This window comes from Chitinimonas naiadis (assembly GCF_054780835.1).
In genome coordinates this window covers 55,936-113,071 of record NZ_BAAGVO010000005.1, presented here as the reverse complement: position 1 = coordinate 113,071, position 57,136 = coordinate 55,936, and the positions used below count along the sequence as shown (strand labels likewise).

General features: G+C 64.2%; 48 protein-coding genes and 1 tRNA gene (2 of these 49 running past the window's edge). 28 read left to right on the top strand and 21 right to left on the bottom strand.

Annotated elements, in window-relative coordinates; translation table 11 throughout:
* Positions 1-507, top strand: the 3' portion of a protein-coding gene (locus ACYVHK_RS16410; RefSeq protein ID WP_460534282.1) for a TetR/AcrR family transcriptional regulator. 126 nt of this gene lie to the left of the window's left edge; 507 of the gene's 633 nt are visible here — the last part of the coding sequence; its start codon lies off the left edge, out of view; its stop codon occupies positions 505-507.
* A 79-nt stretch (positions 508-586) separates the two neighbouring features.
* Here ACYVHK_RS16410 and ACYVHK_RS16405 read toward each other — a convergent pair whose 3' ends face one another.
* The 7 genes from ACYVHK_RS16405 to ACYVHK_RS16375 form a co-directional block, all read right to left on the bottom strand.
* Positions 587-1,177 carry a Maf family protein gene (locus ACYVHK_RS16405; protein ID WP_460534280.1) on the bottom strand — a complete coding sequence of 197 codons (591 nt, stop codon included), beginning with the start codon at positions 1,175-1,177 and terminating at the stop codon, positions 587-589.
* Positions 1,178-1,243: 66 nt separating this feature from the next.
* Positions 1,244-1,711 carry a 23S rRNA (pseudouridine(1915)-N(3))-methyltransferase RlmH gene (gene rlmH / locus ACYVHK_RS16400; RefSeq protein ID WP_460534278.1) on the bottom strand — a complete coding sequence of 156 codons (468 nt, stop codon included), beginning with the start codon at positions 1,709-1,711 and terminating at the stop codon, positions 1,244-1,246.
* An 11-nt stretch (positions 1,712-1,722) separates the two neighbouring features.
* Positions 1,723-2,124: an RsfS/YbeB/iojap family protein gene (gene rsfS / locus ACYVHK_RS16395; RefSeq protein ID WP_460534276.1), complete on the bottom strand. Its 402-nt coding sequence runs from the start codon at positions 2,122-2,124 to the stop codon at positions 1,723-1,725.
* 37 nt (positions 2,125-2,161) lie between these two features.
* Positions 2,162-2,818, bottom strand: a complete 657-nt coding sequence (nadD, locus tag ACYVHK_RS16390) for a nicotinate-nicotinamide nucleotide adenylyltransferase (RefSeq protein ID WP_460534274.1) — start codon at positions 2,816-2,818, stop codon at positions 2,162-2,164.
* 114 nt (positions 2,819-2,932) lie between these two features.
* Positions 2,933-4,537 carry a methyl-accepting chemotaxis protein gene (locus ACYVHK_RS16385; protein ID WP_460534271.1) on the bottom strand — a complete coding sequence of 535 codons (1,605 nt, stop codon included), beginning with the start codon at positions 4,535-4,537 and terminating at the stop codon, positions 2,933-2,935.
* 110 nt (positions 4,538-4,647) lie between these two features.
* Positions 4,648-5,667 carry a DUF2804 domain-containing protein gene (locus ACYVHK_RS16380; protein ID WP_460534269.1) on the bottom strand — a complete coding sequence of 340 codons (1,020 nt, stop codon included), beginning with the start codon at positions 5,665-5,667 and terminating at the stop codon, positions 4,648-4,650.
* Positions 5,645-6,916, bottom strand: a complete 1,272-nt coding sequence (locus ACYVHK_RS16375; protein ID WP_460534267.1) for a glutamate-5-semialdehyde dehydrogenase — start codon at positions 6,914-6,916, stop codon at positions 5,645-5,647. The genes ACYVHK_RS16380 and ACYVHK_RS16375 overlap by 23 nt, the downstream gene beginning before the upstream one ends.
* 111 nt (positions 6,917-7,027) lie before the next feature.
* Here ACYVHK_RS16375 and ACYVHK_RS16370 point away from each other — a divergent pair.
* Positions 7,028-7,103, top strand: a tRNA-Ala gene (locus ACYVHK_RS16370).
* Between the two features lie 558 nt (positions 7,104-7,661).
* Here the strand turns inward: ACYVHK_RS16370 and ACYVHK_RS16365 are convergent.
* The gene (locus ACYVHK_RS16365) at positions 7,662-8,699 is read right to left on the bottom strand and encodes a zinc-dependent alcohol dehydrogenase family protein (RefSeq protein WP_460534265.1); all 1,038 of its coding nucleotides are present in this window, start codon (positions 8,697-8,699) and stop codon (positions 7,662-7,664) included.
* Between the two features lie 66 nt (positions 8,700-8,765).
* On the opposite strand from ACYVHK_RS16365, the gene ACYVHK_RS16360 reads away from it, so the two are divergent.
* A complete protein-coding gene (locus tag ACYVHK_RS16360) occupies positions 8,766-9,653 on the top strand; it encodes a LysR family transcriptional regulator (RefSeq protein WP_460534263.1) in 888 nt (295 codons plus the stop codon).
* A 52-nt stretch (positions 9,654-9,705) separates the two neighbouring features.
* Here the strand turns inward: ACYVHK_RS16360 and kdsA are convergent, their stop codons facing one another.
* Positions 9,706-10,551 (bottom strand): DAHP synthetase I family protein, encoded by an 846-nt coding sequence (kdsA, locus tag ACYVHK_RS16355; RefSeq protein WP_460534261.1) that lies wholly within the window; start codon positions 10,549-10,551, stop codon positions 9,706-9,708.
* 169 nt (positions 10,552-10,720) lie between these two features.
* On the opposite strand from kdsA, the gene ACYVHK_RS16350 reads away from it, so the two are divergent.
* The 9 genes from ACYVHK_RS16350 (at position 10,721) to ACYVHK_RS16310 (ending at position 20,987) form a co-directional block, all read left to right on the top strand.
* Entirely contained in the window at positions 10,721-12,481 is a 1,761-nt protein-coding gene (locus ACYVHK_RS16350) for a M14 family metallopeptidase (protein WP_460534259.1), read from the top strand.
* Between the two features lie 333 nt (positions 12,482-12,814).
* A complete protein-coding gene (locus tag ACYVHK_RS16345) occupies positions 12,815-14,716 on the top strand; it encodes a DUF4178 domain-containing protein (RefSeq protein ID WP_460534257.1) in 1,902 nt (633 codons plus the stop codon).
* Positions 14,716-14,859 carry a hypothetical protein gene (locus ACYVHK_RS16340; protein WP_460534255.1) on the top strand — a complete coding sequence of 48 codons (144 nt, stop codon included), beginning with the start codon at positions 14,716-14,718 and terminating at the stop codon, positions 14,857-14,859. The genes ACYVHK_RS16345 and ACYVHK_RS16340 overlap by 1 nt, the downstream gene beginning before the upstream one ends.
* Before the next feature lie 15 nt (positions 14,860-14,874).
* Positions 14,875-15,087: a DUF350 domain-containing protein gene (locus ACYVHK_RS16335; RefSeq protein ID WP_460534253.1), complete on the top strand. Its 213-nt coding sequence runs from the start codon at positions 14,875-14,877 to the stop codon at positions 15,085-15,087.
* Positions 15,088-15,177: 90 nt separating this feature from the next.
* Positions 15,178-15,537: a hypothetical protein gene (locus tag ACYVHK_RS16330; RefSeq protein WP_460534251.1), complete on the top strand. Its 360-nt coding sequence runs from the start codon at positions 15,178-15,180 to the stop codon at positions 15,535-15,537.
* A gap of 39 nt (positions 15,538-15,576) precedes the next feature.
* On the top strand, positions 15,577-17,076 hold the full coding sequence (locus ACYVHK_RS16325) for a spermidine synthase (protein WP_460534249.1): 1,500 nt from the start codon (positions 15,577-15,579) through the stop codon (positions 17,074-17,076).
* The gene (locus ACYVHK_RS16320; RefSeq protein WP_460534247.1) at positions 17,073-18,683 is read left to right on the top strand and encodes a flavin monoamine oxidase family protein; all 1,611 of its coding nucleotides are present in this window, start codon (positions 17,073-17,075) and stop codon (positions 18,681-18,683) included. The genes ACYVHK_RS16325 and ACYVHK_RS16320 overlap by 4 nt, the downstream gene beginning before the upstream one ends.
* Positions 18,680-19,051: an S-adenosylmethionine decarboxylase family protein gene (speD, locus tag ACYVHK_RS16315; RefSeq protein WP_460534245.1), complete on the top strand. Its 372-nt coding sequence runs from the start codon at positions 18,680-18,682 to the stop codon at positions 19,049-19,051. The genes ACYVHK_RS16320 and speD overlap by 4 nt, the downstream gene beginning before the upstream one ends.
* 64 nt (positions 19,052-19,115) lie before the next feature.
* Complete coding sequence (locus tag ACYVHK_RS16310; protein ID WP_460534243.1) at positions 19,116-20,987, top strand: methyl-accepting chemotaxis protein; 1,872 nt, start codon at positions 19,116-19,118, stop codon at positions 20,985-20,987.
* Between the two features lie 250 nt (positions 20,988-21,237).
* Here ACYVHK_RS16310 and ACYVHK_RS16305 read toward each other — a convergent pair whose 3' ends face one another.
* The 6 genes from ACYVHK_RS16305 to def form a co-directional block, all read right to left on the bottom strand.
* A complete protein-coding gene (locus ACYVHK_RS16305; RefSeq protein WP_460534241.1) occupies positions 21,238-22,515 on the bottom strand; it encodes a sigma-54-dependent transcriptional regulator in 1,278 nt (425 codons plus the stop codon).
* Positions 22,508-24,700, bottom strand: a complete 2,193-nt coding sequence (locus ACYVHK_RS16300) for a sensor histidine kinase (RefSeq protein ID WP_460534239.1) — start codon at positions 24,698-24,700, stop codon at positions 22,508-22,510. Before ACYVHK_RS16300 ends, ACYVHK_RS16305 begins: the two co-directional genes overlap by 8 nt.
* A gap of 2 nt (positions 24,701-24,702) precedes the next feature.
* Positions 24,703-25,236, bottom strand: coding sequence for a DUF4390 domain-containing protein (locus ACYVHK_RS16295; RefSeq protein WP_460534236.1), 534 nt, complete (start codon positions 25,234-25,236; stop codon positions 24,703-24,705).
* A gap of 31 nt (positions 25,237-25,267) precedes the next feature.
* Positions 25,268-26,542: a 16S rRNA (cytosine(967)-C(5))-methyltransferase gene (gene rsmB, locus ACYVHK_RS16290; RefSeq protein WP_460534234.1), complete on the bottom strand. Its 1,275-nt coding sequence runs from the start codon at positions 26,540-26,542 to the stop codon at positions 25,268-25,270.
* Positions 26,543-26,638: 96 nt separating this feature from the next.
* On the bottom strand, positions 26,639-27,562 hold the full coding sequence (fmt, locus tag ACYVHK_RS16285) for a methionyl-tRNA formyltransferase (RefSeq protein ID WP_460534232.1): 924 nt from the start codon (positions 27,560-27,562) through the stop codon (positions 26,639-26,641).
* A gap of 93 nt (positions 27,563-27,655) precedes the next feature.
* Positions 27,656-28,159, bottom strand: a complete 504-nt coding sequence (gene def, locus ACYVHK_RS16280; protein WP_460534230.1) for a peptide deformylase — start codon at positions 28,157-28,159, stop codon at positions 27,656-27,658.
* A 110-nt stretch (positions 28,160-28,269) separates the two neighbouring features.
* On the opposite strand from def, the gene ACYVHK_RS16275 reads away from it, so the two are divergent.
* From ACYVHK_RS16275 to ACYVHK_RS16245, 7 genes are all read left to right on the top strand, one after another.
* Positions 28,270-29,349 (top strand): LysM peptidoglycan-binding domain-containing protein, encoded by a 1,080-nt coding sequence (locus ACYVHK_RS16275; RefSeq protein WP_460534228.1) that lies wholly within the window; start codon positions 28,270-28,272, stop codon positions 29,347-29,349.
* Positions 29,350-29,414: 65 nt separating this feature from the next.
* Positions 29,415-30,500, top strand: a complete 1,086-nt coding sequence (gene dprA / locus ACYVHK_RS16270) for a DNA-processing protein DprA (protein WP_460534226.1) — start codon at positions 29,415-29,417, stop codon at positions 30,498-30,500.
* A 39-nt stretch (positions 30,501-30,539) separates the two neighbouring features.
* The gene (locus ACYVHK_RS16265) at positions 30,540-31,001 is read left to right on the top strand and encodes a Smg family protein (protein ID WP_460534224.1); all 462 of its coding nucleotides are present in this window, start codon (positions 30,540-30,542) and stop codon (positions 30,999-31,001) included.
* 258 nt (positions 31,002-31,259) lie between these two features.
* Positions 31,260-33,572 carry a type I DNA topoisomerase gene (topA, locus tag ACYVHK_RS16260; protein ID WP_460534222.1) on the top strand — a complete coding sequence of 771 codons (2,313 nt, stop codon included), beginning with the start codon at positions 31,260-31,262 and terminating at the stop codon, positions 33,570-33,572.
* A gap of 114 nt (positions 33,573-33,686) precedes the next feature.
* Positions 33,687-36,290, top strand: coding sequence for a bifunctional diguanylate cyclase/phosphodiesterase (locus ACYVHK_RS16255; RefSeq protein WP_460534219.1), 2,604 nt, complete (start codon positions 33,687-33,689; stop codon positions 36,288-36,290).
* Between the two features lie 56 nt (positions 36,291-36,346).
* Positions 36,347-37,084, top strand: a complete 738-nt coding sequence (locus tag ACYVHK_RS16250; RefSeq protein WP_460534217.1) for a lysophospholipid acyltransferase family protein — start codon at positions 36,347-36,349, stop codon at positions 37,082-37,084.
* 161 nt (positions 37,085-37,245) lie between these two features.
* Positions 37,246-38,730, top strand: a complete 1,485-nt coding sequence (locus tag ACYVHK_RS16245; RefSeq protein WP_460534215.1) for a serine hydrolase domain-containing protein — start codon at positions 37,246-37,248, stop codon at positions 38,728-38,730.
* A 97-nt stretch (positions 38,731-38,827) separates the two neighbouring features.
* Here the strand turns inward: ACYVHK_RS16245 and ACYVHK_RS16240 are convergent, their stop codons facing one another.
* From ACYVHK_RS16240 to ACYVHK_RS16230, 3 genes are all read right to left on the bottom strand, one after another.
* Positions 38,828-39,196 carry a PDZ domain-containing protein gene (locus ACYVHK_RS16240; RefSeq protein ID WP_460534213.1) on the bottom strand — a complete coding sequence of 123 codons (369 nt, stop codon included), beginning with the start codon at positions 39,194-39,196 and terminating at the stop codon, positions 38,828-38,830.
* A gap of 249 nt (positions 39,197-39,445) precedes the next feature.
* Positions 39,446-41,479, bottom strand: a complete 2,034-nt coding sequence (locus tag ACYVHK_RS16235; RefSeq protein WP_460534211.1) for a site-specific recombinase — start codon at positions 41,477-41,479, stop codon at positions 39,446-39,448.
* Between the two features lie 113 nt (positions 41,480-41,592).
* Positions 41,593-42,987 carry a DUF2252 domain-containing protein gene (locus ACYVHK_RS16230; protein WP_460534209.1) on the bottom strand — a complete coding sequence of 465 codons (1,395 nt, stop codon included), beginning with the start codon at positions 42,985-42,987 and terminating at the stop codon, positions 41,593-41,595.
* Positions 42,988-43,091: 104 nt separating this feature from the next.
* Between ACYVHK_RS16230 and ACYVHK_RS16225 the strand changes: the two genes are divergently transcribed.
* Positions 43,092-43,376 (top strand): Rdx family protein, encoded by a 285-nt coding sequence (locus tag ACYVHK_RS16225; protein WP_460534207.1) that lies wholly within the window; start codon positions 43,092-43,094, stop codon positions 43,374-43,376.
* A gap of 50 nt (positions 43,377-43,426) precedes the next feature.
* Here ACYVHK_RS16225 and ACYVHK_RS16220 read toward each other — a convergent pair whose 3' ends face one another.
* On the bottom strand, positions 43,427-45,028 hold the full coding sequence (locus ACYVHK_RS16220) for an ATP-binding protein (protein ID WP_460534205.1): 1,602 nt from the start codon (positions 45,026-45,028) through the stop codon (positions 43,427-43,429).
* Positions 45,029-45,198: 170 nt separating this feature from the next.
* Here ACYVHK_RS16220 and ACYVHK_RS16215 point away from each other — a divergent pair, with 170 nt between their 5' ends.
* Positions 45,199-45,510: a YMGG-like glycine zipper-containing protein gene (locus ACYVHK_RS16215; RefSeq protein ID WP_460534203.1), complete on the top strand. Its 312-nt coding sequence runs from the start codon at positions 45,199-45,201 to the stop codon at positions 45,508-45,510.
* Between the two features lie 37 nt (positions 45,511-45,547).
* Here ACYVHK_RS16215 and ACYVHK_RS16210 read toward each other — a convergent pair whose 3' ends face one another.
* Positions 45,548-46,318 (bottom strand): TlyA family RNA methyltransferase, encoded by a 771-nt coding sequence (locus ACYVHK_RS16210; protein WP_460534201.1) that lies wholly within the window; start codon positions 46,316-46,318, stop codon positions 45,548-45,550.
* A gap of 305 nt (positions 46,319-46,623) precedes the next feature.
* Here ACYVHK_RS16210 and ACYVHK_RS16205 point away from each other — a divergent pair, with 305 nt between their 5' ends.
* The 7 genes from ACYVHK_RS16205 (at position 46,624) to ACYVHK_RS16175 (ending at position 54,523) form a co-directional block, all read left to right on the top strand.
* Positions 46,624-48,405, top strand: a complete 1,782-nt coding sequence (locus tag ACYVHK_RS16205) for a GspE/PulE family protein (RefSeq protein WP_460534199.1) — start codon at positions 46,624-46,626, stop codon at positions 48,403-48,405.
* A gap of 39 nt (positions 48,406-48,444) precedes the next feature.
* The gene (locus tag ACYVHK_RS16200; protein ID WP_460534197.1) at positions 48,445-49,347 is read left to right on the top strand and encodes a patatin-like phospholipase family protein; all 903 of its coding nucleotides are present in this window, start codon (positions 48,445-48,447) and stop codon (positions 49,345-49,347) included.
* 15 nt (positions 49,348-49,362) lie between these two features.
* Positions 49,363-49,887, top strand: a complete 525-nt coding sequence (locus tag ACYVHK_RS16195) for a YqhA family protein (protein WP_460534195.1) — start codon at positions 49,363-49,365, stop codon at positions 49,885-49,887.
* Position 49,888: 1 nt separating this feature from the next.
* A complete protein-coding gene (locus tag ACYVHK_RS16190; protein ID WP_460534193.1) occupies positions 49,889-50,113 on the top strand; it encodes an RNA-binding S4 domain-containing protein in 225 nt (74 codons plus the stop codon).
* 332 nt (positions 50,114-50,445) lie between these two features.
* On the top strand, positions 50,446-50,862 hold the full coding sequence (locus ACYVHK_RS16185) for an acyl-CoA thioesterase (protein ID WP_460534191.1): 417 nt from the start codon (positions 50,446-50,448) through the stop codon (positions 50,860-50,862).
* Entirely contained in the window at positions 50,859-51,365 is a 507-nt protein-coding gene (locus ACYVHK_RS16180; RefSeq protein WP_460534189.1) for a GNAT family N-acetyltransferase, read from the top strand. The genes ACYVHK_RS16185 and ACYVHK_RS16180 overlap by 4 nt, the downstream gene beginning before the upstream one ends.
* A gap of 377 nt (positions 51,366-51,742) precedes the next feature.
* Complete coding sequence (locus tag ACYVHK_RS16175; protein ID WP_460534187.1) at positions 51,743-54,523, top strand: M16 family metallopeptidase; 2,781 nt, start codon at positions 51,743-51,745, stop codon at positions 54,521-54,523.
* A 79-nt stretch (positions 54,524-54,602) separates the two neighbouring features.
* On the opposite strand, the gene polA is transcribed toward ACYVHK_RS16175, so the two are convergent.
* On the bottom strand, positions 54,603-57,136 hold the 3' portion of the coding sequence (gene polA, locus ACYVHK_RS16170) for a DNA polymerase I (RefSeq protein WP_460534185.1). The gene runs 226 nt beyond the window's last position; 2,534 of the gene's 2,760 nt are visible here — the last part of the coding sequence; its start codon lies beyond the right edge, outside the window; it ends in the stop codon at positions 54,603-54,605.

The window sequence follows — 57,136 nt, the reverse complement described above, 5'->3', positions numbered from 1 at the left end:
AGCCGGGGTGCCTTGCGTTATCACTTTCCGGCGGGGCGGTATGACCTGCTGCCGGCTTTTGCGGCCGATGTGGTGGCGCAGCAGGCGGCGCGATTGGGGCCGCTAGGCTCGTTGCCGGCACGCGAACGGGTCTATCTGGTGCTGATGAGCATGCAGCACCGGCCGCCATCGGCGGCGACCGTTGCCCTGCTGGAGTTGTGGATGGCGGCGCGGGGCGACCAGAAACTGGCAGCTTTGCTGGCGCCGGTCATGGATCAGGCCATGGCGCAGATGATGGGGGGCGAGGTAGAGAGCGACCCGGAGCTACTGGCCCTGCGCTTTATCATCCATGGCGCAAGCCTGCATGCCTTTAGTGCGGACTTTTCTCCGGCCGGCATGCAGCAGGCCATTACCTGGTTGTTGCAGCGCCTGCCGCCACCGCCTGACCTAGCCGAGCGCCTGGCTGCGCTCAATGCCAAGCGCCAGGCTTTTGCGGAATCCCTAGCGAAGCCGGATGCATCGGGTTAGGGAGGGTTTGAACCACAAGTAATGGAAAAGGCCACCGATGGGTGGCCTTTTCGTTTGTGTGGCTGCTGCGTCGGGCGGGTTACCAGAGCGGGTAGCCGAATTGCCGTAGCAGGTCGCCGGTTTCGGTCAGCGGCAGGCCGACCACGCCGCTGAAACTGCCGGCAAGGGAATCGACCAGCAGGGCGCCGCGACCCTGGGCGCCGTAGCTGCCGGCCTTGTCCATGGGCTCGCCAGTGGCGACGTAGGCGAGGATGTCGGCTTCGTCGAGCTGGCGGAAGCGGACTTCGGTGGTGGAGACGATGGTCTCGGTCCGCTCGCCGTCGGTGATGGCGACGCCGGTGTAGACCTCATGAATGGTGCCGGACAGGGTGCGCAGCATGGCGCAGGCGTCGGCGGCGTCGACCGGTTTGCCGAGGATGCGGGTGCCGAGTGCGACGGTGGTATCAGCCGAGAGCAGCAGACGCTGTGGCAGACCCTGGGCGCGGTAGGTGGCGACGCCGGCGGCGGCCTTGGCGGCGGCGAGGCGGGCGACGTAGGCCTTGGGGTGCTCGCCGGGCAGCGGGGTCTCGTCGATCTCGCAGCGCACCAGCTCAAAGGGAACGCCGATCTGGGTCAGCAGTTCACGGCGGCGGGGGCTGGCGGAGGCGAGGTAGATGGCGGGTTTGGTCATGGGCGCGTGCAAGGTTCAGAGCCGGTCCTGTCCGCTACCCGGTCGGGCGACGGAGCCTGTGGCGTGTTATTCGCGGTGGTAGGGGTGGCCTTGGTTGATGGCGACGGCGCGGTAGAGCTGTTCGGCCAACAGTACCCGCACCATGCCGTGCGGCATGGTCAGCGCAGAGAGCTGGATCAGGTCGTCGGCCTGCTTCTTTACGTCGGCGTGCAGTCCGTCGGCACCGCCGATGACGAAGGCGACGTCACCGCCATCGCGGTGCCAGCCCTTGAGCTTATCGGCCAACCGCATGGTGGTCCAGGCGGCGCCGCGCTCGTCGAGGATGATCTTGCGGCAGCCCTGCGGGAGGGCAGCCAGGATGCGGTCACGCTCGGTTTCCATGGCTTTTTCGACGCTGGAACCCGAGCGCTGGCCTGGCTTGAGTTCGATCAGCTCGATACTCGCCTCGCGCGGCATGCGCTTGATGTACTCCTTGAAGCCCGCTTCCACCCAGTCCGGCATCTTGTGGCCGACCGCGATGATGTACAGCTTCATGGCCGTGTCACTCAGACCTTGGGGTCGTCATGCGCCTGGATGGCGGCTTCCCATGGGCGGGTGGGGTTGAAGGTCGGCTTCTGGCCGCCCCACAGTTGCTCGATGTTGTAGTAGTCGCGCACGGCCGGCAGCATGACGTGGACGATGAGCGGGCCGCAGTCGAGCAGTACCCATTCGCCGCTGACGTCGCCTTCCATGCCGAGGATCTCGACACCGGCTTCCTTGAGCTTTTCGCGGGCGTTGTTGGCCAGGGCCTTGGCCTGACGGTTGGAGCTGCCGGAGACGACGATCATGCATTCGAACATGGCGGTCAGCTTGGTGGTGTCGAGCACCAGGATGTCTTCACCCTTGATGTCTTCGAGGGCGGCGACGGCGATGTCGCGCATCTGTTCGATGGTCAGTTGCTGGGTCATGGTATTGGGGTGTCCGTTCTTATGGGGCCAAGCGATATCAGCGGTCCGGCCCATAAAGCAAATGCCGCCCTGCATAGTCCAGTACGGCATCGGGTGCGAGGTAGCGGGCTGTGTGCCCGGCGGCCAATTGCGCACGGATGGCGGTACTCGAAATAGCGAGCGGCGTTGTTGGCAAAAGAATTATTGTACCTGCTTCGCAGGCGCTGGTCACGCTAAGTGTTTGAATTCTTGGCAGGACTTCGGCCAGCAGCTCGGCCGAGGCGTGTTCTTTCCAATGGTCGAGGTCAAAACCGGGGCGGCAGGCGACGGCCAGGCAGGCCAGGTCGAACAGTTCGTGCCAGCGGTGCCAGCGATCCAGCGCGAGGAAACTGTCGGCGCCGATCAGCCAGGCGAGTGGGGCTGTGGGGCCGAGTTCCTGCCGTAGTTCGGTCAGGGTATCGATGGTGTAGCAGACGCCGTCGCGGCGTAGTTCGCGGTCGTCGACTGTCAGGCGGGGATTGGGGCTGGCGGCTAGTTGCGCCATGGCGAGCCGGTGCAGCCCGTTTGCCTGCGGGCCGGGTCGGTGCGGCGGGTTGGCGGTGGGAAGGAGTCGTACTTCGGTCAGCGACAGGGCCTCGGCGAATTCTTCGGCGATGCGCAGATGGCCGTGGTGGATGGGGTCGAAGGTGCCGCCCAAGATGCCGATGCCTGCCACGGTTGCTCCTGTGAACGATGCTGCCGGTGTGATGGATCGCCGCGGGCGATGCCGAATGGAAAAATGGCCATGCCGGATAGGGGCATGACCATTGTGCGCCAGGCCCGGGTGGGCTTAAAGCGACTTTTCGTACTGGGCTATCAGGGCCTTGAGGGCCTTGGCGGTGCCGGCCAGGCGCTCGGCCGAGGCGGCGACGTCCTGGGCTTCGCGGTTGTTGGCGTCGATGGTGCTGGCCATGCGCTCGATGGTGGTGGCAACTTCCTCGGCCGCCGAGGACTGCTGGCGCAGGGTGTCGGCGATATGGCCGGTCATCGTCACCGTGTCTTCGGAGGCTTGGGCGACTTCGACCAGGTTCTGGCTGCTGGCCTTGATGGAGGCGGTGCCGTTGGCGACTTCGGCGACGGCGTCGTCCATGGTCATCAGCGTGGCCTGGGTGACCATCTGGATGTTGGTGACGTTGTTGCTGATGTCCATCGTGGACTGCGAGGTGCGCTCTGCCAGCTTGCGGACTTCATCGGCCACCACGGCGAAGCCACGGCCGGTCTCGCCGGCGCGGGCGGCCTCGATGGCGGCATTGAGGGCCAGCAGGTTGGTCTGGTCGGCGATCTCCTTGATGGTGCCGGTCATGCTGCCGATACGGGTGACAGCCTGGCTAAGGTCGTCCAGCGTGGCGCGGGCTTCGCCGACGACCTCGACGATGCGGCCGGTAGAGGCGAGGCTGGCCTGCATATTGGCTTCGCCTTCGCGCACGACGGCCTTGGCGTGCATGGCGCTTTGGGCGGTCTCCTGCGTGGCGCGGCTGATCTCGGTGACGGAGACGCTCATTTCTTCGGTGGCGGCGCTGACCTGCATGGCCTGTTCGCTCTGCTGGCCGGTCTGCTTGGCCAGGGCGTCGGCGGAGTCGTCCAGTTGCTGCGATTGGTCGGCGATCTTGTGCGAGGAGGACAGTACGTCGGCGATCAGCGCGCGCAGGTGCACGGACAGCGATTGGGCCGAGACGATCATGTTGGGGAATTCGTCAGTGGAATCGGCCTTGATGCCGTGGCGGAAGTTGCCTTCCTCGATATGCTCGAGTGCTTCCCGCACCTTGCCGAGGGAGCGGTCTGCCTGGCTGAGCCACCAGCCGCCGCCAGCCAGTGCGGCCAGCGCACCGATGATGGCGAAGGCCCAGCTCCAGCCGCCCGCACCGGCGCTGGCGGCACCGGCGGTGGCGAGGTTGAGGATGGCCAGGACGATGAAGGCTAACCAGCCGCGCTGAACGAAGGACAGCTTCTGCATGACGGTGCCGGCGTGGCCAGGCATGCTGGCGCGCTTGTCGCGGATGGCACGATAGAGCTGGTCTGCCGTGGCGACTTCCTGGCGGTTGGGGGCGTTGCGGACCGACATGTAGCCGACGACTCGGCCGCGATCACGGACAGGGGTGACGTAGGCTTCGACCCAGTAGAAATCGCCGTTCTTGCAGCGGTTCTTGACCAGGCCGCGCCAGGGCTGGCCGGTCTGGACGGTTTGCCAGAGATCGGCAAAGGCTTCGACCGGCATGTCCGGGTGGCGGACGACGTTGTGGGACTTGCCGATCAGTTCATCTGCCGCAAAGCCGCTGATCTCGATAAAGGCAGGGTTGGCGTAAGTGATGACGCCCTTGAGGTCGGTCCGGGTGACGATGGGCTCGTTGGCTTTGACAAAGCGCTCGACGGTGGTGATAGGCAGATTGGTCTTCATCTCTATGCACTATGAAAGAGTTGCGTTGAAAGTCGCATAACGACCCTGTATGAGCCCGATATTACTGTCTGGTACAGCCGGCGGACCTGAGCCAGCGCAATATATCCGTGCTACCAGCGCGAATAGTGCTGCTCGGCCACGCCCAGCAGGCCTTCGACCTCGCGCGGGCGCGCGTCGGCATGGGGCCTGACCGTGCCGCTGTAGAGGCCGACCGGTTGGACGTAGCGGCTGGCGGCCACCAGCAGGTTGCGGTCTTCGCGTCGCTCCCCCAGCGGGGTGAAGGTCAGGTCCAGCAAGCCGTCGTCGGTTTTGACCTGCCACGGCGCGAGGGTCTGGTCTGGGTTATAGCTGAACTGGGCGGCACCGAGCGGAATAAGGCATCCATCGAGCCAGAGGGCGTTCTCATGATTGCCGAAATAGCCGGCCTGCAGATTGAAGCCCAGGCCCTGCGAATGGGCCGAGGCCCAGAGCCAGCGGGTCTCCCGCGGGAGCAGGCCGTTGGAGTGATCAAGCGCGGCACTGCCGCCATCGAGCCGGAAGCGGTGGCCGCCGGCATGGGCGATGCCGCTAACCCGCAGGGCAGGGGATTTGTGGGTGCTGTGCCAGATGCCGCCGTCGACCGGGCCGGCGGCGAACAGCCAGGGGGCGGCGTCGGTGCCGTCCAGGACGGCATCGACCCGGAAATCTCCCGGTCCCTGGATATGCAGCGAGAACAGGTTGGGTTCGCGTTCGACGAACTCGATGCGCGCGCCGAGCCAGGAAAAATGGCTGGGGCGACCTTCGGCCGGGATGTTGGCGACCTGGGCGGTGAGGCCGGGCAGGCCGTCACGCGAGAAGCTACCCACGACGCTGTTGCTGTGCCGATCGAACAGGTAGGCGAAGGCGGCGTTGGTCCAGCCGACATCGACGATGGCGCAGGCGATGAAGCAGTCTTCGCAGGCGATGCCGACATATTGCCAGCGCTTGTGGTGCAGTTTCTTCCACCAGCCTGGCCGCTGCAGCGCGGCGGGCAGGACGGCCCAGTCTATCTCCGGGCAACGGCCGATGAAGCGGCCAGCGCGGGGCTGGCCGGTTGAGTCGAGCAGGCTGGCCGGGGCGGCCGGCAGCTCAGGCGCGAATCTGGCCGTCACCGAGCACCACCCATTTCTGACTGGTCAGGCCGTTGAGTCCGACCGGACCGCGGGCGTGGATCTTGTCGGTGGAGATGCCGATCTCGGCACCCAGACCGTATTCGAAGCCATCGGCAAAGCGGGTCGAGGCGTTGACCATGACGCTGGCGGAATCGACTTCACGCAGGAAGCGACGGGCCTTGGTGTAGTTCTCGGTCACGACGGCGTCGGTATGGTGCGAACCGAATTCGTTGATGTGGGCGATGGCTTCGTCGAGGCCGGGCACGGTGCTGATGGCGAGGATGGGGGCGAGGTATTCGGTGGCCCAGTCCTCTGCCGTGGCGTCCTTGATGCCGCTGAGGCCTGCTTGCTCGAGGATGGCTTTCGATTCCGGGCAGGCGCGCAGTTCGACCTGTTTCTCGGCATAGATGCGGCCGAGGCGGGGCAGGACGGCGGCGGCGACCGACTGGGCGACCAGCAGCGTCTCCATGGTGTTGCAAGTGCCGTAGCGATGGGTCTTGGCGTTGTCGGCGATGCGGACGGCCTTGTCGAGATCGGCTTCGTCGTCGATGTAGACGTGGCAGATGCCGTCGAGATGCTTGATGACCGGGACTCGCGCTTCCTTGCTGATGCGTTCGATCAGGCCCTTGCCCCCGCGCGGGACGATGACATCGACGTAGTCGCTCATGGTGATGAGGGCGCCGACGGCGGCCCGATCGGTGGTCTCGACGACCTGGACGGCGGTCTCCGGCAGGCCGGCGCTGCGCAGGCCCTCACGGACCAGCTCGGCGATGGCCTGGTTGCAGCGGGCGGCTTCCGAGCCGCCGCGCAGGATGGCGGCGTTGCCGGACTTGAGGCAGAGGCCGGCGGCATCGGCCGTCACATTGGGGCGAGCTTCGTAGATGATGCCGATGACGCCCAGCGGCACGCGCATCTTGCCGACCTGGATGCCGGAGGGGCGGTAGGCGAATTCGCCCATCTCGCCGACCGGATCGGGCAGAGTGGCGATCTGGCGCAGGCCCTCGGCCATGGCTTGCACGCCCTTGGCGCTAAGGGTGAGGCGATCGAGCAGGGCGGGCTCCAGCCCGGCAGCCTGGGCGGCGGTGACATCGGCCGCGTTGGCGGCCAGCAGCTTGGCAGCGTCGCGCTCGATGCCATCGGCGATGGCGTGCAGTGCGGCATTCTTGGCGTTGGTATCGGCCCGTGCGATCAGGCGCGAAGCGGCTCGGGCGGCTTTGCCGAGCCCGGTCATATAGCTTTGTACATCCATGGCGGAGACCCTCCGTTGCATCTTTGGTTACAGAGGATAATGCCAGATTCGCAGGGTGCTTGTCGGTGCAGGTTTCAGGGCGCTATATTTGCCGCGCACTGTTGTTGCACAGGGCCGATAGCTCAGCTGGGAGAGCGCTGCGTTCGCAATGCAGAGGTCGGGAGTTCGATCCTCCTTCGGTCCACCATCTATCTCGACGGTTGCGTCACCTTGGCAACGATTGCATCGCCGCTTTCGTCTGATTGAGGGGCTAGCTGTCATCACCAAAGCCCCTATTTGATGGACGCGAGTATTTTCCCTGCGTTGTTTCTTGGTAGTTGGTTGTTGCCCATTGCGGCGGGTTTGCTGATCTCGTTCTGGTTGGTTGGCAAGGGCAATCGTTTGTTCTGGGTCGTACCCTTTATCGTTATCTGGTTGCTTAGCCAGACTGTGATCGGAGGATTGGCGGGACCCAAGCTATCGATGTTGTCCCTGCTTTCCGAATGGTTCGTTGCGGCTGTTGTGATTGCTTCTGCCTACGTTGTCAGGCGCTTGCGCGGAAGTCGCAGATCCTCTGGGCCGCATGGTGTTGGATAGACCCGGCATGCTACGATTTTCTTGGTTTTAGCCCGATGGGAGGCGCTGTGTCGGGCAAGGCGATCAGCCAGTGTTTGGCGCTTCTTCCGGCGAACTGGCACCACTTACGATTAAGACCCAAGCCTGGCTTGGGTCTTTTGCTTTTGGGAGCGCTCCTGCTAGTTGTGGTTCAGTGTGTGATGGCGATCTTGCCGACGTGTCGGCCACTAGTGCTGAGTTCGGTATAGGCAGCTGCGGTGGCGGTAATGTCGAATACGCGGTCGATGACCGGGATGATGCGGTGGGCGGTGATGGCGCGCGTGGCCTCGGCGAGGTCGGCGACGGAGCCGGTGTTGTTGCCGACGATGCGCAGGGCCTTGACGATAATGGGGAACAGATCGAGCGAGCCGGTGGTGCCAGTGACGAAGCCGACGGTGAAGACGGTGCCACCGATGGCGGCGGCGTTGAGGGAGCGGGCGATGGTAGCGGCGCCGACAGTTTCGACCACCAGATCGGCACCGTGTCCGCCGGTGAGTTTCTGTACTTCTTCATCCCAGGCGGGGGTGGCGCGGTAGTTGATCAGGTGATCGGCGCCGAGCTGGCGGGCGCGTTCGAGCTTTTCCTCGGACGAGGAGGCGAGGATCACGGTCGCGCCGGATGCCTTGGCGAACTGCAGCGCGAAGAGGCTGACGCCGCCGGTGCCCAGCAAGACGACTACCGAACCGGGGCGCAACTGGGCCGAACGGATGGCATTCCAGGCGGTGGTGGCGGCGATGGGGAGGGCGGCGCCGTGGACAAAATCCAGATGGGCCGGCAGGGCGACGAGGCTGCTGGCGGGGACGCTGATGTAGTCGGCCAGCGAGCCGGGCAGGTTCAGGCCGCGCATGGCGCCGACGTTGCGCGCGGTGATGGCGCCGCCTTGCCAGTGGGGCATGAAGTGGGGAATGACTCTGTCACCAATGGCCCAGTCGCTGACGCCTTCACCGAGGGCGGCGATTTCGCCTGCGCCGTCGGCCACTGGCACCAATGGGAAGTCGGCGACCGGGAACTGGCCGGTGGCGATGGCGATGTCCAGGTAGTTCAGGGTGGCGGCCCGTAACCGGACCAGTACCTCGCCGAGGCCGAGCTTGGGTTCTGGCAGGTCGGTCTGGCGAAAGGCGCTGAGCATGGGGGCGGTGAGTTCGATGGCTTTCATGGCGGCCTCGCGGGTCTGGTGGGAAAGCGCCATCTTGATTCATTTGAATTGGAAGATAATCTCGTAAAGTCTTTCAATACTTCAAAGCCGGAGTGGGTAATGGATCTGTTCGACAGCATGCGGGTGTTCGTCCTGGCGGTCGACAAGGGCAGCTTGAGTGCGGCGGCGCTTGCCGGTGGGATGTCGCCGACGATGGCGGGCAACCATTTGCAGGCGCTGGAGAAGCGGCTGGGTACGAAGTTGCTCAACCGGACGACCCGGCGGCAGAGCCTGACGGCGTTTGGCGAGCAGTATTATCTGCAGTGCCAGGAGATTCTGCGGCTGGTGGCCGAGACGGATACGCAGGCGCACGCGACGCAGGCGGTCGCACGGGGTTTGCTGCGCGTGACCGCGCCGGTCTCGTTCGGCGCGGAGGCCTTGATGCCGGCCTTGGCAGCCTACCTTGCGCAGTACCCCGAGGTGCAACTGGACCTGGTGCTCAGTGATCGCACGGCGGATCTGGTCGAGGAAGGATTCGAGGCGGCGATCCGGGTCGGGCCCTTGCCGGATTCCGGCCTGATCGCCCGGCCGCTGGCGCCTTATCGCATGCTGATCTGCGCCTCGCCCGACTATCTGGCGCGTCGTGGGGTACCGCAGTCACCGGCGGAGCTGGCACAGCATGAGTGCCTGGGATTCAGCTACTCCACCAGCCTGAAGTGGCGGCTGGATGGCGCGAAAGGAACGAGCGTGGTGCCGGTGGCGGGACGGCTGAAGGTGAACAACGGCCAGGCCTTGCGCGTGGCGGCCCTGAACGGGTTGGGCATCGTCCAGCAGCCGGCCGTGCTGGTGGAGGCGGATATTGCGGCGGGGCGGCTGGTGCGCTTGTTTGCCGACCATGAGCTGGCCAGCCGGCCCATGCATATCGTCTACCTGCCGGACCGGCATGGATCACCGAAGCTGCGCAGTTTTATCGAGTTTGTGGTGCAGCGGTTCGGAGCGGGCCAGTGAATTAAAAAGACCCAGGGCATGCCTGGGTCTTTTTCCTGGATAGCGCTGAGGTTCAGATCTTCAGCGGCTTGAAGGACTTGACCAGGTCGTCGAGTGCCTTCAGGTCGGTCAGGAAAGGTTCGAGCAGGTGCAGCGGCAGGGCGCTGGGGCCATCGCACTTGGCCTGGGCCGGATCCGGGTGGGCTTCGAGGAACAGGCCAGCGAGGCCGAGAGCGAGGCCGGCGCGGGCGAGTTCGGCCACCTGTTCACGGCGGCCACCGGAGGCGGCGGCGCCGGATTCACGCTGTTGCAGGGCGTGGGTGACGTCGAAGATGACCGGGAGGTCGTTGGTGACTTTCTTCATGACGCCGAAGCCCAGCATGTCGACCACAAGGTTGTCGTAGCCGAAGCTGGAACCGCGATCACAGAGGATGAGCTGGTTGTTACCGGCCTCGACGAACTTCTCGACGACGTTGAGGATTTGCGGCGGGCTCATGAACTGCGGCTTCTTGATATTGATCACGCGGCCGGTCTTGGCGAGCGCGATGACCAGGTCGGTCTGGCGGGCCAGGAAGGCGGGCAACTGCAGGACGTCGGCGACTTCGGCGACGATTGGGGCTTGCCAGGGTTCGTGTACGTCGGTGATGACCGGTACGCCGAAGGTGGTCTTCACCGCTTCGAGGATCTTCATGCCCTCCTCGATGCCCGGCCCCCGGTAGGAGTGGATGGAGGAGCGGTTAGCCTTGTCGAAACTGCCCTTGAACACGTAGGGGATGCCGAGTTTTTGCGTGACGCGGACGTATTCCTCGGCAGAGCGCAGGGCCAGGTCGCGGGATTCGAGCACGTTGATGCCGCCGAACAGGACGAAGGTCTCGCGGTTGTCGGCTTTGATGTGGGGGGTAATGGAGACGCTGGACACGGTTTTTCCTAGGTTCATTGCTTAGCGCGTAGGACTGAATCATACAACATGTCGTTCCCGGGCTTGGCGACGGGGCGGCGGGAGGATGTTGAAGTGGCGAGGGGCATTGGCTAGGCTGGTCGACATTGGGGCCGTTGTCGGCTTTTGACCTTTTGAAATGTGAGATGCCATGCGGTCTGCGTTCCTGCGTTCCCTTCTGGCGGTGAGTTTTGCGGGCGCTGCCATGGCGCTACCACTGAGTACGGTGGCGGAGCGATCCGGTTTTGTGGAGACCGGGCGTTATGCGGAGGTGCAGCAGCTTTGCCAGGATTTCCAACGGGCCTATCCCAAGGCCGTGCGCTGCCTGCAGTTCGGGGTGACGCCGGAGGGGCGGCCAATGCTGGCGCTGGTGGCGTCCCAGACCGGGGCGTTGACCGCAGCGGCGGCCAGGGCGCGGCATCTACCGGTGCTGCTGGTGCAGGGTGGCATCCATGCCGGGGAGATCGACGGCAAGGACGCGGGATTCCTGGCCTTGCGCGAGGTACTGGAGGGCAAGGCAGCCAGGGACGCGCTGGCGAAGCAGGTGCTGGTGTTCGTGCCGGTATTCAATATCGACGGGCATGAGCGCTTCGGGCGCTGGAACCGGCCTAACCAGCGCGGGCCGGTGGCGATGGGCTGGCGCACGACCGGGCAGAACTACAACCTGAATCGCGACTATCTGAAGGCCGATGCGCCGGAGATGCAGGCGATGCTGCGGCTGGTGAATGCCTGGGACCCGCTGGTCTATGTGGACCTGCATGTGACCGACGGGGCGAAGTTCGAGCACGATATCTCGCTGATGACCGAACCGCGCCAGTCCGGTGACCTGCCTTTGCGGGCGGCCGGGCAGGCCTTGAATACGCGGGTACTGCAGGACCTGGCGGCGCAGGGGTCCTTGCCGCTGGATTTCTACCCGAGCTTCGTGGTGGAGGACGATCCGAGCTCGGGCTTTGTGGACAATGTGCCGACGCCACGTTTCTCGCATGGCTACTTCCAGCTGCGCAACCGGCTGGGGATGCTGGTGGAGACGCATTCCTGGAAGGACTATCCGACCCGGGTGCGGATCACCCGCAATACCATCGTCTCCCTGCTGGCACAGCTCGGTGCGCAAGGTGCCGCCTGGCGCGAGCTGGCCGAGGCGGCGGACGGACGCAGTGCGCAATTGGCCGGGCAGCCGGTGGTGCTGGGCTACCAGCCGACCGAGCAGGTGGAGACGGTGGCGTTCCGTGGTTATGCCTACAGCCGGACGCCGTCGGAGGTGTCCGGTGCGCTGATGACCCGTTATGACGAATCCCGGCCCGAGGTGTGGCAGTTGCCCTTGCGCCGGGAAGTCGTTCCGGAGCGGGTGGTGAACGCACCGCTGGCCGGCTATGTGGTGCCGGCGGCGCATGCGGCGATGGTGGGGCAGAAGCTGGCCTTGCACGGAATTACGTATCGGCCGCTGACAGTGGCGGTCGATCAGGCGCAGGTAGAGGCTTTCCGGGCGAGCAAGGTCGAAGTCGCGGCCAAATCGGAAGAAGGGCACCAGCGGATCGAGCTGGAGGGGGGCTGGGCGGTAGAGCAGCGGCCCTTGCGCGCTGGTGATCTGTTCGTGCCGATTGCCCAGCCCAAGGCACGGCTGGTGATGGCTTTGCTGGAGCCGCAAGCGCCGGACGCGCTGGTGGCGTGGGGCCTGTTCAATACGGCGTTCGAGCCCAAGGAGTATATGGAGGCCTATGTGGCGGAGGACGTGGCGCGGGAGCAACTGAAGGACCCGGCGGTGGCGGCGGCGTTTCAGCAGAAGCTGGCCAGCGATGCGGTATTTGCCAAGGACCCGGCCGCGCGTTTGGCGTTCTTTGCACGGCGGCATACGTCCTGGGATGAGCGTTTGGATTTGTACCCGGTATGGCGGGTAGGGTCGGTGCAGCGGTGAGTTGCCGGTGGCTGGGTTGTTGGGCTTCGCTTTGCTCAACCCAACCTACGGGACTGTTCAATCCGACCTATGAGGCCCGCTCGTAGCGGGTTTGGTGGAAGGCGCTACGCTGAGCGGGATTGTCGGCGCCAGCGGCGCCCTACCATCCCGGCCTACCTCTTGTTGGTGTTTCCACCCTACGGAGCGACAAGGCACCCCCTGATGTTCAAGAGGGTATCCATGGCCTTGTGCCGAGGCCGGGTGGAACTATTGCCGAGTGACGCGAGGCCTTGTGTGGCTTGATTCCTGGGGCTGCTGTGCTAGGCTCGGACGACCTTTTATCCGCTTCCTGTCATGCGCGTTGCTCCCTGCCCTTCCTGTGGTGCCCAAGTCGAGTTCCATTCCGCTGCGTCGGTGATGGCGGTGTGCGGCTATTGCCGCAGCACGCTGGTCCGCAATGACGTGGACCTGGAGAATCTCGGCAAGATGGCGGAACTGGCAGAGGATCGTAGCCCGTTCCGCTTGCGTTTCCGTGGTCTGTACAAGACGGTGGGGTTCGAGCTGATCGGTCGCTTGCAGCTTAATTACGAGGGGGGCTACTGGAACGAGTGGTATGCGCGCTTTGACGACGGCCGGCTGGGCTGGCTGTCGGAAGGGTCCGGGCTTTGCTATGTGACCTTCGAGCAGGCGATCAAGACCATCCTGCCGGCCTTTGATGCGTTTACGGTTGGCCAGACGGCCAAGCTGGGCGGGCAGCCTTATACCGTCAGCAATATCGAGACAGCGCATTGCGTGGCGGTGGAGGGCGAACTGCCGTTCAAGGCGACGCCGGGCTATGCGGCGCCGGCGATCGACCTGCGCTCGGAGACCGGCTTTGCCAGCCTCGACTACAGCGAGATGCCGCCGACGGTGTATATCGGCGAGGCGGTGACGCTGGATGCGGTGATCGACAAGGCGGCGCCGACTGAGACGCCGCGACCGGCACGGGCCCAGGCGCGGGATTTCAAGTGCACCAGTTGCGGTGCGCCCTTGTCGGTCCGTGGCCCGGAGACGCTGGCGATCGGCTGCGGGCATTGCGGTGCCGTGGTGGACCCGGCCAGCCCCACGCTGGCGATCGTGAGCCGGGCGCTGGAGGCGATGAAGCAGCCCAAGCTGGCCCTGGGGGCGCTGGGCAAGTTGCGTGGCAAGCAGTACGCGATCATCGGTTACCTGCGTCGGTCGACCAAGATTGACGGCCTGCGCTACGACTGGGATGAGTATTTCCTGCATTCGCCCGAGGTGGGCTATGTCTGGCTGACCGAATCGGACGGGCACTGGAATCTGGCCAAGCCGGTAACGCGACAGCCGAAGCTGATGCCGGCGGCGCAACCCAAGGTCCAGTTCCTGGACCGTACCTATAAGCATTTCCAGCGCTGCCAGGCGGAAGTGGTGCAGGTCCTCGGCGAGTTCAACTGGAAAGTGAGGATCGGTGAGTTCGTGGCGGTAGACGACTATGTCGCCCCACCCTACCTCCTGTCTGCCGAGCGCAGCCAGAGCGAACTGACCTGGAGCTTGTCGGAATACCTGCCGGCGGCCGAGGTGGCGGCAGCGTTCAAGCCGATGAAGCCCTTGCCGGAACCGGTCGGGATTGCGCCCAACCAGCCGCGGCCCGGGCCTGGGTCCGGTCGTTACTGGGCGGCCTTTGCCGGCTTCGCGGTGTTCGCGCTGATCCTGCAGTTCGTGTTTACCGCGACGGCGGCGCAGAAGATCGTCTGGCAAGGCGAGCTGGCGGTGCCGGAGGGGCAGCAGCAAGCCACCCTGACCAGTCCGCCGTTCCGGCTGGATGGGGATCACAATCTGGAGATACGGCAGGGGGCGAACCTCGATAACCAGTGGTTGTATACCGATATCGCGCTGATCAACCAGGCCAGCGGCGAAAGCTTCCGACTGGGGCGCGAGGTGAGCTACTACCACGGCAGTGATTCGGACGGCAGCTGGAGCGAGGGAAACGGGAGCGACGAGGCACTGCTGGCGAGTGTGCCTGCCGGAGACTACCTGCTGGAGGTCGAGGCGGAGACTGAGGCCGGCCGGCCAATGCTGACCGATCGTATCCAGCTGGTACGCGATGTGCCGATCTGGAGCAATTTCTGGCTGTTGCTGGCGCTGCTGCTGATTGCGCCGATCTGGTCCTGGCTGCGCAATGCCAGCTTCGAGACCCGGCGCTGGGCCGAGAGCGACTATGCGAGCAGCAGTTCCGACAGTGGAGACGATGACTGATGTTCCGTGCCTATCTGATCGCTGCGACGCTGGCCACGGCCCTCTACGGCTATGGGCAGTACAAGGGCAAACCGCTATTTGGCGCTGTCACCGAGACCCGCGAGCGGGGTGGGGTGAGCGGCAGCCGGCTTTATCACAAGTAATATGGGGAGCATGAGATGGAACTGTTGAAACTCGATTACCTGGTCGCCTCGATGGTGTATTCGCTGCTGGGGGTGGCGGTGTTCTGGCTGGCCTTCATCATCATCGACAAGCTGACGCCCTACGATCTGTGGAAGAACCTGATCGAGGAGCGCAACCAGGCACTGGCGACGGTGGTGGCGGCGATGTGCCTGGGCGTGGCCATCATCGTGGCGTCGGCCATACATTGAGCCCGCTAGGGATGTGCGCGACGCCTTGCCGCCGGCCTGGTGTCGCCGACCCAGCCTTGTTGTCGTGATATCAATCATCCAGAGGAATAGATGGATCCAGCGCTCTCCGCCTTGCTAGGTACCTTGGCCGGCTCCATCGTGGGCGGTGCCATCAGCTGGTTGCTCAACCGGCAGCAGCTGCAACACCAGATGCAGACCATACGCGAGCAGCAGAAGACCGAGTACATGGCGGAGGAGACGGCGCGGCATTTCCTCAGCCACAAAAGTTTCACCGACCGCTCCTTCGATACCCTGCAGCAGCACTTGGGGGGCTTCGAGGACGATGAGCTGCGCAAGATACTGGTGCGTGCCGGGGCGATACGGCTGGTTCGGGACGATGGTTCCGAATGGTGGCGCTTGCTGTCACGCATGGATGAGTACATCGAAAAGAAGCGCAAGTCCGCCGACTGAACCGTTGGTCGTTCCCCCTCCCTCCCTTTTGTCCTGCTGATGCCCTTCGCCCTGCTGTTCTCCATTTTTATCGTCGCCGCATGTGGCCTGGCTTACGAGCTGGTAGCCGCCGCCTTGTCGAGCTATCTCGTCGGGGATTCGGTTACCCAATTCTCGACCGTGATCGGGGTCTACCTGTTTGCGATGGGGGTGGGCTCGTGGCTGTCCAAGCACCTGACGCGCGATCTGGTGGCGAGCTTTATCCGCATCGAGCTGGCGGTGGGCCTGCTCGGGGGCTTTTCGGCAGCCTTGCTGTTCTATGCCTTTGCCTGGCTCAGTGGCCCGTTCCTGTTGCTGCTGTATGTGCTGGTCGGCGTGATCGGCATTCTGGTGGGGCTGGAGATTCCGCTGGTGATGCGCCTGCTGGAGCCGCGGCTGCCGTTCAAGGAGCTGGTGTCGCAGGTACTGAGCGTCGACTACATCGGTGCACTGGCGGTGTCCTTGCTGTTTCCGCTGTGGCTGGCACCCAAGCTCGGGATGGTGCGGACGGCGCTGTTGTTCGGGCTGCTGAATGTGGCGGTGGCACTGTGGACGCTGTGGCTGTTCCGGGCGGAGCTGCCGGGGCGGCGAGGCCTGTGGGCGCAAGGCGGGCTGGTGATGCTGCTGGTGCTGGGAGGTTTTGTCGGTGCGGACCGCTTGTCGAGCGTAGCGGAGAATGCGCTGTACGAGGACCGGATTGTGCTGGCGGAATCCACTCCCTACCAGCGCATCGTGCTCACGCGCTGGAAGAACGATGTTCGCTTGTTCCTGAATGGCAACCTGCAGTTCAGCTCGCGCGACGAATATCGCTACCACGAAGCGCTGGTGCACCCGGGGCTGTCCACGTTGCCATGGGCCAAGCGGATACTGGTGCTGGGGGGCGGCGACGGCCTGGCGGTGCGTGAGATATTGAAGTATCCACAGGTGGGATCGATCACGCTGGTGGAGCTGGACCCGGCCATGCCGGCCCTGTTCAAGACGCACCCGGCCTTGCGCGAACTCAATGGCGATGCGTTCGCCTCTCCCAAGGTGAAGATCATCAATACCGACGCCTTCCGCTGGCTGGAGAGCCAGCAGGACGCGTTCGACTTTATCGTGGTGGACTTCCCGGACCCGACCAACTACGCGGTGGGCAAGCTCTACACCAATACCTTCTACCGTTTCCTGGAGAAGGCACTCAGTGCGCGCGGCCGGCTCGTGATCCAGTCCACCTCGCCCATGTATGCGCGGCAGGCCTACTGGACCGTGGTGCAGACGGTGGAGAGCGTGGGACTGCAGACCCAGCCCTATCACGCGCTGGTGCCGAGTTTTGGCGAGTGGGGCTATATCCTGGCCGGGCGGGAGCCTTACCGGCAGGTGGGCAAGCTGCCACCGGGACTGCGCTTCGTGAACCCGACCACCTTGCCGACGCTGTTCAGCTTTCCGCCCGACATGGCGCGGGTGCCGGCCGAAGTGAACCGGCTCAATAACCAGATCCTGGTCCGTACCTTCGAGCAGGAGTGGAAGCAGGTGCAGCGATGAAGCGGCGGGACTTCCTGGCGGCGAGCGCGCTGGGACTGATCGGTTGCTCACGCAAGAGCCCCGAGCCCTTGCCGCCGGGTACGCTGCTGGGGCCGTCGCTCGCGCTCGGCCACCGCATGCGGGACGGCACGGGTTTTCCGGCGGCCGGCGAGACCCGCAAGGTCGGCGCCTTGATCATAGGCGGCGGGATGGCCGGACTGGCCTGTGGCTGGTGGTTGCAACGCCAGGGCTATGGGGATTTCCATCTGCTGGAGCTGGAGGCGGAAGCCGGCGGTAATGCCCGCGGCGGCAGGAATGCTGTATCGGCCTATCCCTGGGGGGCGCACTACCTGCCCCTGCCGGGGCCGGAGGCGGGCGAGCTACGATTGATGCTGGCGGAGTTCGGGGTGCTCAAGGGCGACCCGATGGCGGCGCAGCCGGAATACGAGGAGCGCCATCTGTGCTTTGCACCGCAGGAGCGGCTGCATATCCATGGTGTCTGGCAGGACGGCCTGTTGCCCCAATTTGGCGTGCCGGCGGCGGAGCGGGCGCAGCAGCAGCGCTTTATCACCATGATGGCCGCGCGTAAGGCGGAGCGGCTGGCGAACGGGCTACCGCCGTTTGCGACGCCGAGCGCTCGTGGCGCTGCGGTGGAGACGGCACTGGACCAGATGTCCATGCATGACTGGCTGCGACAGAACGGCCTGGATGCACCCAGCCTGCACTGGTGGGTGAACTATGCCTGCCGTGACGATTACGGCACGGACTACCGGCAGACCTCGGCCTGGGCCGCGCAACATTATTTTGCCGGCCGTCATGGCCTGGCGAGCAATGCCGACAGCGATGACGTGCTGACCTGGCCGGAAGGCAATGGCTGGCTGACACGGCGCATGGCAGCGACGCTGGGCACGCGCCTGCAACGGCAGGCGATGGCCTGGCAACTGGCCGATGACGGCAAGCGGGTGACGGTCGATGTGTACCTGCCTGCGGAGCAGCGCAGCGTGCGCTACCTGGCCGACCGGGTGGTGTGGGCGGCGCCGTTGGGCTTCCTGCCGCATGTCTGGCCGACGCTGCCGTCGACCTGGCGCAGCGCGACCCGACGCTTGAGCTACGCGCCCTGGCTGGTGGCGAACCTGACCCTCAGCGAAGCGCCGTCGGGGCCTGACCAGGCACCACTGAGTTGGGACAATGTGTTGTATGGCAAGGCCGGGCTGGGCTATGTGGTGGCCAATCACCAGACCCTGGGGCTGCATGACAAGGGAACGGTGTTTACCTATTACCGGCCCTTGAGCGAGGTGGCGCCGGCGACCGGGCGGCAGTGGCTGATGCAGCGCTCGCAGGCGCAATGGGCCGAGTCCATTCTGGCCGAACTGGCGCCGGTACACCCGGAACTGGGCCGGCTGACGCAGCGGCTGGACGTATGGCGCTGGGGGCATGCGATGTCCCGCCCTACACCGGGTCTCTTGAGCGGCAAACTCCCGCTGTTGCGGGAGGCACAAGGTAGGGTGATGCTGGCGCATGCGGACCTGAGTGGTTTCTCGCTGGCGGAAGAGGCGCACTATTGGGGTATACGCGCGGCGAACTGGTTGATGGGTCCAGGTGGGCCGCGCGATGGGAAACAGCAATGAATGGCTTGCACCTGACTGCCGATTTATACGATTGCCAGAACGCAACGCTGCTGACCGACCAGCCGGCGCTGGCTGCGCTGTGCGAGGCCCAGGTCCGTGCGGTCGGCCTGACGGCGGTGTCGGACTGTTGGCATGCATTCCCTGCCGGCCCGGACGGGCCGGGTGGCATGACCGGGGTGGTGCTGCTGGCGGAGTCCCATCTGGCGCTGCATACCTGGCCGGAGCGGCTGGGGGTGACGCTGGATGTCTATGTGTGCAATTTCGGCGCCGACAACTCGGAGCGGGCCGAAGCGTTGCTGCTAGGCCTGATGGAAGCCTTCGCCCCGGCGAAATACCAGAGGCAAAGTCTGCAACGCGGTCTAGTCTGAAAAACCACGACGCGCGGTTTCTCTCCGCCAGATATCGTCGTGGGTTTCCCTTACGGAGGGCGATATGACGTCTTTACGTACCCGGCTGATCCTGTTTGTGGCCGCTGTGGTGGCGATCAGTGCGACCTTGCTCGCCGCCATCTCCTATTTGCGCATGGCGGGCGAGATCGAGAACGGCATACGGCAGGAGATCGCCGCGACTTCGCTGGGCTATGGTCAGGTGGTGGCGGACTGGGTGGCGGCCAAGCAGCAGATCGTGGCATCGGTAGTGCCGGCGCTGGTGCAGGTCGATATCAAGCCGGCCATGCAGCAGGCCTCGACAGCCGGGCAGTTCGCGCTGTTCTTCAGCGGCTACGCCGACAAGCGCATGGTGTATTCGACCGACAAGACCCCGCCCGAAGGCTATGACCCGACGGCGCGTCCCTGGTACAAGCTGGCTGCCGAGCAGGGCAAGCCGGTAGTCACCGCGCCCTATATCGCGGCGTCAAGCAAGAAGCTGGTGGTGACCTTTGCCGCGCCGAAGAGCGGTGGTAGCGGGGTAGAGGCGGTGGTGGGCGCCGATATCGAGCTGGAAAGCGTGGTCAACAACGTGCTGGCGATCAAGCTGCGTGGTGATGGCTATGCCTTCTTGGTCGGCAAGGATGGCAAGCTGATCGCCTATCCCAAGGCGGATACGGCGCTGAAGCCGGTCAAGGACGTCATTCCCGGCTTTGAGAGCATCGAGGCCTATACCGCAACGGACAAGCTCAATACCGTGGAGATCGATGGCGCGGCCAAGCTGTTGGCGCTGCGCCCCATTGCCAATACCGACTGGTACCTGGGGGTGGTGATCGACAAGAGCCAGGCCATGGCGCCGCTGCGCACCTTGCTGATTGCGCTGATCGTGGCGCTGTTGCTGCTGGTGGCGGTGGCGCTGGCGTTTGCCTGGGTGGGCATCGGCCACTTGCTGGCGGGCCTGGGACGGATCGAGAAGGCGATGGCGACCATTGCGACCGGCGAGGGCGACCTGACCTTGCGCCTGCCGGTCCACAGCCAGGATGAGGTGGGGCGAATCGCGCAGGCGTTCAACCAGTTCATCGACAAGCTGCGCGAGATGTTCCTGACCGTGCGTGATCAGTCGAACGAGTTGGGCTCGGGCATCGCCCACCTGACCGATACCACCGACCATATTTCCCGCGATTCCAACGTGCAGTCGGAGGAGCTGAGCTCGACGGCGGCGACGATCGAGCAGATCACCGTCAGCATTGCGCATATTGCCGACAATGTGAGCGATACCCACAAGCTGGTGGAGGTGGTCGATACCGGTTCGGGTGAATCGGCGCAGGCGGTACGGCAGGTGGCGGACGAGATTACGCGGATTGCGGCGGAGTTCCAGCAACTGGCCGGGGTGATGAACAGCCTGGGCAACCGTTCGGACCAGATCAGCAGCATCGTGGGGGTGATCAAGGAGATCGCCGACCAGACCAATCTGCTGGCCTTGAATGCGGCGATCGAGGCGGCGCGGGCCGGCGAGCAGGGGCGCGGTTTTGCGGTAGTGGCCGACGAGGTGCGCAAGCTGGCGGAGCGGACCGGCCAGGCAACGGTGGAGATCGGCACCATGATCGCCAGCGTGCGTGACGATACCCGTGATGCCCTGGGCCGCATGGAGGCGGCGGTGGCGGCGGTGGACCTGGGCGTGAGCCGGGCGGCCGATGCGACTGGGCGGATCGAATCCATCCGCGCAAGTACCGGCGAGATGGTGGCGAAGATGGACGATATCGTGGCCGCGACGGCCGAGCAGCGGGTGGCGACCACGGCGATGGCACAGAGCGCGGAGCGCGTGAATGCGATGGCGCAGCAGACCGACAGTTCGATCCAGGACTCCAACCAGACCTTGCGGGCCTTGTCGGGCTTGGCGCAGAGCCTGAGTAGTCTGGTGGGGCGGTTCAGGTTGTGAGTTGAGGTGCCACTCATCGGGTGGCTTCTTATCGGCGCCCGGGTCGAAGGGGTTGTGGTGGTTGGGGGGCGGTGTTGGGCTTCGCTGCGCTGAGCGGGATTGTCGGCGACACCGGCGCCTTACCATCCCGGCCTGCCCCTTACGGGTACTCCCAACCTACGGGCTGCCCTACGGTAGGGGGATGAAAAACAACAAGGCCCGATCACTCGGGCCTTGTTGTTTATGCGGCTGGCACGCGGCGGCGTGGGGCTCAGGTCGGGCGGGGACGCTTGATGACCTGGACGCCGAGCTGCTTGAGCTTGCGGTAGAGGTGGGTCCGCTCCAAGCCGACCTTGTCGGCGACGCGGCTCATATTGCCGCCTTCGAGGCCGATGTGATGGTCGAAGTAGGCGCGTTCGAACTCGTCGCGGGCTTCCCGCAGCGGTTGGTCGAAGTTGAACTGCGGACCGCTGACCGCCACCGTCTGGGCTCGCGGCGGCGAGAACTGCGACAGCACGCGGTTGACGGGCGTGGCGTCGATGTCGATCTCGGTCGAGGTCAGTGCCAGGCTCTTGACGATGTTGTGCAACTGCTCGTGGTTGCCCGGCCAGTCGTGCTGGCGCAGAGCATTGAGGGCAGATGACGCGAAGCGGCGCGGGCCGGTCTTGTTCGATTCCACCACGCTGGACAGGATGTGTTCCGCCAGCTCGGGGATATCGTCGCGGTGTTCACGCAGTGCCGGCAGCGGCACGACGATCTGCGACAGATAGGTGAAGAGGGCCGGATCGAAGCGGTCGATCAGCTCGGGCAGGCTGCGGCTGGTGGCACAGATCAAGCGCACATTGTGCTTGTCCAGCCGGGGCAGCAGCGCGACCAGGGCGGTCTGGGCCTTGCGCTCGTAGTGGCCGATGTCACGCAGGAATAGCGTGCCGTTGGCGGCGCGAGCCACCAGGTCGGGGCCGGATTCGATCAGTGCGTCCTGGCTGTCTGGTGCCACGAAGGGTACCGTGGGCGGCGTCAGGTAGCGGGCACAGGCCACGAAGCCGCTGCCCGGTTCACCGGTCAGCAGCATGGGGAAGGACAGGTTCTGCGCCTGATCGAGCTGCTTCTTGAGGATCAGCACCAGCGGGCTTTTCCCCAGCGCCGCGAGTGAGTTCTCCTGTACCTTGGGTTGGACCTCGCCGTGCTTGAGGGCACGTTTGACGGTCGCCAGCAGCTTTTGCAGGCCGATCGGCTTCTCGAGGAAGTCGAAGGCGCCGATACGGGTGGCTTCCACGGCGGTATCGATGGTGGCATGGCCAGACATCATGACGACCGGCATGGTCAGTTGACCGTTGCTACCCCATTCTTTCAACAGCGTCACGCCATCGGTGTCGGGCATCCAGATGTCGAGCAGGACCAGGGCGGGACGGCCCTGGTTGCGCAACAGGCGCGCCTGGGCGGCATTTTCAGCCACAACCACGCGGTAACCTTCGTCTTGCAGGATTTCCGACAACAATTCGCGGATACCGATCTCGTCGTCGACGATCAGGATATCGTTACTACCCACGCGCGTTCTCCCCTTGTGTGCTGTTGCCTTCAACCTTTGCCGTATCCAGTATCGGTAAATCGATCCGCACGCATGCGCCATGCGGTTCGACGTTGAAGGCGACGATCTGGCCATGGTGTTCGTCAATGATTTTCTTGACCACGGCCAACCCCAACCCGGTTCCCTTTTGCTTGGTCGTTGCATAGGGCTCGAAAACCCGTTGCAAAATCGCCTCATCAAAACCAGAACCGTTGTCTTCTACCGACAATCGTACCGCTTTCTGACGCTTTTCGGTACGTAGCCGTATTCGACCGAACATATCGTTGCTGACGGCCTCTTGTGCGTTCTTCAACAGATTGTGCACAACCTGCCGTAATTGGGTGATGTCGGCCATCACCAGCAGCGGTTCCTCGCCCTGGTGTTCGCGCTCTATCGGGGCGGTTTCGTACAGCACCAGGATCTCGTCCAGCAGGCGTCCCAGGTCGACCGGGGCCAGTTGGGCGGAGGGCTGGCGCGCGTATTCGCGGAATTCGTCCACCATGCGTTTCAGCGCGCCGACCTGGGCGACGATGGTGTTGGTGGAGCGGCTGAGGATTTCGCGGCTGGCTTCGTCGAGCTTGTCCGACAGCTTGTGTTCGAGCCGCTCGGCTGCCAGCTGGATGGGGGTGAGCGGGTTGCGGATCTCGTGGGCGAGGCGCTTGGCGACTTCACCCCAGGCGGCATCGCGCTGGGCGCGCAGCAGGTCGGTCACGTCGTCGAATACCACCACGGCACCGGAGTTGGCGTCCTGTTCGCCGCTCAGGCGCAGGCGGGCGCCGTGTACCAGCAGCACGCGCGGGCTGCCGTCGAAGCCAACCTCGAGCTGGCGCTGCCAGTCTTCGTTGCTGTTGGTGAAGGCTTCGATCACGCCCTGGGCGAAGGCGGCGAGATGTGGGTAGTCGTCGAGCCAGTCGCTGAGCTTCAGGACATCCAGCCGATCGATCTCGGCGTGCAGGATGTGGGTGGCGCTGAGGTTGGCGGCGCGCAGGCGCCAGTTCTCGTCGAAGGTCAGCACGCCGGCGGTAAGGCTGCCGAGCACGGTTTCGAGATAGGCCTTGGCGGCGATGGTCTCCTGCTGCTTGAGTTCCACCTGGTTGCGCGCCTCGGACAGCTGGCGGGTCATGCGGTTGAAGCTGTGGGTCAGGGTGCCGAGCTCGTCCTGGCTGACGACGGGCTGCACCTGGGAGTAGTCGCCCTGCGCCACGGCGCGGGTACCGGCCGCCAGCACCGTGAGCGGTGCGGCCAGCTTCTCGGACAGGTACATGCCGAGCACCACCGCCGCCAGCAATGCCATCAGCAGGGCCAGTGTCAGGGTCAGACCATAGATGATCTTGAGGCCGCCGCGCTGCAGGGACAGGGCCTTGTACTGGCTGCGCATGTCCTCGACCTTTTCGAAGTCGACCGCGAGCTTCTTGGGGACGGGCTGGATCAGCTGCAGGGCACGGATTTCGCCACCGAAACCGGTGTTGCTGGCGTAGTTGGGGTTTACCGGCACCACCACCCGCAGGCTCAGGCCGTAGCTCGGCGTGGTCTCCAGCGCGCGGTAGGGCAGCTGCGCCATGACCTGCTTGAGGATCTTGCGCTCGGGTACCAGGGGGACCGGATTGGCGAGCTCGTTGCCATCGTGGGCGATCACCAGGCCGCGGCCGTCGAACAGGCTGGCTTCCTGCACGTTGACGGTCTCGCGCAGGCGGCCCAGCGTGTTGCGTGCCTCGGTATTGAATTCGCCACCGAGTTCGCCGGCCATGACGCGGGCCTTCTGCATCAGGTCGTCGAGCGAGTTGTCGAGGGCACGGGAGCCGAGGTTGAGGCCGCTGTCGAGGGCGTTGTCGACCCGGACGTCGAACCAGGTCTCGATGGACTTGGTCAGGAACTGCACCGACAGGGTGTAGACCAGTGCGCCGGGCAGCACGGCCACCATGGCGAACATGAGTGTCAGCCGCCAGGCGAGGCGGGAGCCGAACTGCCGCTCGCGGATCTGGCGGCGCAGTCGCTGCACCCGGGTCACCACCAGGGCAACCAGGCCGGCAGCCATCAGGAGGTTGAGGCCGAGCAGCCAGGAGTAGTAGCTGCCGATCACGGTGGAGTTGCTGCTGGCGGTTGCCAGCAGGAACAGCAGGATGGCGGCCAGCGAGCCGAGCAGGATCAGGGTGTTGCGCATCGGCATGCTTACTTCGCACCCTCGGTAAATTCGACCTGCGTCGATTCGGATTCCAGCTTCCACTCGGAATCGCCGATCAGGCTCAGTTGCAGGGGGCGGGGCAGTTGGCTGGTATCGAGCCGCATGAGCAGGTCACCGGCGAAGCGGCTGTCGAGCTTCTTGGTGATGGAGCCGCGCTCGGCGACGGCCCAGTCACGTACCACGCCGAGGTTGCGGACGGCTTCGCCCAGTGTGTCGTAGCTGCGATAGAGGGTGCCGGCGCTGACGCGGTAGCTGCGGGTCAGGGCGTGATAGGACAGTTTGTATTCGGTGCGGGCGGTGGGGTTGAACCAGTCGGCCACCTTGCGCCAGGCCCAATACCAGCGCGGCTTGGTCAGCGTGAACTCGACCACGAAGGTCAGGGGTACGCCGGCCAGCAGGGCGGTCTCGTGGACGGGATCGAGGGTGACGACAAAGCGTGCGTCGATGCCCAGGCGACCTTCCTGTTCCAGTCCCTCTGCGGCATCGAGGCGTATGCCCCCCGCGATTGCTGGCAGCATCATGGCTACGGCAAGCAGGGGTAACAGCCAGTGGCTAAGTCGTTTTTTCAAGCAGTGCGTAAAAAAAGCCATCGTGGCGGTCATTGGGCAGCAGTTGCCCGCTTTCCGGCAAGCCGGTTGGCAGGGGCAGCCGCCGGGCGTCGTCATGACGCGTCAGAAAATCGGCGACGTGTTGTTGATTCTCCTGCGGGAATACCGAGCAGGTAACGTAAAGCAGTGTACCACCCGCTTTCAGGCATCCCCACAGCGCATCCAGCATGGCCGCCTGTTGCGTGGCGAAATGCGCAAAATCGCCGGGACGGCGCAGCCACTTGATATCCGGGTGACGGCGCGCCACGCCACTGGCTGAGCACGGTACGTCGGCGAGAATACGGTCGTAGGGAATGCCATCCCACCAGGCGGCGGGCTGGGCTGCATCGGCCGCCTTGAGGCTGGCCGTGAGCCCGAGTCGGTCGAGATTATCCTGCACACGTTGCAATCGTTGTGCATCGACATCGAGTGCGGTCAGATCGATATCGGCCAGTTCCAGCAGATGGCCGGTCTTGCCGCCGGGGGCGCAGCAGGCATCCAGTACACGCAGGCCGTTCTCCAGCTTGAGCAGGGGCGCGGCCCATTGCGCGCCGATGTCCTGCACCGAGCAGTGGCCGTCGAAAAAGCCCGGCAGACGATCCACCGACACCGGCTGGGCCAGGCGCAGGCCTTGTTCGCCGTCAGCCTCGGCTTCGATACCGGCGGCTTGCAACGTTGCCAGATAGGCATCGCGCGTGGTCTTGCGCGGGTTGATGCGCAAGCTCATGGGTGGGTGCTGGTTGTTGGCGGCCAGCAGGGTCTGCCATTGCTCCGGGTAGGACTTGCGCATGGTGGTGACCCACCAGGCTGGATGGTTCCAGCGGGCGGTATCGTCCTCTGCGGCTGTGGTCAGCAGTTCATCCTTGCGGCGCAGGAAGTTGCGCAGTACGCCGTTGACCATGCCCTTGGCGTAGCCGCCGTTGAGGGTGCTGGCCACCTTGACGGCGTGGTCCACCACCGCATAGGACGCGGCGCGTCCCCAGGCGAGCTGATAGACGGCCGTGGCCAGCAGGGCGCGTACGGCGGGATCGGTGTCCGGCCGGCTCAGCAGGCGCTGCAGGATGAAATCCACCTCGCCATAGCGACGCAGGGTGCTGTAGCTGATGTCCTGGATAGCGGCCTTCTGGCGGGGCTCGAGCGCAGCATGGCGCTGCCGCTGGCGCGTCAGGGTGTCGGTCAGGTTGCGGCCGGCCAGGACGGCCGCCACGGCTTCTGCCGCCAGACGTTGGATCAATAACATTGCAGGTACTGCCTTCTGGAAAATGAACCGAGGGGGCTGTGCCCCCTCGCCAGTCTCAATATAGATACTGCGAATATAGATAGCGTGACGGCTGCGCTAGGCCAGGACGTCGCCCACGGCAAGTTTGCCGCCGGCGAGGAAGTCGCGGACGGGCAGGCGCTTGCTGCCGGGGCGCTGCAGTTCGGTCAGGCGCAGCAGCCCGGCACCGGTGCCGACGACGATGCCGTCCGGTCCTGCGGCCAGGATATGGCCCGGCGCACCGTTGCCGGGTTCTGCGCTGGCGGCCCAGCACTTGATCAGCTCCTCGCCGTGGCGGGCGGTGCTGCCAGGGAAGGGGTCGAAGGCGCGGATACGGCGGGCGATCAGTTCGGCCGGCTCGGTCCAGGCGATGGCGGCTTCTTCCTTGCGGATCTTCTCGGCATAGGTGACGCCCTCTACGGGCTGGGCGGCGGCTCCTGCCTGCAGGGTGGGCAGGTCCACCAGGGCGGCGACGATGGCGTCGGCCCCGCAGACGGCCAGCTTGTCATGCAGGCTGCGGGTGGTGTCCGTCTCGCTGATGGCGACCGGGTGGCGGCTCAGCATGGCGCCGGTATCGAGGCCGGCATCCATCTGCATGATGGTGATGCCGGTCTCGGTGTCGCCGGACTCGATCGCGCGCTGGATCGGTGCGGCACCGCGCCAGCGTGGCAGCAGCGAGCCATGGATGTTCAGGCAGCCAAGGCGCGGCATGTCGAGCACCAGCTGCGGCAGGATGATGCCGTAGGCGGCGACGACCATGACGTCGGCCGCGATGGCGGCGACCGGCGCCTGCTGCTCGGCGGTACGCAGCTTTTCCGGCTGGTAGACCGGCAGGCCGTGGCGTTCGGCCAGTTGCTTGACCGGAGAGGCCATGAGTTTCATGCCACGGCCGGCCGGGCGATCGGGTTGGGTCAGCACGAGGACGATCTCGTGGCCGGCGTCGATCAGCGACTGCAGGGCGGTGGCGGCGAACTCGGGCGTGCCGGCAAATATCAGCTTCATGGGGCGATCACTTCATCTTGGCTGCTGCCAATACGGACGGTGGCAAGGAAGAATGATGCCCGGCCGGCGCGCCAAAACGCACCGACAGGGGAATCACAGGGTCTTGCGGGTGTTTTTCTTGAGGCGCGACAGGATGCGTGTCTGCTTCAGACGCGACAGTTTCTCGACGAACACCTTGCCGTCGAGATGATCCATTTCATGCTGGATGCAGATGGCCAGGAGACCGTCGGCCTGGAGCTTGAAGGACTTGCCGTTGCGATCGAGTGCTTCGACCACGACATGTTCGGCCCGCTCGACTTCCTCATATATGCCGGGTACAGAGAGGCAGCCTTCCTCGAACATGACATTGCCATCCGCCGCGATAATACGGGGGTTGATCAAGGCGATGAGGCCGGTCTTGTCTTCGCTGACATCGATCACGATGACACGCTTGTGATAGTCCACCTGGGTGGCGGCGAGGCCGATGCCGGGTGCCTGGTACATCGTCTCGGCCATGTCGTCGATCAGCTGACGGATCTCGTCGTCGACTTTATCCACAGGCTTGGCAACTTTGTGCAAGCGCTCGTCGGGATAATGCAGGATATTCAGAATTGCCATATTTTCTTGCTACCGTATGTATTTAGATGCAGAATTTGAGTAATTGGTTTAAATGCCTTCAGCATAAATCGCCCGGCAACGGCCCGGCAAACACAAATGGAAGCCAAACCATGCGCCCCTCGGTTTTCCGCGCCAAACTCATTTCCCGTCTCGTTCCTTCCGCCATTATAGCGCTGGGTCTGCTCCAGCCTGCATTTGCGGATGAATTGAAACTGCAAGAAAACGCCCCTGACCGCTATATCGTCGTCAAGGGCGACACCTTGTGGGACATCTCCGGCAAGTTCCTGAAGGATCCGTGGAAGTGGCCGCAGATCTGGAACATGAACAAGGAAGAGATCAAGAATCCGCACTGGATCTACCCCGGTGACGTGATCGTACTCGACACGAGCGGTGGTTCGCCCCGTCTGCGCCTGTTGGGTAACGACAAGAACGATGCCTTGCGCGGTAATGCCAAGCTCAATCCGCGCGTCCGGGTGACCCAGTTCGATCCGCAAGCCGCGCCGGCCATCCCGGCCCGTGCCATCGAGCCTTTCCTGTCCAAGCCGCTGGTGGTGGATGAGGCCGAGTTCCGGGTTGCACCACGCATTGCCCAGGCCCCGACCGAACACCTGACCATCACGACCGGTGACAAGGCCTATGCTGTCGGCATTGGCAACGGCCAATCCGGCGACCAGTGGCAGATCTATCACGGTGGCAAGGAGCTGCGTGATCCGGATACCAAGGAACTGCTGGGTTATGAAGTGACCTACGTGGGCGATGCGACGACCAAGGCCACGGCCGATGTCAGCACCCTGCAGGTGACCAAGGCCATCCAGGAAGTCACCATCGGTGACCGTCTGGTGCCGCGCCCACGCAAGGAATACAACAACTATATTCCGCACACGCCGGAAGCGAATATCGTGGGCAAGGTCATTTCCACTTACGGTGGCGTGAACGATGCCGGCCCCTACACCACCGTGGTGGTGAACAAGGGCCAGCGTGACGGTATGGAACTGGGCCATGTGCTGTTCGCCTACAAGGCGCCGCGCCATATCCGCAAGGAGTCGAGCAAGGAAGACAACCTGATGACGCCGGCCGAGAAGAGCGGCAACATCTTCATCTATCGTGTCTTCCCGAAGCTGTCCTACGGCCTGGTGCTGGACAGCACGGTGCCGATCAACCTGAACGATGTTGTTCGCAAGCCTAATTAAGTTTATTTAGTCAGAATGACGGGGGGACGTGCTGCGGCCGATCCCTCCGCTTTGAGGTGGATGCCTTGCGTGAACCCGATAGTGCGGATTGGCTCCGCCTGACGATGGTGCCCGGTATCGGGTCCACGCTCACTTTACGTCTACTCTCGGTGTTTGGCAGTCCGGCGGCCGTCCTGGCCGCCAGCCAGGCATCGCTCAGCCAGCATGTTTCCTCCAGCCAGGCTCTGGCGATCAAGCAAGGCATCAGTCCGGAAGTGCTCGACAAGGCATTGGCCTGGCTCGACCTGCCGGGTAACCACCTGCTGACGCTGGCCGACCCCGACTATCCCAAGCGATTGCTGGAAATACCCAACCCGCCGGCGGTGCTGTACGCCAAGGGACGGCGCGAATTGCTGAATGTCGCCACCCTGGGGGTGGTGGGCAGCCGCAATGCGACGCCGCAGGGCATACAGAATGCCGAAGCCTTCGCGCGTGATCTGTCGCAGCGGGGCTGGTGCATTGCCTCGGGTCTCGCGCTCGGCATCGACGCGGCGGCGCATGAAGGCGGCCTCAGCGGTGCGGGCAGTACCATCGCCGTCGTGGGTACCGGGCTGGATATCGTGTACCCCGCCCGTAACCATCCGCTCGCGCACCGGATTGCGGCCGAGGGGGTGATTTTGTCCGAGTTTCCGCTCGGCACGCCCGGGCATTCGCGCAATTTTCCGCGTCGTAACCGGATCATTTCCGGCTTGTCCCGTGGGGTGCTGGTGGTGGAGGCGGCACTGATGAGCGGATCACTGATTACCGCCCGCGAAGCGGCCGAGCAAGGGCGTGAGGTGTTCGCGATTCCGGGGTCCATCCATTCGACCTTGTCCAAGGGTTGCCACCAGTTGATCAAGCAGGGGGCCAAGCTGGTGGAGACCGCCCAGGACATCCTGGAGGAACTTGGCGAACAGAATATCGTCCTAAAAACACCGGCCCAGCCGGTTTTGCCGACAGACGAGGTGGAAGCCAGCCTGCTGGCCGCACTGGGCCATGATCCGCTGGATATCGACACCTTGACAGCGCGTGCAAACTTGACGCCTGACCGGGTCTACGCGATGCTGTTGACGCTTGAACTGGAAGGATTGGTCGCCAAATTACCTGGAGGCCGCTACCAGCGACTGGCTTGATTGGCCATTATTAACGCTTGCTCCGAGGTGCCACGCCCAATGTTCGATGTACTCGCCTTTCTCTTCGAACAGTATTTCTCGCTGGAGAATTGTCCCGACCGGAATACGCTGGCCAAGCAACTATCGGCCGCGGGTTTTGACGAGGACGAGATCGGCGAGGCGCTGGACTGGCTTAGCGAGTTCGATGAGCTGGACAATGCCCCCTACGCGCTGCTGGATGAGCGCGAGGAAGTGTTGCCGCGGGTGCTGCATCCCCGTGAAGAGAGCCGTCTGCTGCCGGAGGCGCAGGCTTTCTTCCACTATCTCTGCAGCTCGGGCGCCCTGAGTGCCGGACAGCGCGAATTGCTGATCGACCGGCTGATGCAGAGCAATGCGCAGTCGATCGACGAGGAAGCGGTCAAGCGGGTGGCCTTGATGGTTTTATGGCGGCAAGGCGATGATCTCGCCAACCTGCTGATTGAAGAGTTGCTGTTCGCCGAATCTGACGGGCAGATGCATTGATAGCGTGTGTGCCGCAGGGGGCCGAGTCTTGTTGGCCTGCATCCCGTCCGGCTGTCTCCGCGAGGGGATGATCCCGCCGGTGCCTCAAGGTTGGGGCCGTGTTTCCCAGGTTGCGCGCCGCAGGCAAAAAGTGCCATTCCGTGCGACAGCATTGGAAAATCCTGTCGCCGCACCTAAATTACCCCTAACATCGCGCCGCAGCCCGTCCGACCAGTCGGGCTGTACGCATTCCACTTTACCGCCGCTAGCGGAGCCCGCATGGCCGATAACCTGTTGATCGTTGAGTCGCCTTCCAAGGCCAAGACGCTGAAAAAATACCTGGGCAAGGATTTCGAGATCCTTGCCTCCTACGGCCATGTGCGCGGACTGGTACGCAAGGACGGGTCGGTCGACGTGGATCATGGCTTTGCCATGAAGTACCAGGTGATCGCGAAGAACGCCAAGCATGTGGACGCGATCATCACCGCCGCCAAGGCCGCCAAGAACGTCTATCTGGCAACTGACCCGGACCGCGAAGGTGAGGCGATCTCCTGGCACTTGCTGGAAATCCTCAACGGCAAGAAGGCGCTGGACAAGAAGCTGGTGAAGCGCGTGGTGTTCCACGAGATCACCGAGAGTGCGGTGCTCGCTGCCGTGGCGCACCCGCGCGATGTGGACAGCCACCTGGTCAATGCCCAGCAGGCACGTAGCGCGCTCGATTACCTGGTGGGTTTCAACCTGTCGCCGCTGTTGTGGCGCAAGGTGCGTTCTGGTCTTTCCGCCGGCCGTGTGCAGAGCCCGGCACTGCGCCTGATCTGCGAGCGCGAGAATGAGATCCGCGCCTTTACCGCGCAGGAATACTGGTCGATCCACCTCGACAGCCACAAGGGCAAGACCAAGTTCGGTGCCCGGCTCAATGAGTGGAAGGGCAAGAAGCTTGATCAGTTCGATATCCCGGACGAGGCGACCCAGGCCGAGATCCTGAAGGGCGTGGACGGCAAGCCGGCGAAGGTCAGCCATGTCGAGAAGAAGCGCAAGAGTCGGAATCCGACTGCGCCGTTCACGACGTCGACCATGCAGCAGGAAGCCGTGCGCAAGCTGGGACTGACCACCGACCGCACCATGCGTACTGCCCAGCAGCTGTACGAAGGTATCGCGCTGGGGGACGGCACCACCGGTCTGATCACGTATATGCGTACCGACTCGGTGGCACTGGCCAATGAGGCGGTAGCCGAGATCCGCGAATTCATCGGCAATAATTTCGATGCCGAATCGCTGCCGGCCAATCCGGTCGTCTACAAGAACAAGTCCAAGAATGCCCAAGAGGCGCACGAGGCGATCCGCCCGACGTCCATCCTGCGTACGCCTGCTTCGGTAAAGGGTTTTCTGAGCGCCGAGCAGTTCAAGCTGTACGAGATGATCTGGAAGCGGACGCTCGCCTCGCAGATGGCGCCGGCGCGCTTCGATACGACCAGCGTGGATATCGAAGTCGGCGAAGCCGTGTTTCGGGCCACCGGCCAGGTGCAGGTGTTTGCCGGCTTCCTGGCGGTCTACGAAGAAGACGTAGATGACGCCGAGGATGAGGACAACGCGAAGCTGCCGGCGCTGGAAGCGGGCGAGAGCCTGCCGGTCGACAAGCTCTACGGCGAGCAGCATTTCACCCAGCCGCCACCACGCTTTTCGGAAGCGTCGCTGGTGAAGGCGCTGGAAGAGTTCGGCATTGGCCGTCCTTCCACCTACGCCTCCATCATCAAGACGCTGAAGGATCGAGAGTACGTCAACCTCGACAAGAAGCGCTTCCTGCCGACCGATACCGGCGAGGTGGTGAACAAGTTCCTGACCGATCACTTCGGCCAGTACGTGGACTACCAGTTCACCTCCAAGCTTGAAGACAAGCTCGATGAGATCTCCAATGGCGAGCGGGACTGGATTCCGGTCATGGAGGAGTTCTGGACCGGTTTCTCGCAGCAGGTGGAAGAGAAGAAGGCGCTCAAGCGTAGCGAAGTGACCCATGAGGCACTGGACGAAGCCTGCCCCAAGTGTGGCAAGCAGTTGACGGTGCGCCTGGGCAAGCGCGGGCGGTTCGTGGGTTGTACCGGTTACCCCGAGTGCGACTACACGCGGGACATGAACGAGACGGCCGAGCAGAAGGCGGAAGAGCAGGTCCAGGTCATCGAGGACCGGGTCTGCCCGAATGACGGCGGGCAACTGATCGTGAAGTCCGGCCGCTACGGCAAGTTCATCGGCTGTGCCAACTACCCGAAGTGCAAGCACATCGAGCCCCTGGAAAAGCCCAAGGATACCGGCGTGACCTGCCCGGTCTGCAATACCGGCATGCTGATCGAGCGAAAGTCGCGCTACGGCAAGCTGTTCTATAGTTGCAACACCTACCCCAAGTGCACCTATGCGACCTGGAACCCGCCGATTGCGGAGACCTGTCCCAAATGCCAGTGGCCGGTGCTGACGCTGAAGACGACCAAGCGTCGTGGCCTGGAAAAGGTCTGTCCGCAGAAGGAATGCGGCCACGCCGAGACCGTGCTGACGCCGGAGCAATTGGCGGCGCAGGCCGAGGCAGCGGAATCTGCCGAGTAAGCTTGATGGAAGGCCGGACGGGATAGTCCGGCCTTTTCATTGCCAGCCTGCACCATGTTGATGTCATTTCCAGAGTAAGATGGCCGCTTGCCCCGAGAGGGGCGGGAGAGCCCCATGAACGCCCGTCGCACCCTTGACGACGCCAAGACTGCCAGCAGCGCTAATAGTACGCACGACTACCTTGAGGCGTTGGACGCGGCTGGCCAACTGATCACCGATGCCAGCCCGGAGGCGCTTGAGCGGGCGTTGGCGGCGATCGGCCAGGCGGCCGAGGCCAGCAGTGCGGCCTTGTACCGGCATGGCGCCGGTGGGCTGCAGGCCCGCTTCGTGGGGGCCTGGCGTGGCGATGCCAAGCTGCCGGATCATGTCGAGGCCGCGCTAGCGCGGCTCGACTACCGCCTATACCGTGATCTGCATGAGACCTTGTCGTCCGGCCTGATGCTGGAACGCAAGGTCAGCGAGCTGCTGCCGGCGACCCAGACTATGCTGGCGCCGCTGGGCATACAGCACCTGCTGTGTGTGCCCTTGCTGGATGCCGGCGAGCTGATCGGCTTTCTGGGATTGATCTATTTCGAGACACCCCGTCGGCGCGCCTTTGGCGAGCCACGCTTCATGGCCACGCTGGCCAACTACCTGGCGCTGGCGCTGGTAAGGCAGGAGGCCGAGGCCCGCATGGGTGTGAGCGCCCAACGGCTGGCGACGCTGGTGGGCGCGACCGAGGACATGGTGTTCGAGCTGAACGCCGACGGTATTGTCGTCAATGTCTGGTCGCACCATCCCGCCTTGCCCAGCCCCAGTCTGGTGGGCTTGCCGCTGGACATGGCCTTCCCGCCCGACATGGCCTGGGCGCTTGGACAGGCGCTGCCACGTGCGTTGGCGAGCGATGCGCGCGAGCAGTTTGAATTCACCCTGCCGCGGCTCGAAGGGGCGATCTATTGCATCGGCCGGCTGCAGGCCGTACCCAGCGAGGACGGTACGCGGCGCCACGCGGTGGCGCTGGTGCGCGACGTGACTGAGCTGATGCGCGAGGAGGCACGCCGCCGCGCGATGATCGAGACGCTGGACCAGCTGGAAGAGGCGGTCATCGAACTGAGCGAGGAAGGCCGTTTGACGCAGCTCTCGGCTGCCTGGGCGACCTTGCGTCTGACCCCGAATGCGAGCCGGACCGACCTGGGCCATGCGCTGATCCATTTTGTTGACCCCGAGGACCGGCTGCCCTTGCAGCAGGCCTATGCGGATGTGCTCAATACCGGCGAGCCGCTGGCGGTGCGGTTCCGGCTGCTACGCGGCGAGACCGAAGCGGTCTGGCTGGAGGCGCGGCTGTTGCCCAACTGGGGTGCCGACGGCCTGAACCACGGCCTGCGCGGGGTGCTGCGTGACGTGACCGCAGCCCACCTGAGCGAAAACCATATCCGTCAGCTGGCGCTGTACGACAGCTTGACCGGCCTGCCGAACCGGGTGCTGCTGGACGACTTGTTGAACCAGGCCCTGCAGCGCGCGCAGCGCAATGGCGGGCGCGTGGCGCTGGGCTTTATCGACCTCGACCATTTCAAGCAGATCAACGACGCCTTTGGCCACCAGGCCGGCGACCTGGTACTGACCACGCTGGCGCAGCAGATACGTTCGGTGCTGCGCGAGCAGGACGTGCTGGCGCGCTGGGGGGGCGATGAATTCATCGTCATGCTGCCGGACCTGCCCGACCTCGCCACGCTGGCGCAGGTGGCGGAACGGCTGCGCGAGATTGCCCGGCAGGGCGTGGTGCTGGAAGGCATCGAGACCCGGCCGACGATCTCGATCGGCATGGCGGTCTACCCGGACAATGCGGACAGCGCCGAGGGCCTGTTGCGACTGGCCGACAGCACCATGTATCACGCCAAGTCCATGGGCCGGAACAATGTGCAGTTCTACGGCGATATCGTCCATCTCAAGAGCATGGGCCGCGAGCACATGGCGGTGCAGACGCGGCTCAACCACGCGGTACTGAACAACGAGCTGCAGGTGTTCTACCAACCCATTGTCAACACCCGTACCGGCGAGATCAGCTCGGTCGAGGCGCTGGCGCGCTGGCATGACGATACGGCGGGCTGGATCACGCCACAGTTGTTCATTCCGATGGCGGAGAAGCTGGGCTTGATCAGCGAGCTGTCGGAGCAGATCACGGTGCAGGCGCTGACCAAGCTCAAGGGTTGGCGCGAGCGGGGCTTCAAGCAGCCCTTGTCGCTCAATGTGTCGCGCAACCTGCTGTTCTCGCCGCGTTTCGTGCGCAACCTGATCAGTACGGTCGAGGAGTTCAAGCTGCGCTCGTCGGACGTGATCGTGGAGATTACCGAGAGCCTGGCGCTGACCGACCAGGCGCGGCAGTCCAAGCATCTGAAGCAGTTGCACGAGGCGGGCTTCAAGATTGCGATCGATGACTTCGGGACTGGCTATTCGTCGCTATCGCAGCTGCATGACATGCCGATCGATATCCTCAAGGTGGACCTGAGCTTTACCGCTCGTCTGAACAATGAGTCGGGCCGGCGCATCATGCAGGCCATCGTGCAGATGTCGCAGGCGCTGGGGCTGGACGTGGTGGTCGAAGGGGTGGAAACCCTGGATGCGGCTCGTTTCCTGCAGGGGCTGGGGGTGGACAAGATGCAGGGTTATCATTTCAGCGAACCGGTGCCGGCCGGGGTCTGCGAGTTGCATATGCAGCTCGGGCTGGACGGTAAGGTTTGAAGTCGGGCCCGGCGCGAGGCAGAATGCCGGCCCAGTCCTAACGAGTCATTCCCGCCATGCGTATCATCCAGGCGATCTATAGCGCCTATGTCGGGCTACTGTTCCTGATCGGCGTTGCCGGTGTCATCCCCTTCTATTTCGTGGCCTTCCTGCTGCCTGACCGGCCGCGGCTGACCTTGATGTTCGCCGCGAACCGGGTATCGATGCGACTGTGGTCGTTGCTGAGCGGCATACGCGTCAGCGTCGAGGGCCAGGCGCGCTGGCAGCCGGCCCCGGTGATCGTCGGCAACCATTGCAATATGCTCGACATGCCGGTGTGTGCGATCGCCTGCGCGCAGCCGGCCAAGGTGCTCGCCAAGCAGGAGTTCGCACGTATTCCGTTGCTGGGATTTCTGTTCCGCAGCTTTGCGGTGCTGGTCACCCGTGATTCGCCCGAGAGCCGCCAGCGCAGCGTGGCGGAGCTGGGCAAGGCCCTGCATGCGGGCTGGCCGGTGTTTATCTTCCCCGAGGGGACGCGCAACCGGGGTACGACGCCCCTGCAGTCCTTCCGCGACGGCCCGTTCCGTTTCGCCATCGCCGCCCAGGCGCCGCTGCAGCCCTTCGTGCAGCTCAATATGCGTGGCGCACAGCGCGTCAACTCCTTGCTGTTCCGGCCTGCCCGGGTGGTGTTCCGCTGGCTGCCGCCGATCGAGACGGCCGGGCTGACCGAGGCGGACCTGCCCGCGCTGCGTGATCGAGTCTATGCCCTGATCGAGGCGGAACTACGGCGGGACGACCCGGCGTTCGCGGTGTAGCGGATACGAATATGAAAAGGGAGCCAAGCGGCTCCCTTTTTCATGGGTGGCACTGACGAAAGGGTAGGCGCCATGTTGGCGATGGTCACAACTTTCTCCTGACGAGTGGTCGGCGATATGCCACTCTGCGGCTTCCGACATGACGGACCCATCGCCAAAAAATGCTACGGATCTCCTGCATCGCACTATTGCTATCGGCCTTGTGCCTACCGGCCCAGGCGACTTCGACTGCGATCACCGACCCGCGCCTGTCGAGCACCGTTCAGGCCAGGATTTTGAGGGTGGAGCAAGGTCTGTCGACACGGGTTGTCGTCAAGGACGCGCCTGATCGCAAGATGAGCATGGCGGCGCGCATGGCATTCCATCAGGTGCCGGCCGTCAGCATCGCCGTCATCAACAATGGCAGGATCGAATGGGCACGTGCTTATGGCGTGCTGGATGGTGCCAGCCAGCGGCCCGCCTCCACCCGTACGCTGTTCCAGGCGGCTTCGATCAGCAAGACGGTCAGCGCCATCGGTGCCTTGAGGCTGGTCGAGCGGGGGAAGCTGGCGCTGGATGATGCGGTGAACGGGCAGATCTCCACCTGGCAGCTCCCGGACAACGCCTTGACTCAAGGGCATGCGGTCAGCCTGCGCATGTTGCTCAACCACAGTGCGGGCCTGACGGTGCATGGCTTCGATGGCTATGCCGCCGGACAGCCGCGACCGACGCTGCTTGAGGTACTCGACGGCCTCGCGCCGGCGAATTCCGAACCGGTCCGTGTCGATGCCGTCCCAGGTACCGTTTGGCGCTATTCGGGTGGCGGCTACAGTGTTGTCCAGCTGATGGTGACCGAGGCGAGCAAGCAGTCATTCGAGCAGTACATGCAGGCGGCGGTACTGAAGCCACTGGGGATGCGCCACAGCACCTTCGCTCCCACCTTGCCGGCAGCCTGGCGCCAGCTGGCCGCGACGGGGCACAAGGGCGATGGCAGCGCCGTCGACGGTGCCTGGCATGTCTATCCGGAATCCGCCGCGGCCGGCCTGTGGACCACGCCAACCGATCTGGCGCGCGTCGTCATTGCGGTCCAGCGTGCGGAGGCCGGGTTATCCGGCAAGATCCTGTCGCAAGGCATGGCGGCCACCATGCTGACACGCGGCCTAGGTGAATACGGTCTCGGCTTCTTCGTCGAGAAGCTGGGCGCAAGCACCAGCCTGGGCCACAGTGGTGGCACCGAAGGCTTCCGGGCCCAGATCTATGGCTATACGGGGACTGGCAAGGGGGCGGTGATCATGACCAACGGTACGAACGGCGCGGCCCTGATTGACGAGATTCTTTGCAGCATCGCCGCAGAGTACGGCTGGCCGGAGTTCCAGGTGACCGAGAAGGTAGCGATCGCGGCGGATGCCGCCGCACAGCGCCAGCAGACTGGCGACTATCGCCTGCTCAAGCTGCCGGCCCATGTCGTCGCCGAGGATGGGCAGCTCTATTTCCAGAGCGAACTGTTCGGGCCTGGCCGCATGGCGCTATTTCCGGAAGCCGGGAACGCCTACTTCATGACTGCGCAGGACATGTCGATCCGCTTCGAGCCGGATGCCGACGGTATGGTGTCCTCATTCTCGCTGATCCGTGGCGGCCAAACCTACACAGGCACGAGGCAGCCCTAGGACGAGGCCGATATCGGTCGGGACTATGTCGGGTTGATGCAAAAAGGGCGCATTTAGCGCCCTTTTTCCTGCGTGCCGGCTCCCGCCAGCGGCCGGATTATTTCTTGTCGGCCTTGGGCTCTGCGACCAGGGTGAGGGCCACGGTCTCGCCGCTGGGTTTCTTGATGCCCAGCCGGGTGGACTGGCCGATTTCACGTTCCAGATAGGGTTTGAGGGTATCGGCCTTGGCGCCGGCGACCGGCTTGCCTTCGACTTCCATGATGTAGTCGCCGGCGGTGATGCCGGCCCTGGCGGCCGGTGACTGCGGGGTGACCTTCTCGATCTTCACCGCCTTAAGGGTGGGGTTCCAGAACATGCCTTCGGCGTCGATGGACATCGAAAAGCCGAAGTAGCCGCGCTCGCCGGCCCAGGCAGTAGTGACGTACAGCAGCAGCGTGGTGGCGGCGAGGATCTGGATGGGCTTCATGGACTGGGTGGCCTTTCTGAGGGGCGGGGGATCGTGAGTGAGGGGCGGGGGATCGTGAGCGAGGCGGGTGGCATGCCGTGGGTGGAGCATAGCCCCGGATCGGTGTGGTGTGGTTCCCTGACCGTGTTGTTGTGGCGAAGTGAGGCAAATAGCCCGCACTCTCCAAGCCCGCGGGATGAGAGCGCGCCAAGCAAAAGCCCCGAATCAATCAGGGCTTTTGCCTGCTGGTGCTGGCGGGCCGCGTCGGGTTCAGCTCGTCTTGGTGGCGGCCTCGGTGACCGGCGGGATGACGGCGGCTTCCTTGGGGGCGATGAAGAAGCGTTGCGGGGCGCGGAAGAAGCGGCGCAACAGGCGGCGCATGAGTGCCCAGCCATCGACAAAGCGGATGCGGCGCGAGCGCAGGGCGACGAAGAGAGCGAGGCCGAAGCTGACGGCGAGGTTGGTCAGGCCGATCAGCAGGATGCCGACGATGGACAGGGCCCAGGTCTGCCAGCCTAGCTGGTAGTCCAGTGCCACCGCGGCGTAGGCCAGGTTGGCGGACGAGAAGGTGATGTGCCGGATATCGAGCGGCAGGCCCAGCAGGAATCCTATGGTGCCCATGGAGCCGAGCATGATGCCGAAGAAGAAGTTACCGGCCAGCGCGCCGAGGTTGTTCTCGATATAGCGGCAGAGGCGTTCCCAGCGGGCGTCGCCGAACAAGCGGCGGGGCCACCTGAGTTGCAACAGGCGCTCGGGGATACGGTTGTAGACGGCCTTGTTATCGTAGTAGCCGGAGATGAGGCCGGACAGGAACAGGCAGCAGCCGGCGATGGCCGCATGCGGCAGGGCGAGGCTGTGGATGGGGTCGAGATCGTGCAGCAGGTGGCCGGCTTTCTCGGGTGTGACCCAGACTTCGCCCAGGCCGTACTTGACGCCGATGGCGATGGCGAAGGCGGTGGGGATGGCGAGGCCGATGTTGCCGAGAATGGCAACGAACTGGGTGCGGGCGACGGCTTCGATCAGGCTGGCGAGCGCATCCAGCCTGTCCTCCCCCTTGCCTTGCTGCTCAATGCTGGCGGCGATGCGGGCGGCTGTCATGGCCGGCTGCTTGGTGGCAATGGTGAAGTGCAGCATGTGCACCAGCATGAAACCGAGCGAGTAGTTCATGCTGAAGGCGAAGGCCTCGATCAGCGGGGCGAGCTTGAGCTTGGCGGTCAGGATCTTGATCATGGCCATGAAGCCGACGATGAAGCCGGCCCCCATGGCGGACTTGGCCATGGCGGCCCATTCGCGGCGGTTACCGGCGATATAGTGCTCCCCGGTACGGCCGGCGTGCTCAGTGATCTGCAGGGCCAATAGATCGGTGTTGGTGGCGAACAGGTCGCGCAGGCTGGTCTTGCGGTTGTCTGCTTCCACCAGCTGCTTGAAGAAGCGTACCGAGCGTTCGGCCAGGTGCCGGGCGTGTTCGGGGGCGAGCAGGTCCAGGACTAGCCGCAGGCGGGCCAGGTGTTGCTGCAGGCGCACCATCAGGTAGGTGAGGCTGACGCTGACGCCTTTCTGGGCGGCGATCTTGCGCAGCTTGACGATGATCTCTTCGCACTGGTCGAGCAGGATGCGGACGTGGCTGTCGTCTTCATGCTCGCGCTCGGGTTCGAGCAGGCGGGCCTTGTAGGCTTCGAGGTATTCGCGCAGTGCGACGTTCTGGGTCAGGAAGGGTGACTCGAAGCGTTCGATGGCGGGATAGTTGCGGACGAGCTCAGGCTCGAGGCCAATTGAGGAGATACGGTAGGACAGGACCTGGGCGGCCTCCAGCAGCTCGCTGAGGGTGTTGCGGGCATCGCGGGTGTGTTCGCCTTCGGCGAAGCGCATGGCGGTCCAGACTTCCTGCCAGACCTTGTCCGGTACGGCCTCGACCCAGAGGTAGTCGTCCTTGCGGGCGAAGACCCGGCCGAAGACATCCTTGAGGTAGCCATCGCAATACTCGCCAGGCAGGAGTTTTTCGCCCAGGCGGCGGCGGAAGGCGCTCCAGACGCCCTCGTTGGAGAGGATGCCGGTATCGGTATAGAGGTGCAGCTGGCGGCGGGTGCTGATCAGGCGCATCAGGTAGTTGCGCAGGCCGGTGCGGTACTCGGCATGCTGGGCCAGCAGGAAGGCCAGCGAGCGCAGGGCGTTCACGGCGGCGTCGACATCGCCGGCGCGGCGGGGGCGGATGGCATCCACCAGCTTAGCCAGTGGCTCGGGCGCATTGTCGGTGGCTGCCGTGATGGCCTGCAGCGCGATTTCCAGCGTAGCGGTCTGGGTCATAGGCGTGGGGTTCCTGAAACGGGGGTCAATCGATGGTGCAGTCCTCGCAGGAGAACCGGCGCCGTCTGGACCTGAAACAGACCGGCGCGGCGCGGAAAGTTCGTGACAGATTACTACGGTAAGCGGTCGTGGCGAGCATCGTCTGCCGTATCCAGCGGGAAGCGGCCGTGGGCGACAGCCTGCTGGAACAGGTGGAAGTCGGCTTCGACCTGGTCGGCGTAGGCGAGGCCGTAGCTGGCGATGGCATCGGCAAAGGTGCTGCTTTTGCCGAGGTAGCCGGCGATCTGAGTGGCCTGGCCGCTGGAGCGGGCGTGGGCCCGGGCGAGCGTCCAGCCACAGGCACGCAGGTAGGCGCAGAGGGTATCGGCGTCGAAGCGTTCCAGTTGGGCGGCGACCTTCATGTCACGTAGTTGCCTTACATAAAAGTGCCGGCCGGCGGGGCCGGTGCACCAGCCGAGAAAGGCATCGCTGGCCGCCTGCATGAGGCGCTGACCCTCTACCGCCCGCTGGCCCTGGTGGCTGCGGCCGGCACGTTGCTGGCGGGCCAGGGCAACGATCGAGCGGCTGGCTTCCTTGATCTGCAGGAACAGCGGGTGGTCCTGTTCGTCGAGCATCAGCAGTACCAGGCAACGGGTACCGACGCTGCCGACGCCGACGACCTTGAAGGCGAGGTCGGCGATGCGGTATTGGTCGAGCAGGGTGCGCCGGTCGGCCTGCAGGGTACTGCGGTAGCCCTTGATCAGGGTGTCGACCAGCGCGCGCCAGTCCGGGGTTTCCAGCCATTGGTCGCGGCGGTCCAGCAGCGAGCCTTCGCCGTGCAGGTGGAACAGTTCAGGCGGGGCGTCGCGCAGGCGCCAATCGCCGGCTTCGCGGGTGGTGAGTTTGTCGAGCAGGCTGTCGTGGGTGCGGCCGCGGGCGCGTTCTTCGGCCCGGCCGAGCCGCTGGCGCAGGGATTCGCTACCGCAGACTTCGCGCAGGCGCTCGAAGGTCAGCTTGTCGTACCAGATGTCGAGCCGGCTCATGGTGGCGTACTGCCCCATGTGGATGCGGTAGCTGTCTGCAACCTGCCAGGCGGCCTGGGCGGCGGTGGCGTCGTCCAGGCCCAGGTGGCGGGCGGCCAGGGTGCCGCTGACCGCGAGGCGTTTGACGTCCCATTCCCAGGGGCCGACGTGGCTTTCGTCGAAATCGTTGAGGTCGAACACCAGGTTGCGTTCCGGCGTTGCGAAGCCGCCGAAGTTCATCAGGTGGGCATCACCACAGCATTGGACGGTCAGGCCGGTATCGGCGGTATTGGCCAGGTCGTGTGCCTGCAGCAGGGCGGTGCCGCGAAAGAAGGCGAACGGCGATTGCAGCATGCGGCCGTAGCGCATGGGCAGGAGCGCGGTGACGCGTTGCTGGCCGCTGTCCTCGAGCAGTTGTAGCGGGTCGTGCCGGCGTTTGCCGGTATGGGCATGGAGCGAACGGGGGCAGTGGCTGCGCAAGTTGCGCCCTGTGGCTAGGCTGGACATGGCTTCCTGTTGTGTTAGAACGCGGATTGACGGGCAGACCGCTACATTCTAGTTTTCGATTTCCTTCCTGCAGATGACGTTGCTGCAGATTAACCAAGGCTGATATGCATACCCCTCGTATCGAGATCCACTATTGCACGCAATGTCGCTGGTTGCTGCGTGCGGCTTGGCTGGCGCAGGAGCTGTTGTCCACCTTCGAGGAAGAGATCGGGGAGGTGGCCTTGCAGCCAGGAACCGGCGGGGTATTCGAGGTCCGGGCCAACGGGGTGCTGGTGTGGGAGCGCAAGGCGGACCAGGGGTTCCCGGACGCGGCGGTGCTCAAGCAGCGGGTGCGGGACGTGATCGCGCCGGAGAAGGGCCTGGGGCATAGCGAGGCCAAGTTGACGTGAGGGCGGGGTGTTTGGCTTCGCTGCGCTCAACCCGACCTACAGGCGTGTCCTTAGGGGTGACCTAGCGTGAAGTAGAAGCAGGCGCCTTGGTCGGGGGTGGATTCGGCCCAGATCTGGCCGCCGTGGCGATGGACGATACGTTGCGCCAGGGCGAGACCGATGCCGGTGCCGGGGAATTCCTGCTGGGGGTGGTAGCGCTGGAACGGGGTGAAGAGCTTGGCTGCCTTGGCAAGGTCAAAGCCGGCGCCATTGTCGCGGACGAAGAAGACTTCGTCGCCGTCGCCCGTGGGTTGCATGCCGATCTCGATGCTGGCGATGGTGCGTCGGCTGGAGTATTTCCAGGCATTGCCGATCAGGTTTTCCAGCAGGGACAGCATGAGGCCTTGATCGGCCTGGACCTGCAGCGCAGGGGCGATGTAGACCTCGACCTTGCGGGCGGGCTCGCGGTTGCGCAGGCGGGTGAGGATCTGGCCGGCGAGGCGGGCGATGTCGAGGGTGTCCCACTGCAATGGCTGGTTGGAGAGCTGGAACAGCTTGAGCAGATCGTCAATCTGCTCGTTCATGCGGGCGGCTTCGGTGCAGATGCGCAGCAGGTAGTGGCGGCCTTCGGTCGGTAGCTTGGCCAGATAGTCTTCCATCAGGATGCTGCCGAAGCCGTTGATGGCCCGCAGCGGGGCGCGCAGGTCGTGCGAGATCGAGTAGGAGAAGGCTTCGAGCTCCTGGTTCATGGCCTGCAGGCTACGGGTGCGGTCATTGACGCGACGTTCCAGGTCGCTGTAGCTACGAACGTTTTCCAGCGCGAGGGCGGCGGCGTCGGCCAAGGTTTGCAGCAGTTCGGCTTCTTCGCCGTCCGGCAGATAGGGCTGGGCCCAGTAGGTGCCGATGGCGGCGATCGGGTCCGGCTTGCGGACCGGCGTCATGACCAGGCTTTTGACGAAGGTCGGCCGGTAGGCGTCGTGCGGGATGCGGTCATCGACATAGATGTCGGGGACGACGGCCTGGGCGCGATTGAGCATGGCCCAGCCGCTGATGCAGGCGGACAGCGGGAAGCGCTTGCCTTTCCAGAGCAGGCCCAGGGCATCTTCGTCGATGTAGTGGCACATATCGCCTTCGCGCAGGACGAAGGTGGCGCCGTCGGCGAGGACCAGCTCGCGGGCGGCGGTGCGGACGACGCGCGTGACATCGGACAGGTCGCGGGCCATGGAGAGTTCCTGCACGGCACGGACCAGGCGGGCCTGCCGACGGGCGCTGAGGTGCAGCCTGTCTACCAGGGCATGTGGCGGCGGGCGGTCCAGTACCTTGCGGACGGTGTGCTTGAGCCGCCAGAGGTCCTGCTTGCCGATGTAGTCGAGCGCGCCGGCTTCCATGCCGGCTTCGGCGCTGAGGGAATCGGCATGGCCGCTGAAGTAGACGAACGGTACGTCCGGCTGGATGCGTTGGGCGAGCCAGAGGGCTTCGTGACCCTCGCAGCCGGGTACGCCGCTATCGGAGATCACCAGGTCGTAGGGCTCGCGCCCCAGGGCGGCGCAGTACTCCTCGCTATTACCGGTGACGTGCACTTCCAGGGGCACACCCAGTCGCAGCAAGGCGTTCTGGGTCAGGACAACGTCCAGTGGGTTGTCTTCCAGGTACAGCACTTTGCGGGTTGCCATGCCACGCTCCTCAAGTCTTGCCGAATGCCCTGTCGTTATCCGTGACGCGGGATGCCCTTCGGAAGGGCGCGCTGTCACTATTTACTTCTTCATACCCTGAATCGTTATCACATGCCAACTGGGTTAAAATAGCAAACTCTAATATTTACATCGTAGCTGGAGTTTGACGCATGTTCCGTACCCTTATCGCTGCCAGCCTGATGGCATTGGCTTTACCTGCCCTGGCCGTAGATGGTGGCGCCGTGATCGGTGGCGCCGTGGGTGGCGCTGCTGGCGCTGCCATTGGTCAGAAACTGGACGGCAAGAATGGCGCCATTATCGGTGCGGCTATCGGCGGCGCGACCGGTGCGGCCATCGGCAGCAAGTCGCAGAAGCCGGAGACCCGTGTGATCGAAAAGCGCGTCGTGGTCCGCGAGGACCGTGGTCATCGTGACCACGGCAAGCACAAGGGACATCACAAGCATGATCGCTACCGCGACTGAGCGGGGCTGACCGCCGGCCTGGCGGCCTTGGGTGTTGCTAGGCCGGTTTCATCGCGTAGATAAAGAACTCCCGGTTGCCATCGCCGCCGGTGATGGGGCTGTCGAACCAGTCAAGTACCGTCAGGTCCAGCCCATTCGCGGCGGCCTCTATTTTTTCCCTCACGCCTGCATACAGGGCCTCGTCGCGCACGATGCCGCCCTTGGCGACGCCATCCTTGCCGACCTCGAACTGTGGCTTGACCAGGCACAGCAGCTTGCCGCCCGGCTTGACCAGGGGGACGAAGGCCGGCAGGACCAGGGTCAGCGAGATAAAGGACAGGTCGGCGACGGCTAGGTCGAACAGCTGGTCGCTGTTGGCGGCGAGGATGGGTTCGGCTTCCAGCGCCCGGGCATTGACGCCTTCGAACAGGGTGAGCCGTGGGTCATCGGCCAGGTTGGGGTGCAGCTGGCCGTGGCCGACGTCCACGCCGACGACGGCAGCGGCGCCAGACTGCAGCAGGCAGTCGGTGAAGCCACCGGTGGAGATGCCGATATCGAGGCAGCGATAGCCCGCGACCGACAGGCCGGTATGGGCCAGGGCGCCGACCAGCTTGAGTGCGCCGCGCGAGACGTAGCGGTCGGACGGGTCTTCGGTGACGTCGAGCCGGGCATCGGCCAGCAGCTTCTGGCTGGGCTTCTTGACCGCGATGCGTTGGCCGGCCTCGAGCAGGGTGACGCGGCCGGCGGCGATCTGCTGCTGGGCGATGGTGCGGGAGGCGGCAAAGCCGAGCTCGGTCAGGAGCACGTCGGCACGGATGAGATCTGGCATGGGGAAGCTTTGGTCGGATAAGGGGATGCCCGGCATGTCGTGCATCACGGCAGGACACGCGGGCTATTGGGCTAATTCTAAAGAAGTCCGCCTGATTTGCAGAACTCCGTGATGGGCGAGGGGGTCTGTAGCGGCCCGACATGCGACGCGACAATCGCGGCGAAACCAGCTTAAATGGCGGGAGTGACAGGCTATGACGCTCGCAAGCGTCGCCTTGTCGGCCAGGCCTGGATGGCCTCGCCCACCGTATCCACGTGCAGTACCGTCCTGGGATGGTCTGCGTTGAACGCCCTTCTCTGGACGACATGAAAAAATTCCACCCTGTACGCGGCCATGGCGATAACCGACTCTCGATCAAGGGACTGGTCGAGGCGCTGATCGAGGAAGGCCATGTGCCTGCCGACACGGCCGAGGCGTTCTTGATCCCGGCCCGGACCTCGGCCCATGGCAAGACGCATCCCTTCAATTCCATCGCGCCGCAGAACTGGCACAGCCTGAAGACCGGCGAGCGTATGGATATCCATTGGCTGGGACGCTGGATAGGCCAGAAGATCGACCTGCCCTGGCAGCATATCGACCCGCTGAAGATCGATGTGGCAGCGGTGTCCGGCGTGGTGAGCCATGGCTATGCCAGCCGTTATGCGATCCTGCCGGTGGCCGTGGATGCGACCTCGGTGACGCTGGCGACGGCCGAGCCTTTCGTGCGGGACTGGGAGGATGAGCTGAGCCGCATCCTGAAGCGCGAGATCAAGCGGGTGCTGGCCAACCCGGAGGACATCCACCGCTACCTGCCGGAGTTCTACAACCTCTCCCGTTTTGTGAAGCAGGCGGTGGCGCAGACCGGCACGCAGAACAACTTCGCCAACTTCGAGCAACTGGTGCAGCTGGGCCGGACCGGCAATGTCGACGCCAACGACCACCATATCGTGGCGCTGGTGGACTGGCTGTTCCAGTATGCGTTTACCCAGCGGGCGTCCGATATCCACCTGGAGCCGCGACGCGAGGCGGGCCATGTGCGGTTCCGGATTGACGGCGTGCTGCATGCGGTCTACCAGGTGCCGCCGGCGGTGATGAATGCGCTGATCTCGCGCATCAAGGTGCTGGGGCGCATGGACCTGGCGGAGAAGCGCCGGCCGCAGGACGGCCGGGTGAAGACCAAATCACCCGATGGGCGCGAGATTGAGCTGCGCTTGTCCACGATGCCGACGGCGTTTGGCGAGAAGCTGGTGATGCGAATTTTCGATCCGGCCATTCTGGTGCGTGATTTTGCGGCGCTGGGCTTCGGGCCGGAGGACCAGGCGCGCTGGCAGGGCTTTGTCACCCAGCCGCACGGTATCGTGCTGGTGACGGGGCCGACCGGGTCTGGCAAGACGACGACGTTGTATACCACCCTCAAGCAGCTGGCGACCGAGGAGGTCAATGTCTGCACGGTGGAGGACCCGATCGAGATGATCGAGCCAAGCTTCAACCAGATGCAAGTACACGCGCAGATCGAGCTGAGCTTTGCCGAGGGTGTGCGCACGCTGTTGCGGCAGGATCCGGACATCATCATGGTGGGCGAAATCCGTGACCGGGAAACCGCCGACATGGCGATCCAGGCGGCGCTGACTGGTCATCTGGTGCTCTCGACGCTGCATACCAACGATGCGCCGAGCGCGATCACCCGCTTGCTGGAGCTGGGCGTGCCGCCCTATCTGGTGTCGTCGACCGTGGTGGGGGTAATGGCGCAGCGGCTGGTGCGGACACTGTGCCCGCACTGCAAGCAGCCGGATACGCCGCTGGAGGCGGAATGGAACGCGCTGGTGGCGCCGTGGAAAGCGCCGCTGCCGAAAACCGCCTACAAGCCGGTGGGCTGCCTGGAGTGCCGCAATACCGGCTACCTGGGGCGGATCGGCCTTTACGAGATGTTACCGGTCAGCCAGGAGTTGCGCCGGCTGATCGCGACGCAGGCGCATCCGAACGCGATACGGGAACAAGGTATCAAGGACGGCCTCAAACCGCTCAAGCTGGCGGGGGCACAGAAGCTTGCCGCCGGCCTGACCACGATGGAGGAAGTGATGAAAGTCGTGCCCTCCGAGACGGCCTGACCGTTACAATCACGCCCCCATTACCGGTATTGAGCCTCCATGCAACGTCGTACCCTGCTCCTGGCTGTTTCCTTGCTGCTTGGCGCCTGCGCCACCCCGCCAGCGCCCGTCGCCACGCCGGCGCCCGCGCCGCTGCCACCGGTGCCGGTGGTGCTCAAGCCACGTATCGGGCTGGCCTTGGGCGGCGGTGCGGCCAAGGGCTTCGCCCATATCGGGGTGATCAAGGTGCTGGAAGCGCAGGGCCTGGCGCCGACTGTGGTATCCGGCACCAGTGCCGGTAGCGTGGTCGGGGCGCTGTACGCGAGCGGGATGGATGGCTTTGCGCTGCAGGAGCAGTCGTTCTCGCTGGAGGAGTCACGCGTGCGGGACTTTTCCTTGTCCAGCGGTGGTCTCGTCAAGGGCGAGAAGCTGCAGGACTACATCAATGAACTTGTGAAGAACCGCGCGATCGAGAAGCTGGCCAAGCCGTTTGCGGCGGTATCGACCGAACTGGATACCGGCCGGCGCGTGGCGTTCTCGCGCGGCAATACCGGTCAGGCGGTACGTGCTTCCTGCAGTATTCCGGGGGTGTTCCAGCCGGTGCTGGTTTCCGGCAAGCGTTATGTGGACGGTGGGCTGGTCAGCCCGGTGCCGGTCGATGCGGCGCGCGAGCTGGGAGCGGACATCGTGATCGCGGTGGATATCTCGGCCAAGGCGCAGAACGGCAAGCCGGTGGAGGGGATCACCGGCATCCTGGGCCAGACGGTCACCATCATGGGGCAGCACCTGGGTGAGCAGGAACTGGCGCGTGCCGAGGTCGTCATCCGGCCCAGGGTGGGTAAAATCGGCGCTGCCGAATTCGAACAGAAACATACTGCCGTGCTGGAGGGCGAGCGTGCTGCGCTGGCCGCCTTGCCAGCCATCCGCGAAGCGATCGCCAAGTGGCAGGCAGCAAAACGTTAAACAGGAGCCGCAAGCTTGAAACCCGTCATTCGTCGCATGGAAGCGTTCATTTTCTTCAGCCGCTGGCTGCAGGCGCCGCTTTATCTGGGCCTGATCGTGGCCCAGGGCGTCTATGTCTACAAGTTCCTGCGGGAGCTGATCCATCTGGTTGCCGATGCCCCGGGCATGACCGAGACCCAGATCATGTTGATCGTGCTCGGCCTGATCGACGTGGTGATGATCGCCAACCTGCTGATCATGGTGGTGATCGGCGGCTATGAGACCTTTGTGTCCAAGATCGACGTGATCGAGACACACGAGGACCGGCCGGAGTGGTTGTCGCATGTCGACGCCGGTGTGCTCAAGACCAAGCTGTCTTTGGCCTTGATCAGTATTTCGTCCATCCACCTCCTGAAGACGTTCATCAGCGCCGGTGACTTCTCGACCATGGATGAGCGCACGATACTGTGGCAGGTGGTCATACACTGCACCTTCCTCGCCTCTGCCATCGTGATGGCACTGACGGACAAGATCATGGCCAGCAAGGCCTCGGGACACTGATATGGCGATGCATCAATTCCAGCTGACCAGCGACTTCATCGAGCTGCACAACCTGCTGAAGTTTCTGGCGATCGCCGAATCCGGCGGCATGGCCAAGATCATGGTGGCGGAAGGGCTGGTCGAGGTGGACGGCGAGATCGAGTTCCGCAAGACCCGCAAGCTGTACGCGGGTAGCGTGATCCGGTGTTTTGACGAAGAGATCACGATCCTGCCGAAGGCGGAGTGAGTTTGGGCATCGGGCTCCGGGGGGCTCAACCCAAGCTGCGCTGGGCGCGCCCTGCTCTCCGCGAGCAAGCATGACGCCGCTTGCCAAGGTACTCCGAGCTCGCCGGGGGATACGAACCCGGGCAGCGAAGCCTCTGGTGTAGGGCGGCCTCGGCTTTCACCCTATGCAATTTGTGCAAGGCGTGTCTGTGTGCCGATAGGCCGGGGCTGGGGGGCCTGCGGGTTGCGTTGGGGCATATCCCGCACATCTGTGCGACTTTCATGACGCAAGGGTTTAACAAAAGCGCATCGCCCGCTAATCTAGCGGCTGATTTCACGCTGCCCGAGCCCGCCATGACCACGACCCCGCTGTTTACCGATGTTTTCCCCATGCGCTGGGGTGACATGGATGCCCTGGGCCACCTCAACAACACGCTCTACTACCGTTTTTGCGAAGAGGCGCGGGTGCGCTGGTTGGCAGAACGCGGCTGGAGCGTGATGGTGGCGGCCGGGTATGGGCCTATCCTCGCGGCCAGCAGTTGCCAGTTCCGGGTGCCGCTGGTCTATCCCTGCGATGTCCGGGTGGAGACCAGCGTGAAGAAGGTCGGCAACAGCAGCTTTACGCTGGCTCACCGGATCTGCCGCGACGACCAGCCTGAGCAGGTGGCGGCGGAGGCGGAAGCGGTGATCGTCTGGTGCGACTATGCGGCCGGCAGTTCCAAGCCGCTGCCCGATAGCCTGCGGCAGGCCTTGGGGAGTGTGGCGGCATGAGGCCCAAGTTCACGATACGCGATGCGCAGCCGGGTGATGCACCGGCGCTGTATGCCCTGGTCCGCGAATTGGCGGCTTATGAGAAGCTGACCCACCAGTGCACCGGGACGCCCGAACAACTGCATGAGCACCTCTGGGGGCCGCGGCCGTATATCGAGGCCTTGATCGCCGAGGTGAAGCGTGGCGAGGCGGCGCAGGCGGTGGGCTTTGCGCTGTATTTCCACAACTACTCAACCTTTCTGGCCAAGCCCGGCCTCTATCTGGAAGACCTGTTCGTGCTGCCGGAATATCGCCGTAACGGCATTGGCGAGGCCTTGTTCCGCGAGGTGGCCAAGCGGGCGGTGGCACGCGACTGCGGGCGCTTTGAGTGGGCGGTGCTGGACTGGAACCAGCCTGCGCTGGACTTCTACCGGGCGCTGAGCGCGACGGTGATGCCGGAGTGGCGCATCTGCCGCGCGACCGGCAGCACATTACGGGCGATGGCGGAGGCCCCGACCCCCTGAGTCTGCGGCGTGACCCTTTCTGGCGAAGGCGGTCCGCGCGGGTCTGAAGACCCACTTTACGCGAAGCGGCATCCTCTGCGCGGTGATCGCCTTAGCGACGAATACTGGGCAGTGCCCTGCTAGGACTGCCTCCTGCGAAGCTGAGCGCGACGGTGATGCCAGCGTGGCGTATCTGTCGTGTGATCGGCTTCCTGGATGATCTGCCCTCGCTGACCGGCTGAACTGGTCTGCATCCTTTCTGTCTCATTTCATCCGCGATTTGTGGGGCTTCATCACGTCGATTAGGCGCGGATGGTGGCACTCGCGCTAGCATCCTCCCGGCTATCGCCAACATCACAACAAGACCGGGTCGATCACGACCCTGCAAAGGAGCTTGCATGCGTTTCACCCCCTTGAGCATTGCGCTCGCCCTGTCCCTTGGCTTTGCGCTGCCTGCTGCAGCCGCCGAGGCGAGTGGCAACGCCAGTAGTGCCGCCGTAGCGGCCAAGGCCAGCAAATACACCAGCGTCGAAGGCATTACCGAATACCGGCTGGCCAATGGCCTGCGCGTGTTGCTGGCGCCGGATGCCTCCAAACCGACCACGACGGTGAACATCACCTATCTGGTGGGCAGCCGGCACGAAAGCTACGGCGAGACGGGCATGGCCCACTTGCTGGAGCACATGGTGTTCAAGGGCACGCCGTCGCGCGGCAACATCATGCAGGAGCTGGGCAAGCGCGGCATGCAGTTCAACGGCACGACCTTCATGGACCGCACCAACTATTTCGAGACCTTCCCGTCCTCGGACGAGAGCCTCGAATGGGCGCTGAACATGGAAGCCGACCGCATGGTCAACAGCTTCATCGCCAAGGCGGACCTCGACAAGGAGTTCTCGGTCGTCCGTAACGAGATGGAGATGGGCGAGAACAACCCGCACCGCGTGCTGTGGAAGCAACTGACCGCGGTGACCTACGACTGGCATAACTACGGCCATAACACGATTGGTGCGCGCAGCGACGTGGAGAACGTCAAGATCGAGAACCTGCAGCGCTTCTACCGCGAGTACTACCAGCCGGACAATGCCGTGCTGACGATCACCGGCAAGTTCGACCCGGCCAAAACGCTGACGCTGGTGGAGCAGAGCTTTGGCCGTCTGAGCAAGCCGGCCCGCACGTTGGCGTCGACCTATACCGAAGAGGCACCACGCGATGGCGCGCGTGAGTTCACGGTCAGCCGCGTGGCTGACAGCCAGCTCGCCGCCGCGCTGTACCCGACCGCGGCGGGTGCTCACCCGGATTCGGTCGCCATTACGGCGCTGGGCAGCATCCTGGCCGATACGCCGAATGGCCGGCTGCACAAGCTGCTGGTCGAGGGCAAGAAGGCGGTCGGCGTGGAGCCTTGGGCGCTGGACCTGGCTGAACCTGGCTACATCATCTTCTGGGCCGAGTTGTCCAAGGACCAGTCCCTGCCGCAGGTGCGCAAGCTGCTGCTGGAAAGCGTGGAAGGCTTCAAGAAGAAGCCGGTCACCGAGGCGGAACTCAAGCGCGCCAAGGCGAGCTACCTGAACGATATCGACAAAACCATCAATGACCCGCAAAAACTGGCGGTGGAATTGTCCGAATCGATCGCCAAGGGCGATTGGCGCTTGTTCTTCCTGAACCGTGACCGCATGGAAGCGTTGACTGTTGCCGATGTGCAGCGGGTGGCGGAGAACTATTTCAAGGAGAGCAACCGCACCTTTGGCCAGTTCGTACCGACCAAGGCACCGGACCGGACCGTAATGCCGACGACACCGGATATTGCCAAGCTGGTAGAGAACTACCAGGGCAAGGCGGCGGTGGCTGAGGGCGAAGCCTTTGATGTGAGCCCGGCCAATATTGAGAAGCGGACCCAGCGGCTGACACTGGGCAATGGCCTCAAGGTGGCGCTGACGCCAAAGAAGAGCCGTGCCAATGCGGTGTCCGGCAGCATCCGGCTGGATTTTGGCGACGAGAAGAGCCTGTTTGGCCAGTCTGCCAATGCCGACCTCGCCGCCGACATGCTGCTGCGTGGGGCTGGCAAGATGAGCCGGGCCGACATCACCGCCCAGCTCGATGGCCTCAAGAGCAAGTTGAGCGTGCATGGCGGTGGACAGACCCTAAGCGTGAACTTCGAGACCAGCCGCAAGCATCTGCCGGAACTACTGGCCCTGGTGCGCGATGTGCTGCGGGCACCGACTTTCCCGGCTGCCGAGTTTGCGCAGCTGAAGGACGAGAACGTGGCCGGCATCGAAGCCAATCGCAGCCAGCCTGAGGCCGTGGCTGCGCAAGCGCTGGCACGCCAGTTCAACCGGTACCCGAAGGGTGATATTCGCTACGCCGCGACCTTCGACGAATCCATCGCGGAGTACAAGAACGCCAAGCTGGCCGATGTAAAGCGTTTCTACGCCAGCCTGTACGGGGCGGACCATGGCGAGGTGGCGCTGGTCGGCGACTTCGACGCGGCGGAAGCGACGGCACAGATCAAGAGCCTGTTCGGCGACTGGAAGAGCAAGGGCAAGTACGCGCGCCTGAGCAACCCGGCGCCGGAGCCGAAGTCGGCCGTCCAGCAACTGGAGACGCCGGACAAGGCCAATGCCTACTACAGCGCCGAATTGCCGCTCAAGCTGCAGGACACCTCGCCGGACTACGCCCCCTTGCTGGTGGCGAACAAGGTGCTGGGTGGTGGCGTGAAATCGCGCCTGATGGATCGCCTGCGGCAGAAGGATGGCATCAGCTACGGTGCCGGCAGCGGCCTGGAAGCGTCGAGCTTCGAGCCTAGCGGCAAGATCGGACTGGGTGCCATCTACGCACCGCAGAACCTGGCCAAGATGCAGGCGGGCGTGCAGGAAGAGCTTGCCCGTCTGGTTCGTGACGGTATCACCGCCGAGGAGCTGAGCGAGGCCAAGCAGAGCCTGATGCAGCAACGGCAGACATCCCGTGCCCAGGATGGCGCCTTGGCCAGTCTGCATGTGTCGCAGCTGCAGACCGGCCGCACGCTGGCCTTCAGTGCGGAGATCGATGCCCGCATCCAGGCGCTGACGCTGGATGAGGTCAACGCGGTGATCAAGAAGTACATCGATCCGTCCAAGATCCTGCATGTCTACGCCGGTGACTTTGCCGGTGCAGCCAAGAAGGCGGCTGAGACACCGGCCAAGTAAGCGGTTGTCGGTAAAAGAAAAACGCCCGGTGATACCGGGCGTTTTTTTCATGGTGTTTTACCGCCGTGCCAACGGGCTATCAGTGAGCGGCTTCCCAGTTGGGGCCGACGCCGACTTCGGCCAGCAAGGGGACCTTGAGGTCCGCGACACCGGCCATCAGGGCGGGTAGCTGTACCTTGACCAGTTCGAGCTCTGCGTCCGGGACTTCGAGTATCAGTTCATCGTGTACCTGCATGATGAGCTTGCTGGCGAGGCCGTCCTTTTCCAGCCAGTCCTGGACGGCCACCATGGCGAGCTTGACCAGATCGGCCGCGGTGCCCTGCATGGGGGCGTTGATGGCGGCACGTTCGGCGCCCTGGCGGCGGCCCTGGTTGGCGGAGCGGATCTCCGGCAGCCACAGACGGCGGCCGAACCAGGTTTCCACATAGCCTTGTTCCCGGGCCGTCTCGCGCGTGTTCTGCATATAGGCGGCGACGCCGGGATAGCGGGCGAAGTAGCGGTCGATGTAGTTCTGGGCGGCACCCCGTTCGATATCGAGCTGGGCAGCGAGGCCGAAGGCGCTCATGCCGTAGATCAGGCCGAAGTTGATGGCCTTGGCGTAGCGGCGCTGATCGCTGCTGACGTCGTCGGGGCTGGCGCCAAATACCTCGGCAGCGGTGGCGCGGTGAATGTCGATGCCGGCCTCGAAGGCCTTGAGCATGCCTTCGTCACCCGACAGGTGGGCCATGATGCGCAGTTCGATCTGTGAATAGTCGGCACTGACTATATGGCTGCCCTTGGGGGCGATGAAGGCTTCGCGGATGCGGCGGCCTTCGGCGGTACGGACCGGGATGTTCTGCAGGTTGGGATCGTTGCTGGCCAGCCGGCCGGTGATGGCGGTGGCCTGGGCGTAATTGGTGTGGACCCGGCCGGTGCGCGGATTGACCATCAGCGGCAGCTTGTCGGTATAGGTCGACTTGAGCTTGGACAGGCTGCGGTGCTGCAGCAGCTTGGCCGGCAAGGGGTAGTCGCGGGCCAGCTCGGTCAGCACGTCTTCGTCGGTCGACGGGGCGCCCTTGGGGGTTTTCTTCAGCACCGGCAGCTTGAGTTTATCGAACAGGATCTCGCCGATCTGCTTGGGCGAGCCGAGGTTGAAGGGCTGGCTGGCCAACTCGTAGGCTTCCTGCTCCAGCCTGAGCATGGTCTGACCCAGTTCGTGGCTTTGCTTGTTGAGCAGGCTGGCGTCGAGCAGCACGCCGTGGCGTTCCATCTTGAACAGGACTTCGCGGCTGGGCATCTCGATGTCGCGGTAGACATAGTCCAGCCTTGGTTCGGCGGCCAGGCGGGGTGCGAAGGCCTGGTGCAGGCGCAGGGTGATGTCGGCGTCCTCGGCCGAGTAGCGGGTGGCGACGTCGACCGCGACTTCACCAAAGCCGATCTGCTTGGCGCCCTTGCCGGCGACTTCTTCATAGGAGATGGCTTTGAGGCCCAGATGCTTGGCGGCGAGTTCGTCCATGCCGTGGCGCTCGGTGCTGTCGAGCACATAGGACTGCAGCAGGGTGTCCTCGGCCACACCGGCCAGTGCGATGCCGTGATTGGCGAAGACATGCTGGTCGTACTTCAGGTTCTGGCCGAGTTTCTTACGGCTGGCGTCCTCGAGCCAGGGCTTTAGTGAGGCCAGTGCCGTGTCGAAGTCCAGTTGCGGCGGGGCGTCGGCATAACGGTGGGCCAGCGGCAGGTAGGCGGCCTCGCCAGGGGCAACGGCGAAGCTGATGCCGACGATGCGGGCTTGCAACGGTTCGAGGCTGTCGGTTTCGGTATCGAGTGCCACCAGATCGGCCGTCTCCAGCCTGGCCAGCCAACTGGCAAGCTGTTCGGTGCTGGTGATGCAGTCGTAATCGCGGCCCAGTTCGGTCAGCTCGCCGGTTTCTTCCGGCGCGAAGCTGCGCAGGGCACTGCTATTGCCATCGGCAGCGATCTTGTCGCCGACGGCGGCATCGCCCTTGATCTCGGCCAGCCAGCTCTTGAAGCCATAGGTTTCGTAAAGGCTGGCCAGGGTCGCGCGGTCCGCATCGCGCGGGATCAGACTGGCCATGCCATCGGGCATTTCGGACTGCAGGTCCACGTCGCACTTGATGGTGACCAGGGTGCGGCCCATGGGCAGCCAGTCCAGCGTGTCGCGCAGATTCTGGCCGACCACGCCGCCGATTTCCCCGGCCCGGGCCATGATGGTGTCAAGGTCGCCATACTCGGCCAGCCATTTGACGGCGGTCTTGGGGCCGCACTTGGGGACGCCGGGGACGTTGTCGACGGTGTCGCCGATCAGGGCCAGGTAGTCGACGATACGTTCCGGCGGCACGCCGAACTTGTTGAGCACGCCGGCTTGGTCGAGGGTTTCCTCGCTCATGGTGTTGACGAGGCGGACTCGCTCGGTCACCAGCTGGGCCATGTCCTTGTCGCCGGTGGAGACGACCACGGTCATGCCGGCAGCGTCGCCCTGGCGGGCCAGGGTGCCGATCACGTCGTCGGCCTCGACGCCGTCGACCATCAGGATGGGCAGGCCCAGGGCGGCGATGGCGGCGTGGATGGGTTCGATCTGGGCGCGCAGGTCATCCGGCATGGAGGGGCGCTGGG

Bases quoted from the DNA above. Each gene is read 5' to 3' on its own strand.
- ACYVHK_RS16275 (WP_460534228.1), top strand. From the start codon at position 28,270: ATGCGCCCCTCGGTTTTCCGCGCCAAACTCATTTCCCGTCTCGTTCCT.
- ACYVHK_RS16185 (WP_460534191.1), top strand. From the start codon at position 50,446: ATGACCACGACCCCGCTGTTTACCGATGTTTTCCCCATGCGCTGGGGT.
- ACYVHK_RS16255 (WP_460534219.1), top strand. From the start codon at position 33,687: ATGAACGCCCGTCGCACCCTTGACGACGCCAAGACTGCCAGCAGCGCT.
- ACYVHK_RS16340 (WP_460534255.1), top strand. From the start codon at position 14,716: ATGTTCCGTGCCTATCTGATCGCTGCGACGCTGGCCACGGCCCTCTAC.
- ACYVHK_RS16245 (WP_460534215.1), top strand. From the start codon at position 37,246: ATGCTACGGATCTCCTGCATCGCACTATTGCTATCGGCCTTGTGCCTA.
- ACYVHK_RS16320 (WP_460534247.1), top strand. From the start codon at position 17,073: ATGAAGCGGCGGGACTTCCTGGCGGCGAGCGCGCTGGGACTGATCGGT.
- ACYVHK_RS16350 (WP_460534259.1), top strand. From the start codon at position 10,721: ATGCGGTCTGCGTTCCTGCGTTCCCTTCTGGCGGTGAGTTTTGCGGGC.
- topA (WP_460534222.1), top strand. From the start codon at position 31,260: ATGGCCGATAACCTGTTGATCGTTGAGTCGCCTTCCAAGGCCAAGACG.
- ACYVHK_RS16265 (WP_460534224.1), top strand. From the start codon at position 30,540: ATGTTCGATGTACTCGCCTTTCTCTTCGAACAGTATTTCTCGCTGGAG.
- rsmB (WP_460534234.1), bottom strand. From the start codon at position 26,542: ATGTTATTGATCCAACGTCTGGCGGCAGAAGCCGTGGCGGCCGTCCTG.
- speD (WP_460534245.1), top strand. From the start codon at position 18,680: ATGAATGGCTTGCACCTGACTGCCGATTTATACGATTGCCAGAACGCA.
- ACYVHK_RS16200 (WP_460534197.1), top strand. From the start codon at position 48,445: ATGCAACGTCGTACCCTGCTCCTGGCTGTTTCCTTGCTGCTTGGCGCC.
- ACYVHK_RS16180 (WP_460534189.1), top strand. From the start codon at position 50,859: ATGAGGCCCAAGTTCACGATACGCGATGCGCAGCCGGGTGATGCACCG.
- ACYVHK_RS16205 (WP_460534199.1), top strand. From the start codon at position 46,624: ATGAAAAAATTCCACCCTGTACGCGGCCATGGCGATAACCGACTCTCG.
- ACYVHK_RS16325 (WP_460534249.1), top strand. From the start codon at position 15,577: ATGCCCTTCGCCCTGCTGTTCTCCATTTTTATCGTCGCCGCATGTGGC.
- ACYVHK_RS16330 (WP_460534251.1), top strand. From the start codon at position 15,178: ATGGATCCAGCGCTCTCCGCCTTGCTAGGTACCTTGGCCGGCTCCATC.
- rsfS (WP_460534276.1), bottom strand. From the start codon at position 2,124: ATGACCCAGCAACTGACCATCGAACAGATGCGCGACATCGCCGTCGCC.
- ACYVHK_RS16310 (WP_460534243.1), top strand. From the start codon at position 19,116: ATGACGTCTTTACGTACCCGGCTGATCCTGTTTGTGGCCGCTGTGGTG.
- ACYVHK_RS16375 (WP_460534267.1), bottom strand. From the start codon at position 6,916: ATGGATGTACAAAGCTATATGACCGGGCTCGGCAAAGCCGCCCGAGCC.
- ACYVHK_RS16190 (WP_460534193.1), top strand. From the start codon at position 49,889: ATGGCGATGCATCAATTCCAGCTGACCAGCGACTTCATCGAGCTGCAC.
- ACYVHK_RS16220 (WP_460534205.1), bottom strand. From the start codon at position 45,028: ATGGCAACCCGCAAAGTGCTGTACCTGGAAGACAACCCACTGGACGTT.
- rlmH (WP_460534278.1), bottom strand. From the start codon at position 1,711: ATGAAGCTGTACATCATCGCGGTCGGCCACAAGATGCCGGACTGGGTG.
- ACYVHK_RS16300 (WP_460534239.1), bottom strand. From the start codon at position 24,700: ATGCCGATGCGCAACACCCTGATCCTGCTCGGCTCGCTGGCCGCCATC.
- ACYVHK_RS16175 (WP_460534187.1), top strand. From the start codon at position 51,743: ATGCGTTTCACCCCCTTGAGCATTGCGCTCGCCCTGTCCCTTGGCTTT.
- ACYVHK_RS16250 (WP_460534217.1), top strand. From the start codon at position 36,347: ATGCGTATCATCCAGGCGATCTATAGCGCCTATGTCGGGCTACTGTTC.
- ACYVHK_RS16295 (WP_460534236.1), bottom strand. From the start codon at position 25,236: ATGATGCTGCCAGCAATCGCGGGGGGCATACGCCTCGATGCCGCAGAG.
- ACYVHK_RS16360 (WP_460534263.1), top strand. From the start codon at position 8,766: ATGGATCTGTTCGACAGCATGCGGGTGTTCGTCCTGGCGGTCGACAAG.
- ACYVHK_RS16405 (WP_460534280.1), bottom strand. From the start codon at position 1,177: ATGACCAAACCCGCCATCTACCTCGCCTCCGCCAGCCCCCGCCGCCGT.
- ACYVHK_RS16240 (WP_460534213.1), bottom strand. From the start codon at position 39,196: ATGAAGCCCATCCAGATCCTCGCCGCCACCACGCTGCTGCTGTACGTC.
- ACYVHK_RS16335 (WP_460534253.1), top strand. From the start codon at position 14,875: ATGGAACTGTTGAAACTCGATTACCTGGTCGCCTCGATGGTGTATTCG.
- ACYVHK_RS16230 (WP_460534209.1), bottom strand. From the start codon at position 42,987: ATGTCCAGCCTAGCCACAGGGCGCAACTTGCGCAGCCACTGCCCCCGT.
- def (WP_460534230.1), bottom strand. From the start codon at position 28,159: ATGGCAATTCTGAATATCCTGCATTATCCCGACGAGCGCTTGCACAAA.
- ACYVHK_RS16385 (WP_460534271.1), bottom strand. From the start codon at position 4,537: ATGAAGACCAATCTGCCTATCACCACCGTCGAGCGCTTTGTCAAAGCC.
- ACYVHK_RS16345 (WP_460534257.1), top strand. From the start codon at position 12,815: ATGCGCGTTGCTCCCTGCCCTTCCTGTGGTGCCCAAGTCGAGTTCCAT.
- ACYVHK_RS16210 (WP_460534201.1), bottom strand. From the start codon at position 46,318: ATGCCAGATCTCATCCGTGCCGACGTGCTCCTGACCGAGCTCGGCTTT.
- ACYVHK_RS16235 (WP_460534211.1), bottom strand. From the start codon at position 41,479: ATGACCCAGACCGCTACGCTGGAAATCGCGCTGCAGGCCATCACGGCA.
- ACYVHK_RS16225 (WP_460534207.1), top strand. From the start codon at position 43,092: ATGCATACCCCTCGTATCGAGATCCACTATTGCACGCAATGTCGCTGG.
- ACYVHK_RS16215 (WP_460534203.1), top strand. From the start codon at position 45,199: ATGTTCCGTACCCTTATCGCTGCCAGCCTGATGGCATTGGCTTTACCT.
- fmt (WP_460534232.1), bottom strand. From the start codon at position 27,562: ATGAAGCTGATATTTGCCGGCACGCCCGAGTTCGCCGCCACCGCCCTG.
- ACYVHK_RS16365 (WP_460534265.1), bottom strand. From the start codon at position 8,699: ATGGCGCTTTCCCACCAGACCCGCGAGGCCGCCATGAAAGCCATCGAA.